Origin of the sequence: Actinomycetospora sp. TBRC 11914 (assembly GCF_012933465.1) — a bacterium.
In the GTDB taxonomy this organism is placed as follows: Bacteria; Actinomycetota; Actinomycetes; order Mycobacteriales; family Pseudonocardiaceae; genus Actinomycetospora.
In genome coordinates this window covers 1-40,849 of the sequence record NZ_JABBND010000034.1, presented here as the reverse complement: position 1 = coordinate 40,849, position 40,849 = coordinate 1, and the positions used below count along the sequence as shown (strand labels likewise).

Here is a 40,849-nt window from a genome sequence, read left to right as displayed (position 1 = left end):
GCGAGCTGACGCCGTAGGCCGCCAGGAAGACGTCGACGGCGTGGTCGGCCCCGGCCTCGATCTCCGCTGTCGGGAGACCGCGGTGCTCGACCTTGAACATCGCCTCGTCCAGGTGTCGGCCGAGCACCAGGAAGGCGAAGTCGACCGCGGCACGGTCGTCGTCGCGGACCACGAGCAGACCGCGGTCCGCGAGGCCCGCGAGTACGGGACCGAGGGCCGCGACCACCCGCGAGGGCCCCTGCTCGTAGTAGGCCGCGGCCAGGTCCGGGAACCGTGCCGCCTCGCTGATCATCAGCCGGCGCAGGGCGAGGACCTGCGGGTTCGTCACCGTGGCGAGGTAGCGCCGGGCGAGGGCCCGCAACGCCGCGTCGAGCCGGGCCGGGGAGTCGGCGCCGCCGAGGGCGTCGGCCAGCCCGGCCGCGAACGTCTCCGCCGTGACCGTCACCCCGAGCACGATCGCCCGGAACAGGCTCTGCTTGTCGCCGAACTGGTTGTAGACGGTCTGCTTCGACACGGCCGCCGTCGTGGCGACCTGTTCGGTGCTCGTCGCCTGGTAGCCCTGGCGCAGGAAGAGCTCGGTGGCCGCCCGCACGATCGCCGCCCGCTTGCCCTCGACCCCGCGGTGCGCCCGGGAACCCCGGGCGGGACCTGGGTCGACCCGCACGAGCAGGCCCTCGTCGGCGTCCGCGCGCTCCGTCATCCGCCGCCCTCCGATCTCGCCGGGTCGGCACTGGACCCTACGGTACCGAGCCCAGTACTGTCCGGTCCATGAGCGGTACCGAGCAGTCCAACCCGGTGGGCGGGGCCCGGCCGACCGGACCCTCCGGCAGCCCGCTCGTCGGCCGCGGCGACGCTGACCGGACCGCGGCCGTGACCCGCTCACTGCTCGGCTACGGCATCGTCGCCGGGCCGTTCTACGTCGTGGTCGGCCTCGTCCAGGGCCTCACCCGCAGCGGCTTCGACCTCACCCGCCACGACCTCAGTCTGCTCGCGAACGGTCCGCTCGGCTGGATTCAGATCGGGAACCTCGTCCTCACCGGGCTCATGACGATCGCCGCCGCCGTCGGGATGGCGCGGTCGCTGCGGGTGGTCGGCGGCGGGCCCGGCACCGTCTGGGGGCCGCGGCTGGTGGGCGCCTACGGCGTCGGGCTCGTCGGGGCCGGCGTCTTCCCGGCCGACCCGGCCTACGGCTTCCCGCCCGGAACTCCCGACGCACCGCCCGCCGCGATCGGCGTCGGCGGGCTCGGGCACCTCCTCTTCGGCGGCCTCGGCTTCCTGTGCCTGGTCGTCGGCGCCCTCGTCCTCGCCCGGCACTACGCCGCCGCGGGCCGCGCCGGCACCGCCTGGTTCTCACGGGTCACCGGCGTGGTCTTCCTGCTGGCCTTCCTCGGCGTCGCGAGCGGATCGGCGAGTCCGGTCGTCGTGCTCGGCTTCTGGGTCGGGGTGGTCCTGGTCTGGACGTGGCTGGCCGTCGTCTCCGTCGACCTCTACCGGCGGACGCCGCTGTTGACGCCCGCGGTCTGAGACCGGGGCATGATGTCGCCCGTGACCCGCCCCACCCCCGGCCCGCTGGCCGACCTCGAGCGGGCATTCGACGCGGCCGCCGCGATCGTCGAGGCGGTCCCCGCCGACCGCCGCGACGCCCCGACCCCGTGCACGGACTGGACCGTGGCCGACGTCGTCGAGCACGTCATCGCCGGCAACCTCGCCGTGGCCCGCTCGCTCGGCCCCGATCCGGCGGACGCGGTCGCGGGGTCGCTCGCGCCGCGCCTCCGGAGCTCGGCGGAGGCCCTCGTCGCGGGCCTCGCCGCTCCCGGTGTCCTGGCCGGCACGGTCACCGTCCCGTTCGGCACCGTCCCCGCGCCGGTCGCCGTCCAGCTGCGCACGATCGAGGCGCTCGTGCACGGCTGGGACGTGGCCGTGGGCTCCGGCCAGGACCCGACCGGTCTCCCCGACGACCTCGCCGAGGCCGGCATCGCGTTCACCGGGTCGGTGTTCGCGACGCGCGACCGCGCCGGGCTCCCGTTCGCACCGGCCGTGCCGGTCGAGGACGACGCCCCGGCCATCGACCGCCTGGCCGGGCTCCTGGGCCGCGCCGACCCGCGCCGCTGACCCGCAGGGGGTCAGACGCCGACGGCTGCCCGACGACGCAGGCGGAGCAGGTAGGCCAGGAGCATCCCGGCGAGCACCAGGCCCATGAGCAGGACGGACAGGCCGATGCCGACGAGCCCGGCCAGGGCCGCGCACGCCAGCACCCCGACGACGCCGAGGGCCACGGCTCCGTAGGAGATGGACCCCGGCGCCCACGTCAGCCGCCGCAGCAGCGTGAGCACGACGAGGACCAGCGCGATCGGCACGGCGATCGAGAACGCCGCCGTCGTCACGGAGACGTGGGAGGTGTGCTCCTCGGCGTCGACGGCCACCTCGATCCCGGCGCCGGTTGCGGCGACCCCCGCGAACACGACGTAGTGCCCGTAGCCCCACAGGAACGCCACCCGCTGGGAGGTCAGGCCCTCGTCGTCGCCGGCGAGGAAGTAGATCCACCAGAGGCCGACGACGACGAGCAGGCCGCCGACGCCGAGCAGGAGCAGCGAGATCGAGAAGCCCCGCTCGGACAGCGCCGGGCCGAACGCGCCGGTGATGCCGAGGATCACCTCGCCGAGCACGATCAGCGTCAGCAGGCCGTAGCGCTCGGCGATGTGCTCGGGGTGCCACGTGGTGCCGCCGGGGCCGGCCTCCGTGGCGACCTCGCGGGACTCGGCGAACAGCGGCACGCACAGCTCGCCGATCACCAGGACGACGAACCCGACGAAGGACCACGGGACCGGGACGAACACCAGCCCGATCCAGAGGATCTGGATGACCGTGAGGCCCAGGGCGTAGGCCCGGGTCACCGCGGCCCGGGCCGGGTCGCCATGCGAGGCGCGCAACCACAGCGCGACCATCGCGACCCGCATGATCGTGTACCCGAGCACGACGGTGCCGATGTCGAAGTGCTCGAACGCCGCCGGGATGCCGACCGCGAGGACGAGGATGCCGGCCATCTTGAGGACCACGAGCACGCGGTACAGGGCGTCGTCGCAGTCGTAGGCCGACGCGAACCACGTGAAGTTCAGCCAGGCCCACCAGAGGGCGAAGAACACCACGAGGTAGCCGAGGACCCCGGCGAGCACGTGCGCCTCGCTGATCGCGTGGTGGAGCTCCGCGGCCGCGGTGGAGATCGCCACCACGATGGTGAGGTCGAAGAGCAGCTCCAACGGCGACGAGGCCCGGTGCTCCTCGTGCGGGTCCCGGGCGGTCATGGAGCGGAACCACTCGGTGCGCGGCGTGGTCACGCCCGGCATCCTGTCTGATTCGGGGCGAGCGGAGCGACGGGGGATGAAACAGTCCCGTATCAGCGCGACGGGGCGCGCACCACGTCGTCGGGGCCGATGGGGTCGGGGACCGGGCGGTCGCCGCCCTCGAGGACGAGGCGCACCCGCTCCTCGAGGCGCTCGGAGACCGCCCGGTAGAAGCGCCGCTGGGTGAACCGGCCGAACACTCCGAAGCCGAGCGCGATGACCGGGTTGGGGATCGAGGCCCGCGAGGAGACCCCGGTGATGACGAACTCGACCTTGCCCGTCGTCAGGTTCTTCACGACCTCGTAGACCAGCCGGCCGCGCTCGAGGTGGTGCTCCAGCGTGCGGTAGCTCCAGCCCCACACCCGCTCGGAGGTGCCGTCGGCGCGCTCGCGGGTCTCGTCGATCTCGGCGTCCACCCGCACGCCCATCGGGAAGCGCAGCACGAGGAATCGGCCCTCGAGGAGCATGTCCCGGCCGACCAGCGGCGCCTTCGCGTGGAACATCGCCGACATGATGCGGCGGTCGGCGAACTCGTAGTCGTGCACGAGGGCACAGGCGATCTCCCACGGCCCGCCGGGCTCGGGGTCGCCGGGGTCCTCGACGGCGAGGGGGTGGCGCAGCCGGTCGTGGTGCCAGCCCTTGCCGCCCGTCGTCGAGGGGTCGTAGTTGAGCTCGTACCGCGCGATCTCGTCGAGCTCCTCGGCCGGGTGGGAGACGGGCGAGAACCGCCAGGTCCGCATCGTGCTCCCTCTCCCGACGCGCCGGGGCGGCACGTGATCGCGCCGCATCGTCCCAGTCGCCCCGCTCGTCCGCCCGTCGTACCCACCGGGCCGCCGGCCGCCAACGCGGCGCTGCTCACCTGCGTCGTGGGCGGCTCTCAGCGACCCCTCAGCAGCTCTCCGTAGCGTCGGCGGCCGATGACCGTCCCCGAGAAGCCGGCCGCGACCGGCGGACGACGCCTGAGCTGGGACGTCATCCGCGTCCTCGCGGTGGCCAGCGTGGTCGTCCAGCACGCCACCTTCACCGCCCAGGGCGTCATGCCGTGGCTGGCCGCGCCGCCGTTCACCTGGAGCGTCCAGGCGGGCGCGAACACGCTCATGGTGGTCTCCGCCTACTTCGTCTGCGTCACGCTGGCGAAGCGCCGGCCGGCCCGGTGGTGGTGGCAGCGCCTCTCCCGCCTGCTGCCCGCCTACCTGGCAGCGGTGCTCGTCACGTACGGCGCGACGCTCCTGGCCGCCGACCACGGCTACTGGCGCCCCGGCGAGCGGGACCTGGTCGGGAACCTCCTGCTGGTCCAGAGCTTCGACCCGTCGGTCACGTACATCGACCACTCGTACTGGACGCTGCCGCTGCAGATCGGGGTGTTCACGCTCGCGGCGCTCGCCGTCGGGCTGCTCGGCCGCGACCTCTGGCGCCACCCGGCGGCGCTCCCCGCGCTCGCGTGGGCCGGCGTCGTCGTCCCGGTCCTGCTTGCCGAGTGCGCCACCGGCTGGCTCGCGACGCTCTCGAACGGCTTCGTCATGTGGCGCTGGCAGCTGTTCGCGGTCGGGCTCGCGATGTGGCTGGCCGGGCGGGGGCGGATCTCGGTGACCCACCTGGCCGCGCTCAGCGCGGCGGGCGTGCTGGCGGAGGCGGTGATCACTCCCGACGCCGACTCCGCGATCGTGCTCGCGCTCGCCTGCCTGCTCGTCGCCGCGGCCACCCTCGGGCCGGACTGGGACTTCCTCCGGGTGGGCCCGCTGCCGCGCCTGCTCGGGTGGCTCGCCGGCATCTCCTACGGCGTCTACCTGGTCAACCAGCAGCTCGGCTACTTCGCCGCCTGGCTCGCGCAGGACGGCTTCGGCATCACCGGGTGGGGCCGGCTCGCCGGGGTCGTGGCGCTCGCGGTCCTGCTCGGCTGGCTGCTCACCCGCCTCGTGGAACGTCCCGCGTTCCGGCTCCTCACCCGTCGTCGGGCGGTCGTTCAGCGCGGGAACGACGAGGCCGCGTCGATCAGCATGTCGTTCTCCTCCGGGGCCCCGGCCGAGATCCTCACGCCGTCCGGGGAGAAGCCCCGCACGACGACCTTGTGATCGAGCGCGTGGTCGGTGAAGGCCTGGGTGCGCTCCCCGAGCGGCAGCCAGAGGAAGTTCGCCTGCGACTCGGGGACCTCGTAGCCCATCCCGCGCAGCGCCGTCGCCATCCGGCCCAGCTCGCCGACCGCGTCGCGGGCGTCGGCGAGGAGCTCGTCGAGGACGTCGAGCGCGGCGATCGCGGCCGCCTGCGCGGGCGAGGACACCGAGAACGGCACGGACACGCTCTTCAGCGCCGCCGCGAGGTCGGCCGGCCCGATCGCGTAGCCGACCCGCAGGCCCGCCAGCCGGTGGGCCTTGGAGAAGGTGCGGAGCACGACGACGTGGGGATGGGCATCGAACAGGGTGAGCCCGTCCGGGACGTCGGGGTCGGACACGAACTCGCGGTAGGCCTCGTCGAGCACGACGAGCACGTGGTCGGGGACGCGCGCGAGGAACGCCTCGAGTTCGGCGCGGCGGACCGCGGTGCCGGTCGGGTTGTTCGGGTTGCAGACGAACACGACGCGGGTGCGGTCGGTGATCGCGTCGGCCATGGCGTCGAGGTCGTGGACGTGGCCCGGGGTCAGCGGCACCGGGACCGCGGTGGCATGCCCGATGAGCGTCACGATCGGGTAGGCCTCGAAGGACCGCCACGCGAACACCACCTCGTCGCCCGGCGAGCAGACCGCCGACACCAGCTGCTGGCACAGCGCCACCGACCCGCAGCCGACCGCGATCCGCTCCGGCGCCACCCCGTGGTGCGCGGCGAGCCGGCGGGTGAGCGCGGTGACGGTGATGTCGGGGTACCGGTTGCCCGCGGCGACGGCCTCGGCCACCGCGGCCTGCACCGTCGGGTGCGGGGGCAGCGCGACCTCGTTGCTCGCGAGCTTGACCGCGCCCGCGACGGTGCGCCCGGCGACGTAGGCGGGCAGCGAGGACAGGTCGGGGCGCAGCGGGGTCGGTGCGGTCACACCCCCACGGTAATGCGCAGGTCACGGACGCCGTCCGGACGCGGCCTGCTCCCGCCACACGGAACACGACGTGGAAGGCTGGTGACCATGACGACGCGGACGGAGACGATCCCGCTGGTCGACGAGACCGAGCTCGCGGTGACCGTCGGCGAGCCGGACAGCGGGGCGGTGCGCGGGGGGATCGTCGTGCTGCACTCCGCGCGGGGCGTCACCGAGCGGACCGAGCGCCTCGTCGAGGGGCTGGCCGACGAGGGCTGGCTCGCCGTCGCCCCGCACCTGTTCCACCGCGAGGGCGCCGCCCGGTTCGACGACGCCGCCTCGGTCTCCGAGGGCGCCGCCCGGGTCTCCGGGGCCTCCGTCCTCGCCGACTCCGACGCCTTGTTCGGGTGGTTGGCCGACCACGGGGTGCCCTCGGACCGCATGGGCGTCCTCGGGTTCGACCTGGGGGCGACGGCGGCGCTCGTCGTCGCCTCGCAGCGCGCGCTGGGGGCGGCGGTCACGATCGCCGCGGCCGGGGTGCAGAAGCCGCTGGCCGACGGTCTGCCGGCGCTGGTCGACGTCGTCGGGGAGCTCACCTGCCCCTGGCTCGGGCTCTACGGCGAGACCGGCGACCCCGTGGACCCCTCCGACGTGGACCGCCTCCGCGAGGCCGCGCACGCCTCGGGGGCGATCGTCGACGTCGTGGTCTTCCCCTCCGCCGAGCACCGCTTCGACGCCGACGAGGCGTCGCCGGTGCAATCGGATCCCCTCGAGGAGCGGGACGGGGCGGCCACCCGATCGGAGGCGCGCAACCGCGTGCTGAACTGGTTCGACGCACACTTGCGCTGACGTCGCGAGGAGACTGGCAGCGAAGCCGGAGGACGACGGTGTGACGACCACGCACGACCTGGCCGAGGGCGAGGTCCGTTCCGAACGGCGCCGGCGAGCCCGGATCGCCGTCGTCGTCGTGTGGTCGGCCCGCATCGTCGGGCTGCTGTCGATCTTCTCGGTGTTCGCGCCGGCGGCGCGGCGGCGGCTCGAGCCGATGGCGTGGTTCGGCCTGCCCGTGGAGGCCTCGCTGGTGGGGACGGTCATCCTCGCCACGGCGGGCGTCGGGCTGATGCTGCTGGCCACCGGCCTGCGGCGGCGCAAACGGCGGGCCTGGCAGCTGGCCGTGCTGATGTGCGTGGTGATCATCGCCTCCCACGCCCTGGGCCGGCACCCGATCCCGCCGCTCTGCGTCGCCGTCGTCCTCCTGATCGGCCTGCTGCTCACCCGGCGGGAGTTCGACGCGGTCCCGGACTCCGTGGGCCGGTTCGTCGCGGTCCGCCTGGTGGTGCAGCTGCTCGCGGCGGGCTTCGTCATCGTCAGCGCGATGCTGTTCTTCGTCCGGCCGTCCTTCCTGGTCGGGCGGCCCTCGCCGGGGGAGAAGTTCGCGCACGCGGCGCTCTCGCTCATCGGGGTCGAGGGCTCGGTCGAGTTCCGGCTCGACTGGTACGACGACCTCACCGCCGCCGTCGGGCTCAGCTTCGGGATCGGCGCACTGCTGCTCGGCGGGTACTTCCTGCTGCGCTCGGCCGAGCCCCGCCCCCAGCTCTCGGCCGAGGACGTCGCCGGCATCCGGGCGCTGCTCGACCGCCACGGCGCCGCGGACTCGCTCGGCTACTTCGCGCTGCGCCGCGACAAGTCGGTGGTGTTCTCGTCCTCCGGCAAGGCCGCCGTGGCCTACCGGGTGGTGACCGGGGTGGCGCTCGCCTCCGGTGACCCGCTCGGCGATGTCGAGGCGTGGCCGGGGGCGATCGAGGCGTTCGTCGGGCGGTGCCGGCGCTTCGGGTGGGTGCCCGCGGTCCTGGGCTGCTCGGAGACCGGCGCCCGGGTGTGGGCCCGCGAGGCGGGGCTCGACGCGCTGGAGCTCGGCGACGAGGCCGTGGTCGACGTCGCGACCTTCTCGCTGCAGGGCCGCGCGATGCGCACGGTCCGCCAGGCGGTGTCGCGGATCAAGCGCGCCGGATACGAGACCACGGCCCGGCGGCTGCACGACATTCCCGAGACCGAGCTCGCGACGCTGCGGGCCTGCGTGGCGCGCTGGCGCGGCGGGCCCGACGAGCGCGGCTTCTCGATGGCGCTCTCCCGCGCCGCCGACGCGGCGGCCGACCCCGAGGCGGTCCTCGTCGTCGCCGCCCTCGAGGACACCCCCAAGGGCATCCTGCAGTTCGTGCCGTGGGGCACCGAGGGGCTCTCGCTCGACCTCATGATCCGCGACCCGGCGGTCACCGAGAACGGGCTGAACGAGCTCTTGATCACCGACCTGCTGGCCGCCTGCCGGGGCCTGGGCGTGGCGCAGGTGTCGCTGAACTTCGCGGTGTTCCGGTCGGCGCTGGAGCGCGGCGAGCGGATCGGGGCCGGGCCGGTGGCGCGGCTGTGGGCGCGGCTGCTGCGGATCGCGTCGCGGTGGTGGCAGATCGAGACGCTGTACCGCTTCAACGCCCGGTTCGCGCCCGCCTGGGTGCCACGGTTCCTCGTGTTCGACGCGGTGCGCGACCTGCCGCGGATCGCCGTGGCCGCCTTCGAGGCGGAGGGCTACGGCGGCAGGCCGCCCGCGTTGCTGCGTCTGCTCCGCAAGTAGGTGGCCTGCGGCCTCGTGAGCAGAAAGTGTCGGTATAGCGGCACTTTCTGCTCACGAGCGCGAAGCGCACCTATGGCCTGACGAGCACCTTCAGGGCCTCGCGATCGTTCATCGCGCGGTAGCCCTCGGGGACCTCGTCGAGCCCGACGGTCCGGTTGAAGACCTTCCCGGGCTCGATCTGGCCGTCCAGGATGTCGGGCAGCAGCTCGTACATGTTGGCCTGCGTCGGCGCGATCCCGCCGGCGATGGTGATGTTCTTGGTGAACTTCGCCGCCGCGTTGGGGATCGTGCCGCTCTGCGGGACCCCGACGATGCCGACGTAGCCGCCGGGCTTGGTCACGGTGATGGCGGTGGAGAGCGACTGGTCGTAGCCCACGGCCTCGATGGCGGCGTGCACGCCGTCGGTGCCGAGCAGGTCACGCACCTTCTGCTCGCCCTCCTCGCCGCGCTCCGCCACGACGTCGGTGGCGCCGAACTCGCGGCCGAGGTCGGTGCGGTCCTTGTGGTGGCCCATGAGCACGATGCGCTCGGCCCCGAGCCGCTTCGACGCGAGCACGGCCAGCAGGCCGACCGCGCCGTCGCCGACCACGACGACGTCCTTGCCCGGCCCGACGCGGGCCGACACGGCCGCGTGGTGCCCGGTGCCGAAGACGTCGGAGAGCGTGAGCAGGCTCGGCATGAGCTCGGAGTCGTGCGGGACCGTGAGCTTCATCAGCGAGGCGTCGGCGAACGGCACGCGGGCCGCCTCGCCCTGCGCGCCGTCGGTGTCCGCGCCCCAGGCGTTGCCGTTGGGGCAGGCGCTGGTGAGTCCGGCGCGGCAGTACTCGCAGGTGCCGTCGGCGTAGAAGAAGGGGGCGACGACGAGGTCGCCCCGCTGGATGCGGCTCACCTCGGAGCCGGTCTCCTCGACGACCCCGATGAACTCGTGGCCGATGCGGCCGCCCTGCTCGGTGGCCTCGCGGCTCTTGTAGGGCCACAGGTCGCTGCCGCAGATGCAGGAGTGCGTGATGCGGACGACGGCGTCGGTGGGGTTCTCGACCTTCGGGTCGGGGACCTCCTCCACCCGGACGTCGCCGGCGCCGTAGATGAGCGTGGCCTTCACGACTGGTGTCCTCCTCGAGCGGTTGTGCGCGATCGGCTACCCGCGGCGCGGAGGTCGGATGCGGCGTGATGCATGGGTCACGCCGGGGATGCCGGGCGCCGGGGGCGGCCGCGAGCGGGCCCGGGGCGGCGTGTAGTGTCTCCGTCCGGTGGCCCCAGGGCCTCGGGAGGCTTCGCCTAGTCTGGTCTATGGCGCCGCACTGCTAATGCGGTTTGGGTTAACGCCCATCCCGGGTTCAAATCCCGGAGCCTCCGCGGCGGCGACCAGCCGGGCCTGCCGTCACAACTGAACACATCTGCGCCCGTAGCTCAACGGATAGAGCATCTGACTACGGATCAGAAGGTTAGGGGTTCGAATCCCTTCGGGCGCGCACACAAACACGCAGGTCACAGGGATCGCCGGGCACCGGCGGCCCCTTCGCTGTGTCCGGGTGTAGCTGGCTCGTGTAGCAGTGCCCATGGTCAGGCCCCCAGCTCGTCGTCGAGTGCGTCCAGGGCGGCCCGCTGGGTGTCGAGCGAGACGTGGCCGTAGACGTTCATGGTCATCTCGATCGCGGAGTGGCCGACGATCTCCATCACCGTCCGGGGGTGAACCCCGAGCGCGAGCAGCAGGCTCACGCAGGTGTGGCGGAGGTCGTGCAGACGGACCGAGCGCATGTCGTTCGCCTCCAGGAGGTCGCCGAACATCCGGGTCACGTTGCGCGGCTCGAACGGCGTCCCGTTGCGGGTGACGAAGACGTAGCCGGCGGGCCGGGTCGGGCGGCCGGGCTCGGCGCCGACGAGCTGGGCCCGGACTTGGTGCGCGGCGAGCGCATACCTGACACGGGATGGCAGTGGCACGGTCCGGTTCGAGCGCCGGGTCTTGGTCGGCAGCTCGCGGAGCGCCCCGCCCGCGCGGTGCAGGCTCTTCGCCACGCGGAGCGTGCCCCGGCCGAAGTCGACGTCCTCCCACTCCAGGGCGCAGACCTCGGAGCGGCGCAGGCCGAGCATGAGGATCACGGTCCACATCGCTTCGACCCGATCACCCCTAACGGCCTGGAGGAACGCCGTCGCCTCCTCCACGGTCATCGGCTCGTGCTCGATGAGCTTGGCCGGCCGCTCGACCCGGACGAGCTTGGCGACGTTGCGGCTCACGAGCTCCTCGCGCGTCGCGTGCTCGAGGGCGGCCCGGACCGTGGCGTGGGCGTACTGGATCACCCGGGGCTTGTGACCGTCGGCGCGCATCCCGTCGACCATCAGCCGCACGTCGCGCACCGAGAGCGCGGTGAGCTTCTTCTTCCCGATCCTCGGGTTGATGTGGAGCCGGACGTTGGTCTCGTAGCCCACCCAGGTCGAGGGGCGCACCAGCGGCTTGAGGTGGGTCAGCCACTCCTCGAAGAAGCCGGCCATCGTCGGGCTCTTCGTGACCGCCGGGATGTTCTTCGCGGCCTTGTCGAGGACGTCGCGGAGCTTGGCGTTCGCCTCCTCCCGGCTCGCGCCGTACTTGACCACTCGGCGCCGACCACCCGTGGTGACCGGGACGTAGGCGGCGGCGACCCACTTCCCGTCGGAGGAGCGCCGATAGACGCTGCCCTCGCCGTTGAGGTTCCGGCCGCTCACGCCGAGACCTCGTCCTCGGCGACGCGCTGGGTGAACTCCCGGAGGGCCTCGGGCCGGACCCGGCGCAGTTTGCCGATCTTGATGGACTCCAGCTGGCCGGTGCGGATCAGGTCGTAGACCGTGCAGCGGCCGACCTGGAGTGCCTCGGCGACCTCCGGGACGGTGAGCAGGACGCGTTCCATGGGTCAGTCCTCCGGGGTGTGTCGGCCGAGGTGGCCGAGCTCGTTGTGGACGAAGGTGAGGTGGTCGGCCAGTTCGGTGGCGCCGAAGCGGGCGTCGTCGAGGCGGCCGAGGGCGGCGCTTATGGCGCGGCCGGGGTCGGTGCCGCGGTCGTCGAAGTGCTCGCGGGCATCGGCGCGCTGCACGGAGCGGTCGAGGAAGTCGACGAGCCGCGGGAGCCGCTGGGCGAGGTCGTGCAGGTCCCCGACGACGTCGTAGGCCTCGCCGAGGGCGAGGGGCCCGCGCATGCTGGAGTGGTTGGCGGCGCGGACCTGGTCGGCGGCTTGGGCGATGGCGGCGGCGAGGCTGGTCATCGCGTGCTCCCGTCGACGTTCGCGGCGCGGTCGGTGGCCTGGCCGAGCTGGTGGGCGAACTCGGCGGTGCCGCTGGTGACGGCGGGGCCGAGGGTGGGGAAGGCGGCGAAGAGCAGGCAGAGGGTGACGACGCCGGAGGCGACGGCGGGGCCGGCTTTGTGGCTCTTGGCGAGCAGGGCCGTGATCAGGGCGGCGATGACGCCGATCGCGATGAGGTTCACGCGGCGTCCTCCTCGTTGGTGACTGGCCGCCGGCCGTGGCGGGCGATGCGGTCGCAGAAGGCGCCGTAGCCGCCGACGTAGGGGGCGCGCAGGCGGGTGCAGTCGTGACCGGGGGCGGAGAGGTAGGCGATGCCGGGGGCGACGTTGGCGTGTTCGGGGCCGAGGGGGCGGGCGTCGTCGCCGTGGAGCATCGCCAGGGATTCGGCGGGGACGCGGAAGGAGATGCGGACGGCGAACTGGTCGCGGGCGTAGCCGCCGCCGACGGCGTTGGCCTCGAAGCGCTGGGCCAGCATGAGGACCCGGAACGCGGCTTTGCGACCTTCGGAGAGCAGCCGCAACGCGGCGCAGGTGATGCGCTCGGCGAGCTTGCGGTCCTTGGCGTGAGCGGCCCGGAGCAGGCCGGGGAACTCTTCGAGGACGACGAGCACCAGGGGGTTGGTGGTCGTCGGGGTGACGGCGTCGCGCCGGGGCGGCATGGCGTCGAGGCGGGCGTCCATCCAGGCGACGAGCCGGTCGAGGTGGTCGGCGTGGGCGAGGAGGTCGCGGGAGCCGGTGACTTGCCAGGGCCGGTGGGCGGTGCCGTCCCAGGCGCGGCCGAGGAGTAGGCCGGTGATGTCGGAGCCGGCCACGAGGATGTCGGCGGCGGCCGCGCACTGCGTCGTGATGCCGTAGGAGAGTTGGGATTTGCCGGAGCCGTTCTGGCCTTGAACGGCGACGTGGCCGGGAGCGGCCAGGACGTGCTCGATCAGCGAGCCATCCTCGGCGCGTCCGAGCAGGAGCGGGGTGTCGGCGCGGCCGATCATCACCTCGTCGGGCAGCCGGAAGGTCGAGGCGAGTGGGTCGACCTCGAAGAGCGCGACGCGTACCCAGCGGCCGGCGAGCGGCTCGACGCGCAGCCCGGCGAAGCCGAGGGAGTGGGCCAGGCGGGCGGCGTGCTTGGTGATGTCATCGGGTTCGCCGCCGGGCAGCAGCTCGACGGTGAACGACGTCCCGGCCGGGCCGAGTCGCAGCGCCCCGAACGTCGGCGTGCGGACGGTCAGCCCCGCGGCGACGTCGATGTACTGGCAGAGCCCGACGCCGATGCAGGCCTCGCGCCACAGCCCACGCAGAGTGGCCTCGAGGAGGCGGTGGGCCTCGGCGCGCTGCTGCTCTTGGATGCGGGCCCGTAGGCGGGCGATCAGCCGCTGGGCGGCACCCGGGCCGCCGGTGTGCCAGCGGACCGGACCGCGCGGTACCAGCGGGCGAGTGGGGTCGGCGGGCATCAGGCGGCCTCCTTGCGCTCCAGGCAGCGCGCGCACAGCTCTCCGTCCACGGCGGGCATGGGGAACAGCAGCGCGCAGGCTGGGCACATCGGTTCGTCGTCGGCGACCGGGTCCGGCACCCCCGCGAGCCGAGCGCGGCGGATGGCGCGCCGGTCGGTGGGGGTGGTGGCGGCCCACAGGCCGTGGTCTTGCCCGGTATCGAGGGCCCAGCGCAGGCAGTCGGTAGCGGCTGGGCAGGCCCCGCAAATTGGGGCGATGGCGATGCGGTGGCGGGCCACGATCGCCGAGGCGTCGTCATCGGAGGGTGGGAAGAACAGCTCGGGGTCGGTGTCGCGGCATGCCGCGTCGGTCTGCCAGCCCATGGGTCACGCCGCCTCGGAGTTGGTGGTCTCGGTGGTCCTGCGGGCGGTGCGCTGCGGCCCGGCCGGTCGCACGGCGTCGGCGGTGAAGGTGACGTCCACGCCCTTGCCCTGCCGGGAGCCACGGACCTTCATCCGAAGTCCGACGAGCTCGACCGGGGAGTAGGGCGGGAGGTCGGGGACCTCGTGGGAGGCGAAGCGGACCCCGAACAGCTCGGGTCGTTCGTCGCGGCCGAGCGGGAGCATCACGTCGATGATCTGGAACGGGGCGCCAGTGGCCTCGTCCAATTCGGGCGTGGACCCGGGTCGGCGGCCGTTGGGTCCGTCCTCCCAGGCCATGACCGGGGCGACGTGGCCGGTCGTGACCGCGTTGATGTGTGTCGCGTCGACCGGGGTGTCGACCTGGAACAGGTTCGTCATGGGTCTCTCCTCGTCTGCCTGACCTAGCCAACGTGGCTAGCCATGTGCAGAGTGACACAGCATGGCTAGCCATGTCTAAGAGATGGCTGACCTGCCTAGGCAACAATGGGGTCACGGCCATACGCTGGAGAAATGACCGACCAGGAGGGTCTGGACCCGAACGATCCGCGGCCGCCGTACCAGCAGGTGGCGAACGCGCTGCGGGCCGCGATCCTGACCCGCACCCTCTCGCCGGGGGAGAAGCTGCCCTCCGGCGTGGCGCTGGCCTCGCGCTACGGGGTGGCGCGGATGACCGTGCAGCAGGCGATCCGGTTGCTGCGCGACGAGGGCCTGGTCGTGTCCCGGCAGGGTTCCGGGGTGTTCGTGCGGCAGCGCGCCGAGCGGCCCGTCGGTCTACGGCCGCACCTGGAGCGGGCGTTCGGCGAGCCGAACGTGACCGTGGACTTCGCCGGCTTCTCCGGGGAGACGTTGCACGGCGCGATCTCCGAACCACTCGACCAGATCAGGGCCGGCCGGCTGCGCCCCGACTCGATCCGGGTCCGGCTGCTGGTTCCCGACCCGGCCCGGCCGTGGGCTCTGCCTGCGCGGGTGGAGGACCTGGAGGACAGCCCGGAGTTCCGCCGGCGCGCGACCGGGATCATGTCCCGGCACACCCTGGCGGTCGTCGAGCAGGTCAACGAGCTCCGCGAGCTGGGCCTGGTGCCCGACGCGCTCGCCGAGGTCCGGGTGATGCCCTCGGTGCCGATGTTCAAGGTCTACGTGCTCAACGGCGCCGAGGTGTTCTTCGGCTACTACCCGGTCGTGGAGCACGAGGTCGCGCTGGCCGGCGAGCCGACCAGGATGTGGGACCTCATGGGCAAGGACACCGTGCTGCTCAGCCACGCCGCTGACGCCGACCCGGACTCGATGAACTCCCAGCAGGTCAGCCAGGCCGTGCTGTGGTTCGAGTCCGTCTGGGAGACCGTCGCCCGCCCCTACGAGCAGGCCTCCTCGTGAACCTCACCGATCTCATGCGGCCGGTCCGCCATGTCCTGCTCGACTTCGATGGTCCGGTCTGCAGCGTGTTTGGCGAGCTACCCGCGCACGTGGTGGCCCGGCGGCTGGCAGAGGCCATCGACGCCGACCTACCGGCCGAGGTCGTCGGCACCGACCCGCTCGCGCTGCTTTCGTTGTTCGCCGAGCGGGGCCGGGACACGCTCATCGCGGCGGAGGCAAAGCTCCGCGAGCTGGAGCTCGAGGCTGTCCAGACAGCACCCATAACCCCTGGCGTCGTCGCGGCCCTAGACGCGTTCCGCGACACCGGGCGCACCGCCACCATCGTCAGCAACAACGCCCAAGACGCCGTCGTCGAGTTTCTGGGGGCCCGTGGCCTGATGAGCGTTGTGGCCGGCGTCTGCTCGCGCCAGCACCCAGAACCCGAGCTCCTCAAGCCCAATCCGTTCCTGGTCCGCCGCGCGATGGCAGAGCGCGGTGCCTCGAACTATGAGTGCGTCATGATCGGGGACAGTGCGACCGATGTGAGAGCCGGTGACGCGGCCGGAGTGCCGATCATTGGTTATGCGCCACGACAGGGGAAAGAAAGGTCTCTGGCGGAAGCAACACGTGGGCGGCTAGTCATCGCGAAAAGTATGAACGACATCGCTAGAGCGGCTCACGTGGAGTCAGAGGTTCTGCCGAATTTCCATCATTGAGCAGTCTACGGGCCCTGCCGATGTCTTGATCTTTGGCGCCCAAAGGGGGACGATCGACGAATGCCGAGCTCGACCGTGCGACCTGCTGAGGTGGGAGTCGACGACGGTACTCTCATGTCTGAAGTCATCTCGCTAGCGCGGAAAAACAAGGCGACGTTAGGCTTCATGCCTGATGAAGCGTTCTATGAACGAGCTCTTCAGGGACACCTTATACTCGCCCTCGACTCCGATGGACTCCTTCGGGGATACGTGCTATTCGACGTTACTCGTCACCGTCGAGTAAGGATAGCCCAGTTATGTGTCAAGCCGAGCGCCAGAGGCCAAGGTGTTGCGCGCCTACTGGTAGAGGACCTCAGTGCACGCTATCGAGAGTGTCTTGGCTTATCCTTGCGCTGTCGACGGGACTACGCCGCTAACGAGATGTGGCCGCGCCTAAATTTTGGGGCCGTCCGAGAAGTCCCTGGACGCGGTGTCGACAGGCGTCCGTTGACCATTTGGTGGAGAGATCATGGACACTCTGACCTATTCACTGACTACGTGGCGGACGCTCCTCACGTAGTTGCGGCGCTGGATACGAACGTCTTCCTTGATCTACTGGACAGATCTCGCTCGGGTTTCGAGGAGTCGTCGTCCTTGCTCGCAGATTGGGTGCCCGATCACCTCGACTTAGCCACGACCAACCAAGTGGCAAATGAGCTAAATCGGTCGCCGAGCGCCGAGATGAGAGCAAAACAATCGCTGGCCCTCTCGAACTATCGGTCGCTCACGGCCTCCGCGGACCTTGTCCAGCAAACATTCCTTGGACTGAAGGCTCAAGTGCCCACCGAGGCATACGAGGCAGACAAGAGCCTTGAGAGCGACACGATGCACGTCGCGGCCGCTATCGCATCCGGTGCTCATATTCTCGTGACTCGAGACACCGGTGCGCTCGGATTTCTGCGGAAGCCTGCACTTGAACTACACAACTTCCGCTTACTGCGTCCCTCGGAGCTGCTCGTTCACTTGGACGAACTCGCGAATGCCGTTGTTTATAGTCCTGCCGAGCTGCACAGGACAAGCTATACCGAGCGTGAGGTCGCCGCTGGGGAGGAAGATCTTGTCTGTGGTGCCTTCCTCAATAAGCAGGCCGGCGAGCGGAAGTCGGACTTCTTGACGAGGTGGAGATATGCGACAGCGTCATCTGATCGGTGGCGGCGCCGCATCATTCTCGGTGAGGACGGGCGGTCGCCCGCAGTTCTTTTGGTTTCAGGTTACAAAGAGGGAGTGTACGAAGTAGAGTTTTTGCGCGTTGCGGCAAGTAGACTAGCCGAAACACTGGCTTTCCAAGCCCTCTCGCTCGTGCGGATGCAGGCTTGCGAGGTGGGCGCCACCTTAGTTAGATTGCGGGACACGAGCTCCTCAGCCGCGGCCGTTACGGCGGCTCTGCAGGACGGATACGTCCGGGCTCCTGACGGCTCGCTGGAATGTCCAGTCGCGGACTTCGTCGGAAGCTTTAGTAGAGTACGATCATGGGCCTTCGCGAACTTGCCGCGCCAATTCTTCGAGTCGCTACCGGGTGATCGACCGTGCTCTATCGGACTCGCGTATGATCTTGAGCTACGCTGGTGGCCTCTCAAGATTACGGGGGCGTCGATTCCGACATTCATCATACCCATTAGACCCCAGTGGTCTACAAACCTCTTTGGAGTGCCGGCGCCTCTTTTCGAGCGGGACGCCGTGCTCGGGTTAAGCCGCGAGCACGTGTACTACAGGAGCCCTCGTCCCCAGCCGATTGCTGCAGGTCCGGGTCGATTACTTTGGTACGTAAGTGGCGAGGGTAGGGACGCGATCAGTTCAGTCGTGGCGTGCTCTCACCTTAGGTCTGTCACGGAGGACACGCCGCAAAGCTTGTACGATCGCTTCAAACACCTGGGCGTCTGGTCAGTTGGGAACATTGAACTCGCTGCACGTGACGGGCTGGCGTCTGCAATTAGATTCACCGGAACGGAGATATTCGAAAAGCCGGTCACGTACAAGCAGCTTCGTCAGATTTACGGCGACTGTCGGACCCCTACGCTACAGTCGCCCACCAGGATAAGTGAAGAGATCTTCGAGGCTATCTATCGGAAAGGGAGGCGGCTCGCATGAGTGACGAATGCCGGGTGCTGCTGTTGTCGCTTCGACCAAGGTACGCCTCTTCTATACTTAACGGCGAGAAGACGGTCGAACTACGTAGGCAGCCGCCACTCGCGGACGCCGGCAGCGTCGTTCTTCTATACGCGAGCAGTCCGACTATGCGTGTCGTCGGAGCGGCAACGCTCGAGTTGACCACCGTTGGCAATCCGAATCAGCTATGGCACTTGTTCTCTGCACGTGCCGGTCTGACGCGCGATGAATACGATTCGTATTTTGCAGGTTCCACGAAAGGAGGAGCCTTGGCGTTGAGGAATGTAGTGAGATTTCGTTCACCACCACCACTGGCAAGTTTGCGTGAGCGAATTGGTATCAATCCGCCTCAGAGCTATCGGTACGTCTCCCGCTCACAGGCGCACGACTTGGTAGTTGACGCGTGGGATCGGACCGAGCTGCACAAGTTGGAGGACTCGCGCACCGATCAGCTAAAGCTGGAGCTTGCCTAGCTGGGCCCCGTTGAGGGCAAGGTCGAACGCACGCCTGGGCGGACCTTGATCCACCTCCCACTCCTCACGGCTACTTGGAGTGAGCGTTCGGTTGCGCAAAGTTCTCGTTGCGCAACGGGCAACTCCGTGCTTATCTGATCTTGCGCCGTTCTAGATCCCTTAGGCATCCGCCAACTCCCTTTGAAACGGCGTAGAGAAGAGCGCAGAAGTATGCCCAAGTCGAGGTATGCCTACGAGCTGCCCGAGCACAAGGTCGAGTACGGCGTCAGTGTCGCCGTCGCCGACCTCAAGATCGACCCGCAGGCCCAGCGGACCCTCAACGAGCGGCGGGCCCAGGGCATCGCCAACAACCTCGTGCGGGAGGCGATGGGGTCGATCGTCGTCTCTCAGCGTGCCGACGGTTCCCTCTACGTGGTGGACGGGATGCACCGCAAGCGCGTCTGCGAGCTGACGAACACGCCGCGGATCACGGCCGAGGTCCACCACGGGCTGAGCCAGAAGGAGGAGGCTGTCCTCTTCCTGATCAAGAACCGCGAGTCGAACAAGCCGAACCCGCTCGACGAGTACAAGGTCGGGCTCACCGGCGGGATCGACCTGTTCGTCGACACCGAGGCCACGCTGAAGAAGCACGGCCTCGAGATGGGGTCCACCTCGACCAACAGCGTCGGGGCGGTCGCCGGTGTCCTCCGGATCACGGAGAACTACGGTCCCGACATCCTCGACCGCACCTTGGGCGTCGCGGAGGCGGCCTGGGGTCGCAACGGGTCGACGTGGGACGGGATGCTGCTCGGCGGGATCGGCATGTTCTTGGGCCGCCACGGGGAGATCGTGAAGGACAGCGAGCTCGCCGCGAAGATCCAGAAAACCGGGCCCGCCCAGAAGTGGGTCGCGTCGGTCCACTCGCTGGCCTCGGGTGGAGGTCTCCACAACACGGGCACGGGTTCGCGGGTGCAGACCTGCTACTCGCAGCTCGTGACGGTGTGGAACAAGGGCAAGAAGAAGAACCTGATCCCGGCGTAAGCAAGGGCGAGTCCGGCTGCCGGGGACCTCCAGTTCGAGGTCGCCGGCAGCCGGCGTCTTCGCTTCTTACCGGGGACCGCGCTCTTGTCATGTGACGAGGCGTGTCCGTGAGGCCAACTCGGGCTCGGGCCCGCTGAACTTCAGGGTGGTGATCTTCGCGTCGCGTCCGGTGAAGCCTGATTGACCGCAACAGGTCAGCCAGGCGCGCGCAGCGATGAGGCCACACCTTTCAGCGATGAGGAGAAGCTCGGTCTCGAGGCAGTTCCTCGTGATCCAGAGCCAAGTGTCCAGCGTGAGGGCGATTCGCTGATCAGGATCTTGATCGTCGTCGACGATCTCCTCGTCTGTGTCCTCTCGGCCCAGGCCCGCGAGCGTCCGCAGGTCGCGCTGACCGGTGGACCATGTCAACTGTCGACGGCCGTCTGAGGCTGCCTCCCATTCCCACCAGCGCGCGAGTGCAGACTCTTCGTACGTCTCGACCGCGTGGACGAGCAGCTGCATCGGGGTGCGGCCGCGTCTGGCGCGGCCTTCCTTGCGGTGCCCGCCGGTGACCTCGTGGGCCATCTTCGTGAAGTAGTCCGCCAGGTCCCCGTCGCCGAGGTGGGCGCGACGCAGGTCCCACCCGTGCTCCTCCGACGCCGAGAACCCCTTCTGCTGTAGCGCGCGGGACCAGCGCCCAAAGAGACGTAGTCCTAACGCGGCGCGGGCGAGGTCGGCGGAGACCTGTTCACGGAAGCACAGCAGTACGTGGAGGTGGACGCGCCAACCGTTGTCGCCGTCGGTGACCTCCACCGCGCGGGCCCACCCGAGCAGCCCGCCGAAGCGCTTCGAGTCTTCCAGCCAGGAAGACCCCGAGGTGACGCGCTGCCAGGCATACGAGAGGACGTCCCAGCAGCCCTCCTGCGCCTTGATCGAGTCGAGTTCGATGGCGTCGGCCTCGGCCTGGCGGTCGTCGACGTCCCACCCGTTGGCCTCGGCCACCTGGACATCAGCCAGCCGCTCCTCCAGCCGATTCCGGCGGGCCCGCTGCTCGGAAGTCAGTCCGAGGCGGTCGCCGCGGTCGTGGCGCATCGTCAGCGTCAGCAGGAACGCCGAGCCACCCAGCTCGTCGACAGCGCGCATCACCGTGGCGAGGTCATCGGCCCGGCGGGTGGCGATCTTCGCGGCGCAGACCGGGCAGCACCACACCGACCCGCACGTCTTTAGCCCGCCGTAGGCCGCGGAGCGGGTGCCGTCGCGATTCTCGATCACCCCGAGCGTGACGCCGGCTTCGGCATTCATGGTGTGCCCGCAGTACCGGACCCGCTTGAGCCGCGAGATGCGGCGGAGCTGGGCCCGGCGCTGCCAGCGGTTCGCCCGACGCTCCTGGGCCCCGGCCACCTGCTCGGCCGACCGAGGCTGGGCGTGCTGGCGGCGACGGCGCTTCCCGGCCCGGGTGGCGGATCGAAGAGTTGTTGCCCCTTTACCGAGAGACCCCGCGCTCACCAGGCACCACCAGCGAGGACAAGGGCCGGCGCTGACGCGCCGGAGGTGCCCGGCCCCTTCGGGCCGGGCACGCTTCCCCTCCTGTCTTCGACCCGGGGCGCGCGCCCGGCCCGGGGCCCGGACACCACGACGACGACAGCGACGACCAGGACCACGCGGACGGGCGCAGTGTGGCGGTGGGGCCTCCGGCGGCCAGGCGCTCCGCCCTGGACCCGGACACCGGCCTCAGGAGAGCACCCGACGAGCTCGACCAGCAGCGGTGCCGGGCAGAGGTGGTGGTCGGGACGGGGTCTCACCCACGACGGCGCGCCCGAGGGCTGCCAGACCGCCCACACGGCCGCAAGCGCCACCATGCAGCACGGCCGGCGGTCCACAACGAGAGGGGCGCTTGCCCCCGCGCGGGCGACCCGGCAGGGCAGAGCCCGCGCCGCCGAGGGAGAGACCCCGAAGCCACGTCCGTGGAACTGGGTGACCGTGAGCACGATCGACCGTTGGACTATGTACGCGACCAGGTTGACGACTTCGGGGGGAGCCGCGCTGTGGCTGACTGGGGAAACGTTCCCGGCTGGATTGAGGCGATCGCTACAAGCTTCGCCTTCGCAGGTACCACTGCTCTCCTGTGGATCGAGAGTCGGAGGCGGAAAGAAGAGCGGACTAGCCAGCGCGAGGCGCAGGCATCGAAGGTCGCTCATTGGCTCGACAAGTCGCACCATGGGCCGTGGGAACTTAAGTATCGCAACGCATCGGAGGTCCCAGTTTATCGGATTGATATCCACGTATGGATGAACGATGAATACCGGGGGAGTCGGCGTATGAGTCGAATTCACCCCCGCGATGGGGAGCACAGCCGCGCAGAGGTCAACGAGTGGCTTGACGGTCTTCTGCAGGACTACCGGAAGGACGAGGACACGATCCAGGTGGACCTCGTCTTCGCTGACGCCACGGGCCAGGGCTGGGTTCGAGACATCGAGGGGTTCCTCGTCCCGCTCGCAGGGCCGAGGGCTGAGGCTCCGGCACGCCTCCACACCTACAAGCTCCCGCCACGGGTAGAGGTCGAGCCGGTTCTCCGCGGCGGGAAGGACTGATCGGCCAAGACCGCCGTCACTCGAATCGGCCGCTCTCCGATGACGGAGCCGACCGGTCTCTGAGTCGAAGCGTGTAGCTGAACGCTGTAGCGACGAGGGCTGCAGCAGCTGCATCGTCGTCGCCCGGATCGGCCATAGACCGCGCCGAGAGGACGGTCCCGGACCGCTTCGAACGAGCCCGTTGGGACTACGGATCAGAAGGTTAGGGGTTCGAATCCCTTCGGGCGCGCACACCACCACGCAGGTCAGAGGGGTCGCAGTGTCGTTGCGGCCCCTCTTTTTCGTGATCGTTGATCCACGGTCGTTGCCCCGTTGCCCGCCGTCGACGACGGCGTGTCCACCCGGGTGTGTCAGACGTCGGGGGCGATGGCCAGCAGATCGCGGACCTTCCACGGGCGGCGGCCCCAGACGAGGAGCTGTCCCCGAGCGAGCAGGGACCCGACGGTGCGGCGGTTCCAGATCAGGGCGAGCAGCCCGGCGGGGTCGGCGCGCAGGTGGACGTCGACCCGCCGGCGCGACGGCGGGTCGATCCTCATCCCGTCGTCGTCCTTGACGAGGTGGAAGCGGTCCTCACCGGCCAGCTGCAGATCGATGCTGAACGACCGCCCGGTCTGCGGGTGGGCGGTGACGGCCTGGCTGACCACGTTCAGCATGAAGCACCGCAGCACCAGCGCGGCCGCTCGGGGCGGTATCGACCACGGTAGTCCTCCGGCAGCTCGGGCGATGTCGTCGCCGTGCACGAGGGTCTCGCCGAGGATGTGACCGCCGAAGAACGCGGGGCGGCCCCGGATGCCGTCGATCGCCCAGGGCCGGGGACCGTCGTCGGCGTGGCGGTGGTCGGTGAACGCCCGGGCGTGCCGCGTGATCTCCTCGCTCACGTGGGCCAGGTCGCGGTCGGGCTCGGCGGCCACCGCGCGTTCGGTCCATCGGCTCAGGGCGGCCATGTCGGGGAAGACCGCACCCGACGGCGTGCCCAGGCCGTCGGTGGCGGGCACCGCGCGGAGTGCTCCGGCGAGGTCCCCCCGCGCGAGCGGAGTGACGGCGGCCCAGGTCTGGGAGAGGTGCACGGCGGTGTCGGCGATGTCCCAGACGCCGACCGCCGGCGCGTGGGGGTCCGGGACGGCGGCCAGCAGTGCGGGAAGGCGTGCGACCACGTCGCGCAGTTCGTCGCGGACCGCCGACCAGCTCGGTGGCTCGGCGTCGGGCTCGGTTCGGGGAGCGGGGCGGCGGGCGTATGTCATGCCGGGACTCCCAGCGTTCGCGGGACGTGTGAGCGTCGTCGACGAAGGTCGACCCCGGCCCGTCGCACCGCAACACCGCCCGCCCCACCGCCCGCGGGATCGCCCGGTCACGCCACCCTGAGGCCCGCGTTCAGGGGACGAACGGCCCTTGGTCGTCGTCGGTCGAGGTCGCCATCGTGGACGGGTCGGCGCCCAGGACGCCTCCGGCGGCGGGCGGTCACCCATCCGCCGCCCCCGAGCTTCCGATGCTCCTCGACCGGTGACAGGGGGAGGCGATGAGCACCGACCAGGTCCTGCTCGGGATCGGCCTGATCGTCGTGCTCGCGGTGGGCTCGCAGGTGGTGGCCGGCCGGCTGCGCATCCCGGCCCTGATCCTCCTGCTCCCGGCGGGCTTCGTCGCCGGGGCGCTGACGCCCGACGTCAACCCGGAGCACCTGCTGGGCGCGGCGTTCCAGCCGTTGGTCTCGCTCGCGGTCGCGGTGATCCTCTACGACTCCGGCCTGGGACTGGAGTGGGGCGCGGTGCGCGGCCGTGCCCGCCGCGTCGTGCCCCGTCTGGTGACCTGGGGGGTGCCGATCACGATGGCGTTCGCGGCGGTGCTGGCGGCCCCGCTGCTGGGCATGTCGGCCGGCGCCGCCGCGATGACCGGGGCGATCCTGGTGGTGTCGGGGCCGACGGTGGTGGGTCCGCTGCTGCGATTCGTGCGGCCGACCGACCGCCTCCAGCGGATCCTGTCCTGGGAGGGATCGCTGATCGACCCGGTCGGCGGCATCCTGGGCGCGGTGGTCTTCCACGCGGTGCTGGCCAGCACTCGCGGCGGCCTCGGCCACCCCATCGCGGACTTCTTCCTGTCCCTGGCCATCGGCGGGGGCGGCGCTGCGATCGGCGTCGCGGTGCTCTGGCTGTGCCTGTGCAAGCTCCAGCTCGACGACGTGCTCGGCACGGCCGCCCAGCTCGCCTGCGTGCTCGGCGTCGCGGCCGGCTGCGACATCCTGCGCGACGACACCGGGCTCATCGCCGCGGTCCTGATGGGGCTCGCGGTCACCAACCTGCGGATGTTCGACATCCCGGCCCGCCGCCCGTTCTTCGAGACCCTGGTGCAGCTGATCATCGGGGTGCTGTTCGTGTCCATCTCGGCCACCGTCACCCCGGCCTCGCTGCAGAACCTGCTGCTGCCCACCCTCGCTCTGGTGGCCGTGCTGGTGCTGGTGGCCCGCCCGCTGGTGGCGTTCCTCGCCACCCTCGGGACCGAACTGACCCGAGGGGAACGAGCCTTCACCGGCTGGATGGCGCCGCGGGGCATCGTCGCCGCGGCCACCGCCTCGACCTTCGCCGCTTCGCTCGCCGCAGCCGGAGTCGGCGGTGCGTCGGAGATCCTGCCCGTCACCTTCCTGGTCATCGTCGCGACCGTCGCGGTGTACGGCCTGACCGCGGTCCCGGTGGCGCGCCGGCTCGGGGTCAGCCGGCCCACCCGCAGCCGCCCGCTGCTCGTCGGCGGTGACCCGTGGGTGATCGACCTGGCCCGTGCCCTCAAGGCCTCCGGACTGGAGGTCCTGATGTGGGCCCCCTCGCCCGACCAGCGCACCGAGATCGACCGAGCATCCCTCGAGGTGGCCCCCGGCGAGCAGATCGTCTCGGCGGTCCGCGACGGCACCGAACTCGACGGCGTCACCGCGATCCTCCTGCTCACCGACGAGGACCACTTCAACGCCCTGGCCGCCACCACCGTCGCCGGCAACTCGGACACCCCGGTCTACCGACTGGCACCGAGTCCCGACGAGAGGAACCTCGACGTCCCTGGCGACACCCTGTTCGGCCCGCCGCTCACCGGCCCGGTCCTGTCCGACCGCTACGACAGCGGCGCCCGCATCACCACCCGACCCGCCGACGGCGAGGTCCCCCCGGCCACCGACCTGCTGTTCCTCATCAACGCCGCAGGCACCCTGATCCCGGCCACGGGTTCTCGCTCCCCCGACCCCGAGCGGGGCGACACCCTCGTCCTGCTGGACCCGTCCGGAGACGGGAGACCGTCGTGACGTCACCCGGAGCGGGTGATGCGCCGGTCGTCGAGCGGCCCGAGCCTGCCGGGGATGGACGGGTGGCGGGCCGGACCGAGGGGATCCCGGCTCGGGAGAGCTGGTGGCCGATGACCGGAGGGTGCGCAGGACGTCGCCCGCGTCGGGAGATCCGGCTCCCGGGCTCGGGGCAGGCGCCCCCGAGGTCCACGTCGTGACCGCGTCGCCGGAGCCGGCCACCGACCCGCCGGCCATCCACAAGCGGGAGTTCTGGGTCCTGCTGGGGTACGCGGTCGCCCTGGGGGTGTTCGGCGCGTTCGCCGCGCTGGTCTTCGTCGGGGCGATCACCTTCGGGGGTACGTGGTACAGCGACGCCGACCCGGGCTGGCTCGGCGGGCACTGGTGGTGGGTGGCGGTCGCCGCGGCGGCGGGTGCCGCCGTCGGGCTGGTGCGCCGCCTCACCCGGCTGCCCTGGAAGACCCCCGGCTTGTTCGACGACCTGCAGACCGGGCACGTCGACCCGGGTCTGGTGCCGGGGATCGCGGCCGTGTCCCTCGTGTCGCTCATCGGCGGAGCCAGCCTCGGCCCGGAGAAGGCCCTGGGGACGATGGGTGGCGGGGCGGGCAGCTGGCTCGCCCGACGGCGCGGGCTCACGACCTCGGATGCCCAGGTCGACACCCTGGCCGGCTTCGCGGGCGCCTACGGCGGGCTGTTCTCGAGCCCCGTCATCGTGGTGATGCTGATCATGGAGGTCGCCCGGCCCGGCGGGCAGCGGTTCACCAAGGCCCTCGCCGCGCAGATCGTGGCCTCCAGCGTCTCGTTCGCCATCTACTTCGCCATCGCCGGCGCGGTGTTCGCGGGCGACTACGCGGTGCCGCAGTACGAGTTCGAGGACTGGTACCTCCTCGCGGCGATCCCCCTCGGGCTGTTCGCGGCCGTGCTGGTGACCCTGCTGGCGGGCGCCATCGCCGGGGCCGCCCGGCTGTTCGGCCGGCTGAGGGTCCCCGACATCGCCAAGCCTGTGCTGGGCGGGGTGATCTTCGGGGTCGTCGGCGTGGCCCTGCCGTTGACGATGTTCAGCGGCGCCGACCAGCTCAAGACCATGCTCGGTGGCGCGGGAACCCTCGGGCTGGGCCTGCTCATCGCCACGCTCGTCGCGAAGATGCTCACCTTCGCCGTCAGCCAGGGCAGCGGCTTCGTGGGCGGCCCCATCTTCCCGTCGCTCTTCATCGGGGGAGCGGGCGGGATCCTCGTCCACCAGGTCATCCCGGGCGTGCCGCTGGGACTGGCGTTCAGCTGCCTGCTCGCCGCCGTGCCCGGCGCCGTGGTCGCCGCCCCCTTCGCCATGGTCCTGATGGCGGCGTTCCTGACGCAGGTCGGAGCCCTGCAGACCGCACCGGTCCTCATCGCCGTCGTCACAGCCTTCCTCACCATGGAGGGCGTGAAGTACGTCCTGACGACGCGCCGGCAGGCCCGCGCCGCCGCGGCGAGAGCGGCGGACCCGCCGGAGCCGGCTCCGGGCGCGACCCCGCACGGGGAGTGACCCTGCAGGTGACGGTGCTCAGGACTGCGTCCGCGACGGCTCCTGGACGACAGGACGCGGCGCCGGCGCCGGTGGCTCGGCACTGTGCCGCGGGGCCGGGACGCTCGAGGCCGCCGCCCCGGACCCGTCGTCGGGACGGGCCCGCCGCCACTCGAGGGCGAGGAACAACAGCAGGAGGATGCCGATGGTGTTGATGACCGTCACCGACACGTTGGCGAGCGGCTGGGTGTAGCCGAAGATCGTCACGACGATGGCGCCGGTGATGCTGCGCTGCGCGGTCGTGATCACCGACGCGTGCCGGCTCTCCCGGTTCCGGAGGGTGAGGACGCTGCCGAGGGCGATGCCCAGGACCGGGACCGCGAGGGCCGCGGCGTAGGCGCCCCACCACACGCCCTTGAAGAGGTCCGAGAACGCGAAGATGAAGAGGTTCACGTACAGGACCAGGGCGACGAGCTGGACGACGAGCAGCGGACGCGCCCAACCGGACACCTCCTCCGCGTAGCGCAGGCGTACGAGGCAGCCGATGAGCAGCGGTGCGACCACGAACGCGAGCAGCGGCCACGCGAGGTCCCAGGCGCCCACGGGCGGCACGCCGGGTGCCACGGCACGGACGGCGAGGGGCAGCAGGAGGGGCACGACGACGACCGTCACCACCATCATCACGAGGAACAGGGCCGTCGAGAGGGCCGCGTCGCCCTTCGCGAGGCGGGTGATGGCCGGGGCGAAGGGCGCGCCGGCGGCCAGCGCGACGACGCAGTAGCCGATCTTGATGTCGGGCTGCATCGGGGCGATCACGGCGAAGCCGACGATGAGCGCCGGGAGGACGACGAAGTTGATCACCAGCACCCAGGTCGCCAGGCGCCAGTTCGCGAAGAAGTGCGCCAGGACCCGGCCCACCTCGATCCGCAGGCCGAGGGTGAACGAGTTCGCGATCGCGAACAGCAGGCCGAACGAGTTGATCACGACGAGGAGCTCACTGCGCGGCACGGCGGCCTCCTTCCGGCGCGTGGCCGGCGTGCGTGGCGCCGGCCGCGAGCCCGACGGTGGCAGCGGCGCCGGCGGCCCGGCATCACCTCCGGGGGATGAGCCGCTGGGCGCGGGGTGGACGTAACGGTCAGACGGGCCCGACGATGCAGTGGGCAGACGCCGAGCCCGGCGTCGGGGACGTCGGGGGAGCCATGACCGAGACCGCCGGGGCGATCTGCCCCACCTGCACCGCCTCGCTGCCCGCCGCGGGCACGCCCTGCCCGCGCTGCTCGCCCTACGGCGCGGTCCCGGGGTTCCCGCAGCCGCCCCACCAAGCGCCCCACCAGACGCCGTACCAGGCTCCCTACTGGACGCCCCATCAGGCGCCGTACCAGGCGATGCCCCCGCAGCCGATGCCCTACGGCGCCGTGCCCCACCAGCCGGTCCCGTACCAGCCGGCGCCCTACGCGGTGCGGCCGGTGAAGTCCTCGGGCGTCGCCGTCCTGCTCACGCTCCTGTGGATCGGCGCCGGGCACCTCTACCTCGACCGGGTCGGCACCGGGCTCGCGCTCATGGGCGCCCACGTCGTGCTGGGCTTCCTGCTGTTCGTCATCTTCGCGCCGCTCGGCTTCCTCGTCTGGCTCGGCGCGGTGATCGGCTGCTGCATCTGGGTCTCGAACCTCACCGCCCAGATCAACGCCGGGACGGTGCCGCCGCGCCAGACGTGGTGACCGCCTGCTCCCACGCCCGCTCCTCGGTGACGATCGCCGTCACCAGCGCGGCCGGCGTGACGTCGAAGGCGGGGTTGAAGACCGGCGTGCCCGGCAGCGTCGTCGTCGCCCCGCCGAACCCGAGCACCTCGTCGGCGCCCCGCTCCTCCACGACGATGTCCGCACCGGTCGGCGTCGTCGGGTCGATCGTCTCCTCGGGGGCGACGACGACGAACGGCACGCCGGAGCGGGCGGCGGCGCAGGCCAGCATGTAGGTGCCGATCTTGTTCGCGACGTCGCCGTCGGCCGCGATCCGGTCGGCGCCGACGACGACCGCGTCCACCCGGCCGGTCGCGATCGCGGCGGGCCCGGCGGAGTCGACGCAGAGCCGGTGCGGCACCCCCGCGCGTGCGAGCTCCCAGACGGTGAGCCGCGCGCCCTGCAGCAGCGGCCGCGTCTCGCAGGCCAGCACCTCGGCCAGGGCGCCCCGCTCGTGCAGCCGCAGCGCCGCGCCGAGCGCGCTGCCGCCCTCGCCGCAGGCGAGCTCCCCGGTGTTGCAGACCGTCAACAGCCGGACCGGCCGGGCCGGGCACAGCGCCTGGAGCAGGTCGGCGGCCCGGGTGGTGGCGGCCGCGTTCACCCGGGCACCGTCGGCGGCGACGGCCCGGGCCTCGGCCAGGACGGCGGCCGGCCCGTCGGCGAGCCGGGTCAGCGCGCGTCGCACGCCGAGGGCGAGCGGCACCGCCGTCGGGCGCGCGCGGGCCACCCGGTCGGCCTCGGCGCGCGCCGCCGCCGGGTCGCCGGGGTGGAGGTGCGCGGCCAGCGCCGCGCCGAACGCGCCCGCGACGCCGAGGTTCGGCGCGCCCCGCACGGCGAGCGTCCGGACGGCGTCGACGACCCCGTCCACCGTCGTCAGGTGCAGGTACTCGGTGGCCTGCGGCAGCGCGCGCTGGTCGAGCAGCACCACCGCCGGGCCGTCCCCGGACCAGTCCACGATGTGCACCCCACCGATCCTGCCCCGTCTCACCCCACGGCGGCGTCGGCCGCGTCGACGACCGCGGCGTGGAGGGCGAAGTCGTCGGGCGAGGCGAGGAGCCGCTGGGTCAGCGTCACGACGACGAGGTCGCGCGCCGGATCGACGTGCCAGGTGGTCCCGAGCCCACCGGCCCAGCCGAACGCACCGGCGCGCTGGCCCGTGATGGTCACCGACACCCCGTAGCCCCAGCTCGTCCCGTCGTCGAGGAACCCCGACCCGGCCCGCTGCGCCGGCGTGAGCTGGTCGGCGGTCATGGCGGCGACGTACTCCGGCGGGACGACCCCGGCACCGTCGTCGAGGAGCATCCGGGCGAACGCGAGGAGGTCGTCGGCGCTCGAGACGAGCCCGGCCGCCCCGTCGGGGAACCGCGGCGGCGCGCTCCACCGGCCGTCGGGCGCGTCCCAGACGGCGCCGGCCTCGTAGGCGGTCGCGAGCCGGGCCGGGTCGCCGGTGAAGGCGGTGTCGGTCATGCCGAGCGGCGCCAGGATCCGGGAGCGCAGCAGGTCGGGCAGCGGCTCGTCGGCGGCCCGGGCGGCGAGGACCCCGAGCAGCTGGCCGCTGGTGTTGTACAGCCAGCGCTCGCCGGGCTGCGCGATCAGGGGGAGCTCGGCCAGCTCGGCGAGCCAGGCGTCGGGCTCCGGAGGCACGTCCGGCCGCGGCGGCCCCATGGTGTTCAGCCGCCCGGCGCCCATCGCGGTGGCGATCGGCCAGGGCGGGTCGGCGGTGAACAGTTCCACCGACTGGCCCCAGCCGCAGGTGTAGGTCAGCACGTCGCGGACGCTGATCGGGCGGTGGGCCGGCACGGTGTCGTCGAGGGCGGCGTCCGGGCGGCGCAGGACGCGCCGGTCGGCGAGCTCGGGCAGCAGCCGGTCCACCGGCTCGTCGAGGGACAGCAGGCCGTCGGCGAGGAGGGTCCCGACGGCGGCCGCGACGATCGGCTTGGTGAGCGACGCGATCCGGAAGAGCGAGTCCCGCGCGACCGGCGCGCCGCCGAGCGCGAGCGTCCCCCGGGCCTCGACGTGGACCTCGCCGCCGTGCGCCGCGAGGACGACGAGGCCGGGCAGGTCGTCGGCGAGCGCCCCCGCGGCCAGGTCCCCGAGCCCCTGCCACGAGGTCCCCGGCGCTGTCGTCATGTGCGACTCCGTCGCTCGTGTGCACTTTCCGGTGTCATGGCACCAGAAAGTGCTCACGGGGGCGAAGCCCACCTAGAAGACGATCGTCGTGTTCCCGTCCCGCATCACGCGGTCCTCGCAGTGCGCGCGGACGGCCCGGGAGAGGACCGAGCGCTCGACGTCGGCCCCGAGCCGGGTGAGGTCGGCGGTCGAGTGCCGGTGGTTCACCCGGATCACGTCCTGCTCGATGATCGGGCCCTCGTCGAGGTCCTCGGTGACGTAGTGCGCCGTGGCGCCGACGATCTTCACGCCGCGCTCCTTGGCCCGCCGGTAGGGCACCGCCCCGACGAACGCCGGCAGGAACGAGTGGTGGATGTTGATCATCGGGGCGGCGACCGCTCCCAGTAGCGTCCCCGAGACGATCTGCATGTAGCGGGCGAGCACCACGAGGTCGACGCCGGCCAGCAGCTCGGCCTGCCGGGCCTCGGCCTCGGACTTGGTCTCCGGGGTGACCGGGACGTGCACGAACGGGACGCCGAAGGGCTCGACGGCGGGTGCGAGGTCCGGGTGGTTGGAGACCACGACCTCGACCGACACGTCGAGCTCGCCGCGCTGCGTGCGCCAGAGCAGGTCGAGCAGGCAGTGGTCGATCCGCGACACCATGATCCCGATCCGCTTCGGGACGGCGGCGTCGGTGACGCTGAACTCCATGCCGAAGCCGCGGGCGACGTCGGAGCCGAACGCGGCGCGCAGCCGGTCGAGGGTGCCGTGCGGCAGGGAGAACTCGGTGCGCTGGAAGTAGGTGCCGCCGCTGCGGGCCGTGGCGTGCTGGTCGAGCGAGAGGATGTTCGCCCCGGACGCGGACAGGAAGGACGCGACGGCGGCGACGATGCCCTGGCGGTCGGGACAGCGCACGAGCAGGCGGCCGATGGTGTCCTCGGGCGGGGAGCCGGTCACGCGCCGGAGGGTACTGACGCGGGGGCCGGGCGACGCGCGCGACGCGTCAGGTGCGGCACACGACCGCGCGGGCCGGCAGCTGCAGCGGGATGAGGGCGTCGTTGCGGCGTCGGACGATCGCGGTGGCGAGCTCCCGGGCGCGGGCGTCGACGGTGTCGTCGCGGCCGCCCGCCAGCGTGGCGGCGGCCTCGCCGACCTCGAGGGCGACGCGGGCGAGCTCGTCGAGCAGGTCCGCCGACCAGTCGAAGCGGTCGACGTTCGCGGGGCACGCCACGCGGGCCCGGCCGAGCTCGGCGAGGGCCTCGTGGGCGCTACGGACGAGATCCCGCAGCGTCTGACTCTCGTCCACACCCGCTCCTCATCGCCGAGACCACGCTCCGCCCCGTCGAGAATTCCCGTCGCGGGCGCGTTCACACGTGGCGGACCGGCGCGACGGGGTCCGATCGGCGAACGGGCGGCTTTCGTGTCCCGGCGGCGCCGGGAGCGGGGGCTCGTCACCCGTCCGGCGCGCTCCGGTCGCACAGAGAGAAGGGCCCGGCCGGCGGGGGGACACCGACCGGGCTGTCGTCGATCACGGGGGGCATGATCGACGCCTGGATGCTTTCTCTCCGTGGCAGCGTGCGTCAAGCAATTGTCGGACGTCCGAGGGTGTGCGCTCCATCTCCTCGCCCACCGGTCCCCGTGCGACGATGGCCGGGCGGCCCGACGGGAGGGGGAACGAGATGCGGATCCGGCTGCAGGACGGTCCCTGCCGGGGGGAGCACGACGTGCGGATCGCCGAGACGGCGCCGCCGCCCGAGGAGTACCTGGTGCTCGTCGAGAAGGGCCCGCGCACGCGCACCGACGGCCTGAACGGCGGCTCGATCCCCGGGATCAACGTCTACGCCGTGCACCGGCTCGACCGTCGCGACGCGGACGGCACCCCGGTCTACGGCTTCCGCGGCGAGCGCCACCAGCGCGGCTACTGATCCCCGCTGATCGTTCCCCGGCGCCCGCCCGGCGAGCGCCGTCGGGAGTTCACCCCGCCGACGGGCACGGACGACCGGAGGCGGGGTACCCAACCGCCTGGAATCGCAGCCGATCCCCGGGAGGGCGACATGGGACAGATCGACGCCAAGCTGGACAAGCAGTACGAGGACACCCCGCTCGCGGACCTCGCGGACGCGCCGGTCGCGGCGCTGCAGGGCGTGAGCGACGACGACGCCGAGCACCTCAAGAGCGCGTTCAACATCAAGACCATCCGCGACCTCGGGACGAACAAGTACTTCCTGTGGGCGCAGGCGATCGCCAAGCTCGCCGAGTAGCGGCAGGACGCACGACGGGGGCCCGGCCAGGCGGCCGGGCCCCCGTCGTGTGCTCGGAGCCGGTCAGCTCTTGAAGGCGTCCTTGATCTTCTCGCCCGCCTGCTTGACGTTGCCCTTGACCTGGTCGCCCTTGCCCTCGGCCTTGAGCTCGTCGTCGTCCTGGACCTTCCCGACGGTCTCCTTCGCCTTGCCCTTGAGCTCGTCGGCCTTGTTGTCGATCTTGTCTCCGGTAGCCATACCCACGAGTACCCCATCGGGCCCCGCCGTCACCCCGGGTCCCGGGCGAGCAGCACCCACACCGGGCCGGGGGCGAACGTCAGCGGCTTCCCGTCGGCCGCGCTGAACGTCGTGGGGTCGTTCGGCGTGGCACGCGACCACGTGCCGGTCCACCGCTTCCCGTCGCGCAGCACGTCGACCGGGCCGCGGCCCACGGTCACCGCGGTCGGCGACGGGGACCCGGCCACGTCGTGGATCGCCGACGTCCGGATCGGGACCCGCTGGACGACCACGGTGGCCGGCCCGTTCGCGGTGACCGCCGGGCGGCCGTCGAACGCCACCGTGTAGCGGCCGCCCGCGGCGCGCAGGTCGACCTTCGTGCTCCCGATGGTCTCGGTGACGGTGGCCGCCGGTCGGCCCCCGGCCGGTGCCGCACCGAAGCGGAACCCGACGTCGTGCGGCGCGGTGACCCCGCGGGCGGCGGCGACGAGCGCCGTCGGGGTCCCGTAGAGGTTGTGCGGGGCCTCGCCGCGGCCCCGGTGGTAGGCCCTGGCCACCGTCTCCGCCGACACCGGGAGCACCGGGCTCGACGCCACCAGCCCGTTCAGCTCCGGGGCGTTGCCGGAGAAGGCCAGCGCCGGGTGGCCGTACGCGGCGAGCAGGTCGATGTCGGACTCGCGGAAGCTGCGGACCGGCCCCACCGACGGCGGCAGGTGCGAGGCGAAGATCGCGAGCAGCCGGGTCACCCCGCCCTCGACCGGCTCGACGTAGACCACGTCGGCGGCGTCGACCCCGGTCCACGGCCGGCCCTGCGGCGAGTTGTCGATCTTGACGGCGAGCACGGCCTTCCCCGCGCCGCCGGGCTCGCCGGTCAGCGGCGAGGTGTTCGCGGCGGGTGCCGCCACCGGGGACACCGAGGGGGCGGCCGCCGGCGCCGGGGCGTCGCCGTGCGAGCTCCAGACGACCACGCCGAGGATCACCACGACGACCAGGGCGATCACCGCCGCGATCGTCCGTGTCGAGGCAGAGTCGCCGTTCCGTGCCACGGCGAACATCATCGCGAGGCCGTCGCCCCACCTATGATCGGGGCCATGGCCCGCCGGCCCGCGCACCAGCCCGACCCGGGGGAGAGCACGCCCGCGGACGCACGTCAGCGCGCCTCCGACGACGAGCGCGAGGACGTCGCCGCCCTGCTCGCGCGGGCGATGGTCGCCGGGCGGCTCACGCCCGTGGAGTACAGCGACCGGGCGGCCACCGCGCAGGCCGCGCAGTACCGCGACGAGCTCGACGGCCTCCTCGCCGACCTGCCCGGCGCGGTGCTGCACTCCTCGCACGGCAGCGACGTCCTCGAGCTCGAGGCGGGTCTCGGCGGGTCGATCAGCCGCCGCGGGCTGTGGCGGGTGCCCCCGACGGTGCGGGTGCACAGCTGGGTCGGGTCGGTGCTGCTCGACTTCTCGGAGGCCGAGTGCGCCACCGGCGTGGTGGTCGTCGAGCTCGCGACCGGGATGTGCTCGCCGACGGTGGTGCTCCCCGAGGGCGGCACCGCCGACGTCGACGACCTGCGCATCTCCGCCGGCTCGGTGCGCGACGAGACGGTGCACCGCCTCGAGCGGGGGGCGCTGCACGTGTCGGTGCGGGGCCGCCACGCGTTCGGCGACGTGGTCCTGCGCCACCCCGTGCGGGGGCGCTGGGAACGCCTGCGGGCCCTCCCGCAGGCCGCGCCGCGCACCCTCGCGCGACGGGTCGCCGAGCACCGTCCGGGCCGACCCGCGCGCCCCGAGGGGCCGCGGGGCGGCGCCGCGGAGCGGTAACGTCGGACGGTGCGCCGCCCGACGGGGGCGGTCGGGCGGGGGAGGGCGACGACGTGGACTTCGATCCCACCCTGGGCGCGCGCTTCCTGCTCCCGCTCGTCGTGGGCGCCGTCGTGGCCCTGCTCATGACGCCGCTGCACACCGCCCTGGCCCGCCGCCGGCGCCAGGCGCTGCTCGTGGACCGGGTGGTGACCGGCCGCGTCGCCCGCCTGACCGGGGCGGAGCGCCGGCGCGCCATCCGCCACCTGCACACCGAGGCCGGCCACCCCGTCAGCATGGTCGCCGGGCTCGCCCTGGCCGCCGGGGTCGTCACGCTGCTCGGCGCCGTGCTCACGGCGAACGCCGCGGCGGGCTCGACCGACCGGCGGGCGGTGCTCACCCGGCTCTTCGACCAGCTCGACGCGGCCGGTCTCCCCGCGCCCTCGAGCTCCACCGGGCTGACCGTGGTCGCCGTCCTCCTCGGGGTGGTGCTCGCCCTCGCCGTCGGGACGCTGCACGTCGCCACGCTCGACCTCGAGCGCCGCCGCGCGATGCCCGTCACGCGGCCGTGGCCCTGGTCCCGACGGCGGGTCATCTGGCTGGCCGCCGGCGTCGTCCTGCTCGTGCTGCTCGCCGTCGGGATCCAGACCGGCGGCCTCGCGGCCGGGCTGTTCCTGCTCGGCCACCAGCTCACCGCGCGGGCGACGCGGCCGCGGGCCTGCACCGTCGCCCCGGTCCTGCCCGAGGCGCTGCGCGCGGCCCGCCTGCCGGGCCCGAAGGAGCGGCGGCTGATCCGGTCGCGCCGCGGGCCGGCCCCGGGGCTGCCCGGCGCCGCCGGGCCGCCGCAGCAGCCGGCACGCCCGTCGTCGGGACCGCCGCGCGACGCCACCGCCCGCCCGCCCCGGTCCTCCACGCCGGGCCCGGCGGTGCCGCCGCGGCCCACCGCGGCCCCGCACCCGCCGACGGCGGCCACGCGCCTGGTCGACATGGCGCCGCCCGAGCAGCCGCTCGCGCCGCACGACCCGCGGACGGTCGGGGAGTACCAGCTCACCGGGCGGCTCGGCTCCGGCGGGATGGGCACGGTGTACCTCGGTCACCGGGCCGGCGTCACCGGCTCCGTCGCCATCAAGGTGCTGGCGCCGCACCTGCTCGACGACGTCGACGCCCGCACCCGCTTCCTGCGCGAGGGCCAGACGCTGCAGAAGGTCACCGGCGACTACACCGCGCGGGTCCACGGCGTCGGCTTCGACGGGTCGATGCCCTACATCGTCATGGAGCGTCTCGACGGGCCGTCGCTGCACGCGCTGGTCGCCGAGAGCGGCGCCGTGCGCGACGGCGAGACGCTGACCCGCATCGCGATCGCCCTGGCCCGGGCCCTCGCCGCGCTGCACAACGACGGGATCACCCACCGCGACCTCAAGCCCGGCAACATCCTGCTGACCTCGGCGGGCCCGAAGGTCGTCGACTTCGGCATCGCGCGGGTGGTGGGGCAGACCCACCACACGCCGGCCGGGAACATGGTCGGGACCCCGGGCTACATGGCGCCCGAGCAGGTCACCGGCAACGGCGCGGGCCCCGCCACCGACGTCTGGGCCTGGGCGTGCTGCGTGGTGTTCGCCGCCCGCGGCGACCACCTGTTCGACGGCGAGAACGTCGTCGACATCGCCCGTCGCATCCTCGACGGGCCGCCGGCCGACGCGTTCGCCGGCGTCGGCCGGGTCTCCCCGCGGCTCGTGCCGGTGCTGCGCCGCGCCACCGCGCAGGACGCGTCCGACCGTCCCCGCGACGGCGCCGCGCTGCTGCGCCTGCTCGACCGCAGCGGCGCCACCGCGACGGTCGGCTCGTTCGCGTGGGACAAGCTGGTCGGCGCCCGCTAGCCGGGTCCCGGGCGGGCTCTCCGCTGCTACGGTTTCGCCTCGCCGGAGGCGTTCGATACGTCGGGAGTGTGCGTGGCCAGCTGGGACGACCTCGTGCTGTGGGTACGGGTCCGCTACGAGGTGATGGCGCAGGACGCGGACGGCCTCACCTTCCGGTTGCCGACGACGGACGGCCGTGACCAGCTGGTCTACGTCCGCCACCGCGGCGAGGTCGCCGGCCACGACTGGATGCAGATCGAGTCGCCGATCGCGAAGCTCGAGGACATCGACACCCGGCGGCTGCTCGAGCTCGCGGAGTCCGCCGTGGTCGGCGGCGCCGCCGCGGCCGACGGCGTCGCGGTGTTCCGGCACTCGGCGCCGCTGTCGGACCTCACCTTCGCCGAGTTCGAGGGCCCGTTCCGGCTCGTGACGACGACGGCGGACGACCTCGAGCGCCAGCTGACGGGGACCGATCGCTACTAGCCAGCACGCCGGAGGGCCGCATGGACGTCGTCGAGTTCACCCCGACGCCGGAGCAGTACGCCTGGACCTTCGGCGGCGCCGCCCCGATCAAGGAGGTGGCGCCGGGCAGCGTCATGCGGCTGTGGTGCGACGACGCCTTCGGCGGCCGGATCCGATCGGTCACCGACCTCGCGAGCGGGTCGCTCGACGCCCGCTTCCTCAACCCGCAGACCGGCCCGTTCTCGGTGACCGGGGCCGAGCCGGGCGACACCCTGGTGCTGTACCTGGTCGACCTCACCCCGGCCCGCGACTGGGGCGCCTCCACCCTCGTCCCGTTCTTCGGCGGGCTGACCGGCACCGACCGGACGGCCCTGCTGGACGAGGCCCTGCCCGAGCAGACGTGGATCTACGAGCTCGACCGGGCGCGCGGCACCGTGCGCTTCCAGGCGCGGCGCAGCGACTTCGCCGTCGACCTGCCCGTCGCCCCGATGCTCGGCACCGTCGGCGTCGCCCCGGCCAACCGGGAGGTCCGCTCCTCGCTCACCCCGGACGCGTTCGGCGGGAACATGGACACCCCGGAGATGCGGGCCGGCGTCACCTGCTACCTGCCGGTCAACGAGCCGGGCGCGATCTTCTCGGTGGGTGACGGGCACTACCGCCAGGGCGAGGGCGAGTCGTGCGGGACCGCCGTCGAGGGCGCGATGGACGTGACCCTCATCGTCGACCTGGTCAAGGGCTCCTCGGCGCCCGCCCCGGCGTGGCCGCGGCTGGAGAACGACGCCGAGCTCATCACCGTCGGCTCGTCCCGCCCGCTCGAGGACGCCTGGCGGATCGGGCAGAAGGAGATGATCTCCTGGCTCGGCGCGCTGCACGGGCTCGACCGGCTCGACGCCTACCAGCTGCTCACCCAGGTCTCGCTCGCCCCGCTCGCGAACGTCGTCGACACCAACTACAGCTCGGTCACCAAGGTGTCGAAGGCCTACCTGCCGCGGGCCGATCCCTACGACGGCCTGCACGCCGACCTGCGGGCGCGGGCGGCGCGCCTGTAGCACCACCCCCCACGGAGGAGCCATGGATCTCGGACTGGCGGGCCGTCGGGCCCTCGTGACCGGCGGCAGCCGCGGCATCGGACGCGCGATCGTCGAGGTGCTCGCCGACGAGGGCGCCGCGGTGGCGTTCTGCGCCCGGTCCGCCGACGGCGTCGAGAAGGCGGTCGCCGAGCTGCGCGACGCGGGCCGGACCGTCCACGGCACGTCGGTCGACGTCGCCGACGGCGAGGCGCTGCGGTCCTGGGTGACGGCGAGCGCCGAGGAGCTCGGTGGGATCGACGTGGTCGTCGCGAACGTGTCGGCGCTGGCGATCCCGGGGTCCGAGGAGAACTGGGAGGCGTCGTTCCGCACCGACATGCTCGGGACGGTGCGGCTGGTCGAGGCGGCGCTGCCCGCGCTCGAGGCCTCCGACGCGGGCGCGATCGTCACCGTCTCCAGCGTCTCCGGCCGCGAGATCGACTTCGCCGCCGGGCCCTACGGGACGATGAAGGGCGCGATCGTGCACTACACCCAGGGCCTCGCCTACCAGCTCGCCGGCCGGGTGCGGGCCAACACCGTCTCGCCCGGGAACACCTACTTCGAGGGCGGGGTGTGGGCGTCGATCGAGCAGGGCGACCCGGACCTCTACGCCCACGCCCTCTCGCTCAACCCGACCGGCCGGATGGCGCACCCGGAGGAGATCGCGCGGGCGGTGGCCTTCCTCGCCAGCCCCGCCGCGTCGTTCGTCAGCGGCACCAACCTCGTCGTCGACGGGGCGCTGACGCGGGGGGTGCAGCTCTAGGCGCGTTCCCGGGCCGGCTGCTCGGGGCCGAACAGCAGGGTGACGACGGCCTGCGCGGCCGTCCCGACCGCGTCGACGGCGGCGACGAGGCCGCGCGCGGTCCAGTCGACGACGACCTCGACCCCGCGTCGGGCGGCCGTGCCCGCCCGCGACCACGCGGAGGGCCCGGCGAGGGGCTGCCGGGCGGGCAGGTCGCGGCGGGCACGGACCAGCGCGGTCGAGGGCGCCGGCGCGGGCCGGGCCTCGTCGGGGATCGGCGACCCGGCGGCGTGGGGGCGGCGGCGCGGGAGGAGCGGACCGACGTGGGGGTACCGCGGCGCCGGGATGTCCGCGGCGAACAGGGCGGGACCCTCACCGAAGCGGGCGATCGCGGCCGCCTCGCCCGCCACCAGCCCGGACCGGTCGCGCGACGGGTCGGGCTCGCGGCGGCGGCGAGCCCGCGGAGTGTCGGCGTCCCCGGACCCCTCGTCCGACTCGTCGGTCATGACCCACCTCTCGGCGATGCTCGACGTCGATCGTGATGACTCGGTGTGATCGTGGTGTGAGGCCCCGTCCGGTCGTCGCTGACCGGTGGGTTCTCGGCGGGCGGGGACCAGTGTCACCCACGAGCAGGAGCCTGGCACGCCGCTCGCCGCATGTTTCCATCCGGTCACGGAGGGCGCCGGATCATCCCTGTAGCCGAGTCGCGGTTCGGCCGTTGACCACTCACGGGTGCGCCTGGGCAGCGGCTGTCCCGGGTGGACCCACCGGTACCGGATCGAGTCACCGCTCGGCGCCGAGCGAGGGCAGGTCGGCACGGGCGTGACGGCACCGGTGCAGGACAGAGACCGGATCGTGATGCAATCGGACCGAAGCCCGAGCGGGCGCCGGGTGCGGACGCGGGAGGTGGAGCGATGGCGGGTGCACATTCCCGGTCCTCGCGCCACGAGCGCCCGGACGACGCCGTGGACCGGCGCCCCACCCCGCGCGACCTCGACGGCTCGGACACCGACCGCGACTACGGCGAGATCTTCCGGCCCCGGCCGGCCGACGACCCGGCCCCGCCGTCGCCGCCCGTCGGCTTCCCCACCGCGCTGTCGTCCTCGTCGTTCCGCGCGCCGGGCGCGGGGCGGCACGCCGAGCCGGAGCCCGCGGCGGTCGGGGTCGGCGCGTCGTCCGGGTCCGCGTGGTCCGGGTCCGCGCTGTCCGGGTCGGCGTGGTCCGGGTCCGACCGGTTCGGGGGCCCGACCTCGACCGGCACGTCCTCCGCCGGCACGGGTGGGCGTGGCCCCGGACGCTCGGCCACCCTCGCGCCGCCTCCGGCCGTGCCCCCGCCCCCGGCCGGTGGGCGTCCCGGTCCCGGGGACGACGCTCCTCGCACCGGCGGCGCCCGGCCGGGCGCCGCGCCTGTCGCCCCCCGCCCGCCCCACACGCTCTCCGGCCCGCAGGCGCTGGCCGCGCCGCCGGCCG

General features: G+C 72.5%; 42 protein-coding genes, 2 tRNA genes and 2 pseudogenes. 24 read left to right on the top strand and 22 right to left on the bottom strand.

Annotated elements, in window-relative coordinates:
• A partial coding sequence (locus HH311_RS30020) for a TetR/AcrR family transcriptional regulator (protein ID WP_169187401.1) occupies positions 1 to 700 on the bottom strand: 700 nt, incomplete at its 3' end.
• Between the two features lie 68 nt (positions 701 to 768).
• Between HH311_RS30020 and HH311_RS30015 the strand changes: the two genes are divergently transcribed.
• A complete protein-coding gene (locus HH311_RS30015; RefSeq protein WP_169187400.1) occupies positions 769 to 1,524 on the top strand; it encodes a DUF998 domain-containing protein in 756 nt (251 codons plus the stop codon).
• Positions 1,525 to 1,545: 21 nt separating this feature from the next.
• On the top strand, positions 1,546 to 2,112 hold the full coding sequence (locus HH311_RS30010) for a TIGR03086 family metal-binding protein (protein ID WP_169187399.1): 567 nt from the start codon (positions 1,546 to 1,548) through the stop codon (positions 2,110 to 2,112).
• Between the two features lie 11 nt (positions 2,113 to 2,123).
• Here the strand turns inward: HH311_RS30010 and HH311_RS30005 are convergent, their stop codons facing one another.
• Positions 2,124 to 3,335, bottom strand: a complete 1,212-nt coding sequence (locus tag HH311_RS30005) for a low temperature requirement protein A (RefSeq protein ID WP_312030500.1) — start codon at positions 3,333 to 3,335, stop codon at positions 2,124 to 2,126.
• A 59-nt stretch (positions 3,336 to 3,394) separates the two neighbouring features.
• A complete protein-coding gene (locus tag HH311_RS30000) occupies positions 3,395 to 4,081 on the bottom strand; it encodes a DUF1990 family protein (protein WP_169187398.1) in 687 nt (228 codons plus the stop codon).
• 177 nt (positions 4,082 to 4,258) lie between these two features.
• Between HH311_RS30000 and HH311_RS29995 the strand changes: the two genes are divergently transcribed.
• Complete coding sequence (locus tag HH311_RS29995) at positions 4,259 to 5,413, top strand: acyltransferase (RefSeq protein ID WP_169187397.1); 1,155 nt, start codon at positions 4,259 to 4,261, stop codon at positions 5,411 to 5,413.
• Here HH311_RS29995 and hisC read toward each other — a convergent pair.
• Complete coding sequence (hisC, locus tag HH311_RS29990) at positions 5,305 to 6,363, bottom strand: histidinol-phosphate transaminase (RefSeq protein ID WP_169187396.1); 1,059 nt, start codon at positions 6,361 to 6,363, stop codon at positions 5,305 to 5,307. The genes HH311_RS29995 and hisC overlap by 109 nt on opposite strands.
• An 87-nt stretch (positions 6,364 to 6,450) precedes the next feature.
• Between hisC and HH311_RS29985 the strand changes: the two genes are divergently transcribed.
• Both HH311_RS29985 and HH311_RS29980 read left to right on the top strand, forming a co-directional pair.
• Positions 6,451 to 7,191, top strand: a complete 741-nt coding sequence (locus tag HH311_RS29985) for a dienelactone hydrolase family protein (protein WP_169187395.1) — start codon at positions 6,451 to 6,453, stop codon at positions 7,189 to 7,191.
• A gap of 40 nt (positions 7,192 to 7,231) precedes the next feature.
• The gene (locus HH311_RS29980) at positions 7,232 to 8,968 is read left to right on the top strand and encodes a phosphatidylglycerol lysyltransferase domain-containing protein (protein ID WP_312030499.1); all 1,737 of its coding nucleotides are present in this window, start codon (positions 7,232 to 7,234) and stop codon (positions 8,966 to 8,968) included.
• A 70-nt stretch (positions 8,969 to 9,038) separates the two neighbouring features.
• Here the strand turns inward: HH311_RS29980 and HH311_RS29975 are convergent, their stop codons facing one another.
• A complete protein-coding gene (locus HH311_RS29975) occupies positions 9,039 to 10,070 on the bottom strand; it encodes a zinc-binding dehydrogenase (RefSeq protein WP_169187394.1) in 1,032 nt (343 codons plus the stop codon).
• Between the two features lie 165 nt (positions 10,071 to 10,235).
• Between HH311_RS29975 and HH311_RS29970 the strand changes: the two genes are divergently transcribed.
• Both HH311_RS29970 and HH311_RS29965 read left to right on the top strand, forming a co-directional pair.
• A tRNA-Ser gene (locus HH311_RS29970) sits at positions 10,236 to 10,324 on the top strand.
• A 43-nt stretch (positions 10,325 to 10,367) separates the two neighbouring features.
• Positions 10,368 to 10,440: transfer RNA gene (locus HH311_RS29965), tRNA-Arg, on the top strand.
• A 91-nt stretch (positions 10,441 to 10,531) separates the two neighbouring features.
• Here HH311_RS29965 and xerC read toward each other — a convergent pair.
• From xerC to HH311_RS29930, 7 genes are read right to left on the bottom strand one after another with little or no spacing between them, the layout of a single operon-like run.
• A complete protein-coding gene (gene xerC / locus HH311_RS29960) occupies positions 10,532 to 11,668 on the bottom strand; it encodes a tyrosine-type recombinase/integrase (protein WP_169187393.1) in 1,137 nt (378 codons plus the stop codon).
• Positions 11,665 to 11,850, bottom strand: coding sequence for a helix-turn-helix domain-containing protein (locus HH311_RS29955; RefSeq protein ID WP_169187392.1), 186 nt, complete (start codon positions 11,848 to 11,850; stop codon positions 11,665 to 11,667). Before HH311_RS29955 ends, xerC begins: the two co-directional genes overlap by 4 nt.
• Before the next feature lie 3 nt (positions 11,851 to 11,853).
• Positions 11,854 to 12,201: a hypothetical protein gene (locus HH311_RS29950; RefSeq protein ID WP_169187391.1), complete on the bottom strand. Its 348-nt coding sequence runs from the start codon at positions 12,199 to 12,201 to the stop codon at positions 11,854 to 11,856.
• Complete coding sequence (locus HH311_RS29945) at positions 12,198 to 12,422, bottom strand: hypothetical protein (protein ID WP_169187390.1); 225 nt, start codon at positions 12,420 to 12,422, stop codon at positions 12,198 to 12,200. Before HH311_RS29945 ends, HH311_RS29950 begins: the two co-directional genes overlap by 4 nt.
• A complete protein-coding gene (locus HH311_RS29940) occupies positions 12,419 to 13,684 on the bottom strand; it encodes a hypothetical protein (RefSeq protein WP_169187389.1) in 1,266 nt (421 codons plus the stop codon). The genes HH311_RS29945 and HH311_RS29940 overlap by 4 nt, the downstream gene beginning before the upstream one ends.
• On the bottom strand, positions 13,684 to 14,046 hold the full coding sequence (locus HH311_RS29935) for a WhiB family transcriptional regulator (protein WP_169187388.1): 363 nt from the start codon (positions 14,044 to 14,046) through the stop codon (positions 13,684 to 13,686). The genes HH311_RS29940 and HH311_RS29935 overlap by 1 nt, the downstream gene beginning before the upstream one ends.
• 3 nt (positions 14,047 to 14,049) lie before the next feature.
• A complete protein-coding gene (locus HH311_RS29930; RefSeq protein WP_169187387.1) occupies positions 14,050 to 14,463 on the bottom strand; it encodes a hypothetical protein in 414 nt (137 codons plus the stop codon).
• Between the two features lie 132 nt (positions 14,464 to 14,595).
• Here HH311_RS29930 and HH311_RS29925 point away from each other — a divergent pair, with 132 nt between their 5' ends.
• From HH311_RS29925 to HH311_RS29905, 5 genes and pseudogenes are all read left to right on the top strand, one after another.
• Complete coding sequence (locus HH311_RS29925) at positions 14,596 to 15,459, top strand: GntR family transcriptional regulator (RefSeq protein WP_169187386.1); 864 nt, start codon at positions 14,596 to 14,598, stop codon at positions 15,457 to 15,459.
• Complete coding sequence (locus HH311_RS29920; RefSeq protein WP_169187385.1) at positions 15,456 to 16,154, top strand: HAD family hydrolase; 699 nt, start codon at positions 15,456 to 15,458, stop codon at positions 16,152 to 16,154. The genes HH311_RS29925 and HH311_RS29920 overlap by 4 nt, the downstream gene beginning before the upstream one ends.
• A 60-nt stretch (positions 16,155 to 16,214) precedes the next feature.
• A pseudogene (locus HH311_RS33790) lies at positions 16,215 to 16,589 on the top strand (GNAT family N-acetyltransferase); the annotation flags it as partial.
• A 102-nt stretch (positions 16,590 to 16,691) separates the two neighbouring features.
• The gene (locus tag HH311_RS29915; protein WP_248304390.1) at positions 16,692 to 18,281 is read left to right on the top strand and encodes a PIN domain-containing protein; all 1,590 of its coding nucleotides are present in this window, start codon (positions 16,692 to 16,694) and stop codon (positions 18,279 to 18,281) included.
• A gap of 701 nt (positions 18,282 to 18,982) precedes the next feature.
• Complete coding sequence (locus HH311_RS29905; protein ID WP_169187382.1) at positions 18,983 to 19,792, top strand: DUF6551 family protein; 810 nt, start codon at positions 18,983 to 18,985, stop codon at positions 19,790 to 19,792.
• Positions 19,793 to 19,879: 87 nt separating this feature from the next.
• Here HH311_RS29905 and HH311_RS29900 read toward each other — a convergent pair whose 3' ends face one another.
• Positions 19,880 to 21,172, bottom strand: coding sequence for a hypothetical protein (locus HH311_RS29900; RefSeq protein ID WP_169187381.1), 1,293 nt, complete (start codon positions 21,170 to 21,172; stop codon positions 19,880 to 19,882).
• Positions 21,173 to 22,059: 887 nt separating this feature from the next.
• Between HH311_RS29900 and HH311_RS29895 the strand changes: the two genes are divergently transcribed.
• A complete protein-coding gene (locus HH311_RS29895; protein ID WP_169187380.1) occupies positions 22,060 to 22,362 on the top strand; it encodes a hypothetical protein in 303 nt (100 codons plus the stop codon).
• A 350-nt stretch (positions 22,363 to 22,712) separates the two neighbouring features.
• On the opposite strand, the gene HH311_RS29890 is transcribed toward HH311_RS29895, so the two are convergent.
• Positions 22,713 to 23,603 carry a hypothetical protein gene (locus tag HH311_RS29890; RefSeq protein ID WP_169187379.1) on the bottom strand — a complete coding sequence of 297 codons (891 nt, stop codon included), beginning with the start codon at positions 23,601 to 23,603 and terminating at the stop codon, positions 22,713 to 22,715.
• Between the two features lie 275 nt (positions 23,604 to 23,878).
• Here HH311_RS29890 and HH311_RS29885 point away from each other — a divergent pair, with 275 nt between their 5' ends.
• Positions 23,879 to 25,639 carry a sodium:proton antiporter gene (locus HH311_RS29885; protein ID WP_169187378.1) on the top strand — a complete coding sequence of 587 codons (1,761 nt, stop codon included), beginning with the start codon at positions 23,879 to 23,881 and terminating at the stop codon, positions 25,637 to 25,639.
• A 193-nt stretch (positions 25,640 to 25,832) separates the two neighbouring features.
• Entirely contained in the window at positions 25,833 to 27,161 is a 1,329-nt protein-coding gene (locus HH311_RS29880; RefSeq protein WP_169187377.1) for a chloride channel protein, read from the top strand.
• An 18-nt stretch (positions 27,162 to 27,179) separates the two neighbouring features.
• Here HH311_RS29880 and HH311_RS29875 read toward each other — a convergent pair whose 3' ends face one another.
• Positions 27,180 to 28,148, bottom strand: a complete 969-nt coding sequence (locus HH311_RS29875; protein ID WP_169187376.1) for a bile acid:sodium symporter — start codon at positions 28,146 to 28,148, stop codon at positions 27,180 to 27,182.
• A 191-nt stretch (positions 28,149 to 28,339) separates the two neighbouring features.
• Between HH311_RS29875 and HH311_RS31180 the strand changes: the two genes are divergently transcribed.
• Positions 28,340 to 28,858, top strand: coding sequence for a hypothetical protein (locus HH311_RS31180; protein WP_211191005.1), 519 nt, complete (start codon positions 28,340 to 28,342; stop codon positions 28,856 to 28,858).
• On the opposite strand, the gene mtnA is transcribed toward HH311_RS31180, so the two are convergent.
• The 4 genes from mtnA to HH311_RS29850 all read right to left on the bottom strand — a co-directional run bounded on the left by mtnA (position 28,821) and on the right by HH311_RS29850 (position 32,291).
• Positions 28,821 to 29,840 (bottom strand): S-methyl-5-thioribose-1-phosphate isomerase, encoded by a 1,020-nt coding sequence (gene mtnA / locus HH311_RS29865; RefSeq protein WP_169187375.1) that lies wholly within the window; start codon positions 29,838 to 29,840, stop codon positions 28,821 to 28,823. The genes HH311_RS31180 and mtnA overlap by 38 nt on opposite strands.
• Positions 29,841 to 29,860: 20 nt before the next feature.
• Positions 29,861 to 31,006 carry a serine hydrolase gene (locus tag HH311_RS29860; protein ID WP_169187374.1) on the bottom strand — a complete coding sequence of 382 codons (1,146 nt, stop codon included), beginning with the start codon at positions 31,004 to 31,006 and terminating at the stop codon, positions 29,861 to 29,863.
• A gap of 72 nt (positions 31,007 to 31,078) precedes the next feature.
• Positions 31,079 to 31,942, bottom strand: a complete 864-nt coding sequence (gene purU, locus HH311_RS29855) for a formyltetrahydrofolate deformylase (RefSeq protein WP_169187373.1) — start codon at positions 31,940 to 31,942, stop codon at positions 31,079 to 31,081.
• A gap of 46 nt (positions 31,943 to 31,988) precedes the next feature.
• Positions 31,989 to 32,291 (bottom strand): hypothetical protein, encoded by a 303-nt coding sequence (locus HH311_RS29850; protein ID WP_169187372.1) that lies wholly within the window; start codon positions 32,289 to 32,291, stop codon positions 31,989 to 31,991.
• A gap of 418 nt (positions 32,292 to 32,709) precedes the next feature.
• On the opposite strand from HH311_RS29850, the gene HH311_RS29845 reads away from it, so the two are divergent.
• Both HH311_RS29845 and HH311_RS29840 read left to right on the top strand, forming a co-directional pair.
• On the top strand, positions 32,710 to 32,910 hold the full coding sequence (locus HH311_RS29845) for a hypothetical protein (RefSeq protein ID WP_169187371.1): 201 nt from the start codon (positions 32,710 to 32,712) through the stop codon (positions 32,908 to 32,910).
• Positions 32,911 to 33,039: 129 nt separating this feature from the next.
• Complete coding sequence (locus HH311_RS29840; RefSeq protein ID WP_169187370.1) at positions 33,040 to 33,246, top strand: hypothetical protein; 207 nt, start codon at positions 33,040 to 33,042, stop codon at positions 33,244 to 33,246.
• Between the two features lie 63 nt (positions 33,247 to 33,309).
• Here HH311_RS29840 and HH311_RS29835 read toward each other — a convergent pair whose 3' ends face one another.
• The gene (locus HH311_RS29835; protein WP_169187369.1) at positions 33,310 to 33,483 is read right to left on the bottom strand and encodes a CsbD family protein; all 174 of its coding nucleotides are present in this window, start codon (positions 33,481 to 33,483) and stop codon (positions 33,310 to 33,312) included.
• Positions 33,484 to 33,512: 29 nt separating this feature from the next.
• Complete coding sequence (locus HH311_RS29830) at positions 33,513 to 34,463, bottom strand: DUF3048 domain-containing protein (RefSeq protein WP_169187368.1); 951 nt, start codon at positions 34,461 to 34,463, stop codon at positions 33,513 to 33,515.
• Positions 34,464 to 34,553: 90 nt separating this feature from the next.
• Between HH311_RS29830 and HH311_RS29825 the strand changes: the two genes are divergently transcribed.
• From HH311_RS29825 to HH311_RS29805, 5 genes are all read left to right on the top strand, one after another.
• Positions 34,554 to 35,273, top strand: a complete 720-nt coding sequence (locus tag HH311_RS29825; RefSeq protein WP_169187367.1) for a DUF1707 domain-containing protein — start codon at positions 34,554 to 34,556, stop codon at positions 35,271 to 35,273.
• 53 nt (positions 35,274 to 35,326) lie between these two features.
• A complete protein-coding gene (locus HH311_RS33645) occupies positions 35,327 to 37,129 on the top strand; it encodes a serine/threonine-protein kinase (protein WP_169187366.1) in 1,803 nt (600 codons plus the stop codon).
• A gap of 72 nt (positions 37,130 to 37,201) precedes the next feature.
• On the top strand, positions 37,202 to 37,591 hold the full coding sequence (locus HH311_RS29815; protein WP_169187365.1) for a hypothetical protein: 390 nt from the start codon (positions 37,202 to 37,204) through the stop codon (positions 37,589 to 37,591).
• 20 nt (positions 37,592 to 37,611) lie between these two features.
• On the top strand, positions 37,612 to 38,619 hold the full coding sequence (locus HH311_RS29810; protein WP_169187364.1) for an acetamidase/formamidase family protein: 1,008 nt from the start codon (positions 37,612 to 37,614) through the stop codon (positions 38,617 to 38,619).
• 22 nt (positions 38,620 to 38,641) lie between these two features.
• Positions 38,642 to 39,400: an SDR family NAD(P)-dependent oxidoreductase gene (locus tag HH311_RS29805; RefSeq protein WP_169187363.1), complete on the top strand. Its 759-nt coding sequence runs from the start codon at positions 38,642 to 38,644 to the stop codon at positions 39,398 to 39,400.
• Here the strand turns inward: HH311_RS29805 and HH311_RS29800 are convergent.
• Entirely contained in the window at positions 39,397 to 39,885 is a 489-nt protein-coding gene (locus HH311_RS29800; RefSeq protein WP_169187362.1) for a hypothetical protein, read from the bottom strand. The two genes, HH311_RS29805 and HH311_RS29800, sit on opposite strands and share 4 nt — an antisense overlap.
• A 408-nt stretch (positions 39,886 to 40,293) precedes the next feature.
• On the opposite strand from HH311_RS29800, the pseudogene HH311_RS29795 reads away from it, so the two are divergent.
• Positions 40,294 to 40,849, top strand: a pseudogene (locus tag HH311_RS29795) (hypothetical protein); the annotation flags it as partial.

What these genes read in the sequence shown, in the direction of transcription:
- HH311_RS30015 (WP_169187400.1), top strand. Translation starts at nt 769, where the DNA reads ATGAGCGGTACCGAGCAGTCCAACCCGGTGGGCGGGGCCCGGCCGACC.
- HH311_RS30000 (WP_169187398.1), bottom strand. Translation starts at nt 4,081, where the DNA reads ATGCGGACCTGGCGGTTCTCGCCCGTCTCCCACCCGGCCGAGGAGCTC.
- HH311_RS29995 (WP_169187397.1), top strand. Translation starts at nt 4,259, where the DNA reads ATGACCGTCCCCGAGAAGCCGGCCGCGACCGGCGGACGACGCCTGAGC.
- HH311_RS29985 (WP_169187395.1), top strand. Translation starts at nt 6,451, where the DNA reads ATGACGACGCGGACGGAGACGATCCCGCTGGTCGACGAGACCGAGCTC.
- HH311_RS29955 (WP_169187392.1), bottom strand. Translation starts at nt 11,850, where the DNA reads ATGGAACGCGTCCTGCTCACCGTCCCGGAGGTCGCCGAGGCACTCCAG.
- HH311_RS29950 (WP_169187391.1), bottom strand. Translation starts at nt 12,201, where the DNA reads ATGACCAGCCTCGCCGCCGCCATCGCCCAAGCCGCCGACCAGGTCCGC.
- HH311_RS29940 (WP_169187389.1), bottom strand. Translation starts at nt 13,684, where the DNA reads ATGCCCGCCGACCCCACTCGCCCGCTGGTACCGCGCGGTCCGGTCCGC.
- HH311_RS29935 (WP_169187388.1), bottom strand. Translation starts at nt 14,046, where the DNA reads ATGGGCTGGCAGACCGACGCGGCATGCCGCGACACCGACCCCGAGCTG.
- HH311_RS29930 (WP_169187387.1), bottom strand. Translation starts at nt 14,463, where the DNA reads ATGACGAACCTGTTCCAGGTCGACACCCCGGTCGACGCGACACACATC.
- HH311_RS29925 (WP_169187386.1), top strand. Translation starts at nt 14,596, where the DNA reads ATGACCGACCAGGAGGGTCTGGACCCGAACGATCCGCGGCCGCCGTAC.
- HH311_RS29905 (WP_169187382.1), top strand. Translation starts at nt 18,983, where the DNA reads ATGCCCAAGTCGAGGTATGCCTACGAGCTGCCCGAGCACAAGGTCGAG.
- HH311_RS29895 (WP_169187380.1), top strand. Translation starts at nt 22,060, where the DNA reads ATGAACGATGAATACCGGGGGAGTCGGCGTATGAGTCGAATTCACCCC.
- HH311_RS29890 (WP_169187379.1), bottom strand. Translation starts at nt 23,603, where the DNA reads ATGACATACGCCCGCCGCCCCGCTCCCCGAACCGAGCCCGACGCCGAG.
- HH311_RS29885 (WP_169187378.1), top strand. Translation starts at nt 23,879, where the DNA reads ATGAGCACCGACCAGGTCCTGCTCGGGATCGGCCTGATCGTCGTGCTC.
- HH311_RS31180 (WP_211191005.1), top strand. Translation starts at nt 28,340, where the DNA reads ATGACCGAGACCGCCGGGGCGATCTGCCCCACCTGCACCGCCTCGCTG.
- HH311_RS29860 (WP_169187374.1), bottom strand. Translation starts at nt 31,006, where the DNA reads ATGACGACAGCGCCGGGGACCTCGTGGCAGGGGCTCGGGGACCTGGCC.
- HH311_RS29840 (WP_169187370.1), top strand. Translation starts at nt 33,040, where the DNA reads ATGGGACAGATCGACGCCAAGCTGGACAAGCAGTACGAGGACACCCCG.
- HH311_RS29835 (WP_169187369.1), bottom strand. Translation starts at nt 33,483, where the DNA reads ATGGCTACCGGAGACAAGATCGACAACAAGGCCGACGAGCTCAAGGGC.
- HH311_RS29825 (WP_169187367.1), top strand. Translation starts at nt 34,554, where the DNA reads ATGGCCCGCCGGCCCGCGCACCAGCCCGACCCGGGGGAGAGCACGCCC.
- HH311_RS29810 (WP_169187364.1), top strand. Translation starts at nt 37,612, where the DNA reads ATGGACGTCGTCGAGTTCACCCCGACGCCGGAGCAGTACGCCTGGACC.
- HH311_RS29805 (WP_169187363.1), top strand. Translation starts at nt 38,642, where the DNA reads ATGGATCTCGGACTGGCGGGCCGTCGGGCCCTCGTGACCGGCGGCAGC.
- HH311_RS29800 (WP_169187362.1), bottom strand. Translation starts at nt 39,885, where the DNA reads ATGACCGACGAGTCGGACGAGGGGTCCGGGGACGCCGACACTCCGCGG.